Annotated in this window: 55 protein-coding genes and 1 pseudogene (1 of these 56 cut by a window edge); 20 read left to right on the top strand and 36 right to left on the bottom strand. The window is 63.0% G+C overall.

Going from position 1 to position 56,413, the window contains the following annotated elements; translation table 11 throughout:
* Positions 1–783: pseudogene (locus C443_RS06980) on the top strand (cryptochrome/photolyase family protein); it begins 736 nt to the left of the window's first position.
* 35 nt (positions 784–818) lie between these two features.
* Here the strand turns inward: C443_RS06980 and C443_RS06975 are convergent.
* The 3 genes from C443_RS06975 to C443_RS06965 form a co-directional block, all read right to left on the bottom strand.
* Entirely contained in the window at positions 819–2,573 is a 1,755-nt protein-coding gene (locus C443_RS06975) for an ABC1 kinase family protein (protein WP_005535067.1), read from the bottom strand.
* 52 nt (positions 2,574–2,625) lie between these two features.
* Positions 2,626–5,262, bottom strand: a complete 2,637-nt coding sequence (locus C443_RS06970; RefSeq protein WP_005535064.1) for a heavy metal translocating P-type ATPase — start codon at positions 5,260–5,262, stop codon at positions 2,626–2,628.
* Positions 5,263–5,391: 129 nt separating this feature from the next.
* A complete protein-coding gene (locus C443_RS06965; protein ID WP_005535063.1) occupies positions 5,392–5,982 on the bottom strand; it encodes a winged helix-turn-helix transcriptional regulator in 591 nt (196 codons plus the stop codon).
* A gap of 153 nt (positions 5,983–6,135) precedes the next feature.
* Here C443_RS06965 and C443_RS06960 point away from each other — a divergent pair, with 153 nt between their 5' ends.
* The 3 genes from C443_RS06960 to C443_RS06950 are packed head-to-tail and all read left to right on the top strand — an operon-like array spanning position 6,136 to position 8,998.
* Positions 6,136–7,221, top strand: a complete 1,086-nt coding sequence (locus tag C443_RS06960; RefSeq protein ID WP_005535061.1) for a metal ABC transporter substrate-binding protein — start codon at positions 6,136–6,138, stop codon at positions 7,219–7,221.
* 2 nt (positions 7,222–7,223) lie between these two features.
* Positions 7,224–8,027, top strand: a complete 804-nt coding sequence (locus tag C443_RS06955; protein ID WP_049943969.1) for a metal ABC transporter ATP-binding protein — start codon at positions 7,224–7,226, stop codon at positions 8,025–8,027.
* On the top strand, positions 8,024–8,998 hold the full coding sequence (locus tag C443_RS06950; protein ID WP_005535056.1) for a metal ABC transporter permease: 975 nt from the start codon (positions 8,024–8,026) through the stop codon (positions 8,996–8,998). The genes C443_RS06955 and C443_RS06950 overlap by 4 nt, the downstream gene beginning before the upstream one ends.
* 75 nt (positions 8,999–9,073) lie before the next feature.
* On the opposite strand, the gene C443_RS06945 is transcribed toward C443_RS06950, so the two are convergent.
* The 5 genes from C443_RS06945 to C443_RS06930 all read right to left on the bottom strand — a co-directional run bounded on the left by C443_RS06945 (position 9,074) and on the right by C443_RS06930 (position 11,543).
* Positions 9,074–9,472, bottom strand: coding sequence for a hypothetical protein (locus tag C443_RS06945; protein ID WP_049943949.1), 399 nt, complete (start codon positions 9,470–9,472; stop codon positions 9,074–9,076).
* Between the two features lie 64 nt (positions 9,473–9,536).
* The gene (locus C443_RS06940; protein WP_005535052.1) at positions 9,537–10,244 is read right to left on the bottom strand and encodes a TMEM165/GDT1 family protein; all 708 of its coding nucleotides are present in this window, start codon (positions 10,242–10,244) and stop codon (positions 9,537–9,539) included.
* Complete coding sequence (locus C443_RS06935; protein ID WP_049943948.1) at positions 10,241–10,933, bottom strand: metal-dependent transcriptional regulator; 693 nt, start codon at positions 10,931–10,933, stop codon at positions 10,241–10,243. The genes C443_RS06940 and C443_RS06935 overlap by 4 nt, the downstream gene beginning before the upstream one ends.
* An 82-nt stretch (positions 10,934–11,015) precedes the next feature.
* Positions 11,016–11,165 (bottom strand): hypothetical protein, encoded by a 150-nt coding sequence (locus tag C443_RS21635; RefSeq protein ID WP_005535049.1) that lies wholly within the window; start codon positions 11,163–11,165, stop codon positions 11,016–11,018.
* A gap of 129 nt (positions 11,166–11,294) precedes the next feature.
* A complete protein-coding gene (locus C443_RS06930; protein WP_005535048.1) occupies positions 11,295–11,543 on the bottom strand; it encodes an MTH865 family protein in 249 nt (82 codons plus the stop codon).
* A 116-nt stretch (positions 11,544–11,659) separates the two neighbouring features.
* On the opposite strand from C443_RS06930, the gene C443_RS21630 reads away from it, so the two are divergent.
* The gene (locus C443_RS21630; RefSeq protein ID WP_167321078.1) at positions 11,660–11,878 is read left to right on the top strand and encodes a hypothetical protein; all 219 of its coding nucleotides are present in this window, start codon (positions 11,660–11,662) and stop codon (positions 11,876–11,878) included.
* On the opposite strand, the gene C443_RS06925 is transcribed toward C443_RS21630, so the two are convergent.
* From C443_RS06925 to C443_RS06900, 6 genes are all read right to left on the bottom strand, one after another.
* The gene (locus C443_RS06925) at positions 11,875–12,102 is read right to left on the bottom strand and encodes a zinc ribbon domain-containing protein (RefSeq protein ID WP_005535046.1); all 228 of its coding nucleotides are present in this window, start codon (positions 12,100–12,102) and stop codon (positions 11,875–11,877) included. The genes C443_RS21630 and C443_RS06925 overlap by 4 nt on opposite strands.
* A 227-nt stretch (positions 12,103–12,329) precedes the next feature.
* Positions 12,330–12,920 (bottom strand): DJ-1/PfpI family protein, encoded by a 591-nt coding sequence (locus C443_RS06920; protein WP_005535045.1) that lies wholly within the window; start codon positions 12,918–12,920, stop codon positions 12,330–12,332.
* A gap of 66 nt (positions 12,921–12,986) precedes the next feature.
* On the bottom strand, positions 12,987–13,781 hold the full coding sequence (locus tag C443_RS06915; RefSeq protein ID WP_005535043.1) for an HAD-IIA family hydrolase: 795 nt from the start codon (positions 13,779–13,781) through the stop codon (positions 12,987–12,989).
* A gap of 36 nt (positions 13,782–13,817) precedes the next feature.
* Positions 13,818–15,203 (bottom strand): response regulator, encoded by a 1,386-nt coding sequence (locus tag C443_RS06910; protein WP_005535041.1) that lies wholly within the window; start codon positions 15,201–15,203, stop codon positions 13,818–13,820.
* An 80-nt stretch (positions 15,204–15,283) separates the two neighbouring features.
* Positions 15,284–15,958 (bottom strand): DUF2071 domain-containing protein, encoded by a 675-nt coding sequence (locus tag C443_RS06905; protein ID WP_005535040.1) that lies wholly within the window; start codon positions 15,956–15,958, stop codon positions 15,284–15,286.
* A 21-nt stretch (positions 15,959–15,979) separates the two neighbouring features.
* Complete coding sequence (locus tag C443_RS06900; RefSeq protein ID WP_005535038.1) at positions 15,980–16,684, bottom strand: YqjF family protein; 705 nt, start codon at positions 16,682–16,684, stop codon at positions 15,980–15,982.
* Between the two features lie 120 nt (positions 16,685–16,804).
* Here C443_RS06900 and C443_RS06895 point away from each other — a divergent pair, with 120 nt between their 5' ends.
* Complete coding sequence (locus C443_RS06895) at positions 16,805–17,305, top strand: macro domain-containing protein (RefSeq protein WP_005535036.1); 501 nt, start codon at positions 16,805–16,807, stop codon at positions 17,303–17,305.
* Between the two features lie 7 nt (positions 17,306–17,312).
* On the opposite strand, the gene C443_RS06890 is transcribed toward C443_RS06895, so the two are convergent.
* The 5 genes from C443_RS06890 to C443_RS06870 all read right to left on the bottom strand — a co-directional run bounded on the left by C443_RS06890 (position 17,313) and on the right by C443_RS06870 (position 22,640).
* Entirely contained in the window at positions 17,313–17,606 is a 294-nt protein-coding gene (locus C443_RS06890; protein ID WP_005535034.1) for a hypothetical protein, read from the bottom strand.
* A gap of 133 nt (positions 17,607–17,739) precedes the next feature.
* Entirely contained in the window at positions 17,740–18,717 is a 978-nt protein-coding gene (locus C443_RS06885; protein WP_005535033.1) for an aldo/keto reductase, read from the bottom strand.
* Positions 18,718–18,760: 43 nt separating this feature from the next.
* The gene (locus C443_RS06880; RefSeq protein ID WP_005535031.1) at positions 18,761–19,849 is read right to left on the bottom strand and encodes an ABC transporter permease; all 1,089 of its coding nucleotides are present in this window, start codon (positions 19,847–19,849) and stop codon (positions 18,761–18,763) included.
* The gene (locus tag C443_RS06875; RefSeq protein ID WP_005535029.1) at positions 19,842–21,737 is read right to left on the bottom strand and encodes an ABC transporter permease; all 1,896 of its coding nucleotides are present in this window, start codon (positions 21,735–21,737) and stop codon (positions 19,842–19,844) included. Before C443_RS06875 ends, C443_RS06880 begins: the two co-directional genes overlap by 8 nt.
* Positions 21,738–22,640, bottom strand: coding sequence for an ABC transporter ATP-binding protein (locus tag C443_RS06870; RefSeq protein ID WP_005535027.1), 903 nt, complete (start codon positions 22,638–22,640; stop codon positions 21,738–21,740). It abuts the gene before it with no gap.
* 60 nt (positions 22,641–22,700) lie between these two features.
* On the opposite strand from C443_RS06870, the gene C443_RS06865 reads away from it, so the two are divergent.
* Positions 22,701–23,132, top strand: coding sequence for an SRPBCC family protein (locus tag C443_RS06865; RefSeq protein ID WP_005535025.1), 432 nt, complete (start codon positions 22,701–22,703; stop codon positions 23,130–23,132).
* Positions 23,133–23,152: 20 nt separating this feature from the next.
* Here C443_RS06865 and C443_RS06860 read toward each other — a convergent pair whose 3' ends face one another.
* The 5 genes from C443_RS06860 to sucC all read right to left on the bottom strand — a co-directional run bounded on the left by C443_RS06860 (position 23,153) and on the right by sucC (position 28,019).
* On the bottom strand, positions 23,153–24,223 hold the full coding sequence (locus tag C443_RS06860) for a sensor histidine kinase (protein ID WP_005535022.1): 1,071 nt from the start codon (positions 24,221–24,223) through the stop codon (positions 23,153–23,155).
* Between the two features lie 265 nt (positions 24,224–24,488).
* Positions 24,489–24,725, bottom strand: a complete 237-nt coding sequence (locus tag C443_RS06855) for a hypothetical protein (protein WP_004593153.1) — start codon at positions 24,723–24,725, stop codon at positions 24,489–24,491.
* A gap of 240 nt (positions 24,726–24,965) precedes the next feature.
* Positions 24,966–25,958, bottom strand: coding sequence for an ATP-binding response regulator (locus tag C443_RS06850; RefSeq protein ID WP_005535019.1), 993 nt, complete (start codon positions 25,956–25,958; stop codon positions 24,966–24,968).
* Between the two features lie 43 nt (positions 25,959–26,001).
* Positions 26,002–26,874 (bottom strand): succinate--CoA ligase subunit alpha, encoded by an 873-nt coding sequence (gene sucD / locus C443_RS06845; protein ID WP_005535017.1) that lies wholly within the window; start codon positions 26,872–26,874, stop codon positions 26,002–26,004.
* On the bottom strand, positions 26,871–28,019 hold the full coding sequence (sucC, locus tag C443_RS06840; protein ID WP_005535016.1) for an ADP-forming succinate--CoA ligase subunit beta: 1,149 nt from the start codon (positions 28,017–28,019) through the stop codon (positions 26,871–26,873). The genes sucD and sucC overlap by 4 nt, the downstream gene beginning before the upstream one ends.
* Positions 28,020–28,240: 221 nt before the next feature.
* On the opposite strand from sucC, the gene C443_RS06835 reads away from it, so the two are divergent.
* Positions 28,241–29,023 carry an NAD-dependent protein deacylase gene (locus C443_RS06835; protein ID WP_005535014.1) on the top strand — a complete coding sequence of 261 codons (783 nt, stop codon included), beginning with the start codon at positions 28,241–28,243 and terminating at the stop codon, positions 29,021–29,023.
* Positions 29,024–29,031: 8 nt separating this feature from the next.
* Here C443_RS06835 and C443_RS06830 read toward each other — a convergent pair whose 3' ends face one another.
* Complete coding sequence (locus C443_RS06830; RefSeq protein ID WP_005535012.1) at positions 29,032–29,457, bottom strand: DUF5793 family protein; 426 nt, start codon at positions 29,455–29,457, stop codon at positions 29,032–29,034.
* A 102-nt stretch (positions 29,458–29,559) separates the two neighbouring features.
* On the opposite strand from C443_RS06830, the gene C443_RS06825 reads away from it, so the two are divergent.
* The 5 genes from C443_RS06825 (at position 29,560) to C443_RS06805 (ending at position 36,779) form a co-directional block, all read left to right on the top strand.
* The gene (locus tag C443_RS06825) at positions 29,560–30,060 is read left to right on the top strand and encodes a TIGR04206 family protein (RefSeq protein WP_005535010.1); all 501 of its coding nucleotides are present in this window, start codon (positions 29,560–29,562) and stop codon (positions 30,058–30,060) included.
* Positions 30,061–30,193: 133 nt separating this feature from the next.
* Positions 30,194–31,816, top strand: a complete 1,623-nt coding sequence (locus C443_RS06820) for a type II/IV secretion system ATPase subunit (RefSeq protein ID WP_005535008.1) — start codon at positions 30,194–30,196, stop codon at positions 31,814–31,816.
* Between the two features lies 1 nt (position 31,817).
* The gene (locus C443_RS06815) at positions 31,818–34,265 is read left to right on the top strand and encodes a type II secretion system F family protein (RefSeq protein ID WP_005535007.1); all 2,448 of its coding nucleotides are present in this window, start codon (positions 31,818–31,820) and stop codon (positions 34,263–34,265) included.
* Between the two features lie 38 nt (positions 34,266–34,303).
* Positions 34,304–35,968, top strand: a complete 1,665-nt coding sequence (gene ligA / locus C443_RS06810) for an ATP-dependent DNA ligase LigA (RefSeq protein WP_005535006.1) — start codon at positions 34,304–34,306, stop codon at positions 35,966–35,968.
* 64 nt (positions 35,969–36,032) lie between these two features.
* Positions 36,033–36,779 carry an MBL fold metallo-hydrolase gene (locus C443_RS06805; protein WP_005535005.1) on the top strand — a complete coding sequence of 249 codons (747 nt, stop codon included), beginning with the start codon at positions 36,033–36,035 and terminating at the stop codon, positions 36,777–36,779.
* On the opposite strand, the gene C443_RS06800 is transcribed toward C443_RS06805, so the two are convergent.
* Positions 36,780–37,886: a DNA topoisomerase IV subunit A gene (locus C443_RS06800; protein WP_005535004.1), complete on the bottom strand. Its 1,107-nt coding sequence runs from the start codon at positions 37,884–37,886 to the stop codon at positions 36,780–36,782. It abuts the gene before it with no gap.
* A 1-nt stretch (position 37,887) separates the two neighbouring features.
* Positions 37,888–40,278 (bottom strand): DNA topoisomerase VI subunit B, encoded by a 2,391-nt coding sequence (locus C443_RS06795; RefSeq protein ID WP_005535003.1) that lies wholly within the window; start codon positions 40,276–40,278, stop codon positions 37,888–37,890.
* 138 nt (positions 40,279–40,416) lie between these two features.
* On the opposite strand from C443_RS06795, the gene gyrB reads away from it, so the two are divergent.
* Together gyrB and gyrA are read left to right on the top strand one after the other, a co-directional pair.
* Positions 40,417–42,345, top strand: a complete 1,929-nt coding sequence (gyrB, locus tag C443_RS06790) for a DNA topoisomerase (ATP-hydrolyzing) subunit B (RefSeq protein ID WP_005535002.1) — start codon at positions 40,417–40,419, stop codon at positions 42,343–42,345.
* Entirely contained in the window at positions 42,342–44,789 is a 2,448-nt protein-coding gene (gene gyrA, locus C443_RS06785; RefSeq protein WP_005535001.1) for a DNA gyrase subunit A, read from the top strand. The genes gyrB and gyrA overlap by 4 nt, the downstream gene beginning before the upstream one ends.
* Before the next feature lie 49 nt (positions 44,790–44,838).
* Here the strand turns inward: gyrA and rocF are convergent, their stop codons facing one another.
* Entirely contained in the window at positions 44,839–45,753 is a 915-nt protein-coding gene (rocF, locus tag C443_RS06780) for an arginase (protein ID WP_005535000.1), read from the bottom strand.
* Positions 45,754–45,815: 62 nt separating this feature from the next.
* Positions 45,816–46,733 (bottom strand): NAD-dependent epimerase/dehydratase family protein, encoded by a 918-nt coding sequence (locus C443_RS06775; RefSeq protein ID WP_005534999.1) that lies wholly within the window; start codon positions 46,731–46,733, stop codon positions 45,816–45,818.
* Between the two features lie 110 nt (positions 46,734–46,843).
* On the opposite strand from C443_RS06775, the gene C443_RS06770 reads away from it, so the two are divergent.
* Together C443_RS06770 and C443_RS06765 are read left to right on the top strand one after the other, a co-directional pair.
* A complete protein-coding gene (locus C443_RS06770; RefSeq protein WP_004515710.1) occupies positions 46,844–47,377 on the top strand; it encodes an Rrf2 family transcriptional regulator in 534 nt (177 codons plus the stop codon).
* Between the two features lie 145 nt (positions 47,378–47,522).
* A complete protein-coding gene (locus C443_RS06765; RefSeq protein WP_005534993.1) occupies positions 47,523–48,692 on the top strand; it encodes an NAD(P)/FAD-dependent oxidoreductase in 1,170 nt (389 codons plus the stop codon).
* A gap of 475 nt (positions 48,693–49,167) precedes the next feature.
* On the opposite strand, the gene C443_RS06760 is transcribed toward C443_RS06765, so the two are convergent.
* The 6 genes from C443_RS06760 to C443_RS21625 all read right to left on the bottom strand — a co-directional run bounded on the left by C443_RS06760 (position 49,168) and on the right by C443_RS21625 (position 53,812).
* Positions 49,168–49,860, bottom strand: a complete 693-nt coding sequence (locus tag C443_RS06760) for a hypothetical protein (protein ID WP_005534991.1) — start codon at positions 49,858–49,860, stop codon at positions 49,168–49,170.
* A 194-nt stretch (positions 49,861–50,054) separates the two neighbouring features.
* Positions 50,055–50,879 (bottom strand): nucleoside phosphorylase, encoded by an 825-nt coding sequence (locus C443_RS06755; protein ID WP_005534988.1) that lies wholly within the window; start codon positions 50,877–50,879, stop codon positions 50,055–50,057.
* Complete coding sequence (cdd, locus tag C443_RS06750) at positions 50,876–51,262, bottom strand: cytidine deaminase (RefSeq protein ID WP_005534987.1); 387 nt, start codon at positions 51,260–51,262, stop codon at positions 50,876–50,878. The genes C443_RS06755 and cdd overlap by 4 nt, the downstream gene beginning before the upstream one ends.
* 64 nt (positions 51,263–51,326) lie before the next feature.
* A complete protein-coding gene (locus C443_RS06745) occupies positions 51,327–52,694 on the bottom strand; it encodes a phosphopentomutase/phosphoglucosamine mutase (RefSeq protein ID WP_005534985.1) in 1,368 nt (455 codons plus the stop codon).
* 131 nt (positions 52,695–52,825) lie between these two features.
* Entirely contained in the window at positions 52,826–53,548 is a 723-nt protein-coding gene (gene psmB / locus C443_RS06740) for an archaeal proteasome endopeptidase complex subunit beta (protein ID WP_005534983.1), read from the bottom strand.
* Positions 53,549–53,641: 93 nt separating this feature from the next.
* The gene (locus tag C443_RS21625; protein WP_004593118.1) at positions 53,642–53,812 is read right to left on the bottom strand and encodes a hypothetical protein; all 171 of its coding nucleotides are present in this window, start codon (positions 53,810–53,812) and stop codon (positions 53,642–53,644) included.
* 273 nt (positions 53,813–54,085) lie between these two features.
* Here C443_RS21625 and C443_RS06735 point away from each other — a divergent pair, with 273 nt between their 5' ends.
* The 3 genes from C443_RS06735 (at position 54,086) to C443_RS06725 (ending at position 55,336) form a co-directional block, all read left to right on the top strand.
* Entirely contained in the window at positions 54,086–54,457 is a 372-nt protein-coding gene (locus C443_RS06735) for a DUF555 domain-containing protein (protein WP_004515717.1), read from the top strand.
* Between the two features lie 70 nt (positions 54,458–54,527).
* A complete protein-coding gene (locus C443_RS06730) occupies positions 54,528–55,070 on the top strand; it encodes a CBS domain-containing protein (protein ID WP_005534977.1) in 543 nt (180 codons plus the stop codon).
* Positions 55,071–55,156: 86 nt separating this feature from the next.
* On the top strand, positions 55,157–55,336 hold the full coding sequence (locus C443_RS06725) for a hypothetical protein (RefSeq protein WP_004593116.1): 180 nt from the start codon (positions 55,157–55,159) through the stop codon (positions 55,334–55,336).
* A 37-nt stretch (positions 55,337–55,373) separates the two neighbouring features.
* Here C443_RS06725 and purM read toward each other — a convergent pair whose 3' ends face one another.
* A complete protein-coding gene (gene purM / locus C443_RS06720) occupies positions 55,374–56,384 on the bottom strand; it encodes a phosphoribosylformylglycinamidine cyclo-ligase (protein ID WP_005534974.1) in 1,011 nt (336 codons plus the stop codon).
* Positions 56,385–56,413: the final 29 nt, after the last annotated feature.

Here is a 56,413-nt window from a genome sequence, read left to right as displayed (position 1 = left end):
AGTTCGGCTCGTATCAGGACGCGATGCTGGACGACGAGTGGGCGATGAGCCACAGCCTGCTTTCCACGTCGCTCAATCTGGGACTTCTCGGTCCCGACGAGGTCATCAAACGCGCTATCGCTGCCTACNGACGCGCCCTTGAACAGCGTTGAAGGGTTCGTCCGGCAAGTGCTCGGCTGGCGTGAATTTCTCCGACACGTCTACCGCCAGGAGATGCCAGACCTGGCCGAGGCGAACCAGCTCGGCGCGAACGAGGCCCTGCCGGACTTCTACTGGGACGGCGACACCGACATGGCGTGTCTCTCCGACGTGGTCGACGGGGTTCGGCAACGGGGCTACTCACATCACATCGAGCGGCTGATGATTCTCGCGAATTTCGGGCTCATCTACGGCGTTGAGCCGGCGCAACTGAACCGCTGGTTCCACGCCGGCTACGTCGACGCCTTCCACTGGGTGACAACGCCGAACGTCGTCGAGATGGGGCTGTACGGCGCGGGCGTGTTCGCCACCAAACCCTACGCCTCGTCTGCGAACTACGTAGATAAGATGAGCGACTACTGCTCGGGCTGTCCATACTACAAGACGAAGACCACCGGCGACGGGGCATGCCCGTTCAACGCGCTATACTGGGACTTCCTCGACCGCAACGAAGACACGCTCCGATCGAACCATCGAATGGGGCTGATGTACAGCCACGTCGATAACAAAGACGACGAGGAACTCGCGGAGATACGCGAGCGGGCCGAGGAGATTCGGAAAATGGCGGAGGCCGGCGAACTCTGAGTGCCGCTGTCTCGTGGGAGATCGTTGGCGCGTGGCTACTCGTCTCCGTCCGCGGCGTCAGTTGCCTGCCGCTGTTGCATCTCGTGACGGGTGAACTGTGGCGAGGACAGCGCCGGCCCGCGGCGTCGGCGGAACGACCACGCGAGAATTCCGATCACGGCCGCACTCCCTCCCAGTGCGAGGGCGGCAGGCTGGAGTCCGCTCACGGTGTAGAGGTAGGCACTCACCGGCACGCCGGCGCTAGCGACGATACCGAGCAGGAGCCGCTTGGCGAGCACCCGGCTCAGTCCGTCGGAGTCTTCGAGGACGGTCTTGACAAGCAGTTCTTCGCGCTCGACTCTGTCGAGTGCGCCCTCTAGCTTCGGCGCTGCTCGCACCGCTGACCGGGTCCCGTCCGTCACCGTCTCTTGGATTTCCGTCTTGATCTGCTCTCGAACGTCGTCGCCAGCGCCCTGCTCCATGACGTACTCCGAGATGATCTCGATGAAGTCGAACTCGGGGTCAAGCGTCCGACAGACGCCTTCGAGCACCGTCGTCACGCGAACCACCAGTGCCAGGTCCTGTGGCAGTCGCATCGGGAACTCGTACAGTTGCGTCTCGAACTGGCCGACCAGTTGCTCGATGCGGTACTCACTGATGTCCTCGCCGCGGAACTGTTCGATGACGATGTCGAATGCCTCCCGCATCACATCGCGGTCAGCCATCGGGTCCAGCGCCCCCATCTCGACGAAGGCGTCCATTACGCGGTCCACGTCGTCTGTCGCCAGTCCGACGTAGAAATCAAGCAGTTGGTCCTGTGTCCGGGGACCGAGGTAGCCGGTCATGCCGAAGTCGTAGAAGACGAGCGTCCCGTCGGGCTGGACCGCTAGATTTCCGGGATGGGGGTCGGCGTGGAAGAGGCCGTCCTCGACGATCATCTGGATGTACACCTCTTCGAGCCGGCGGACGAGTGCCGGCCTGTCGATACCCAGTTCGTCCAGTCGCTCCACGTCGTTGATTTTCACGCCGTCGAGATACGTCATTGTCAGCACGCGGTCCGTCGAGTGGCTCCCGACGACGTCCGGGATGGCGATGTCGTCGTCGTTTGCGAAGTTGTCGCCGATTTCCCGGAGCATCCGCGCCTCGTGGCCGTAGTCCATCTCCCGGCGGACCGTCGCTGCGAACTCTTCAGTGAGGTTTTCGAGCGTGAACGCCTGCCCCGGGTCCGCGCCGTAGGTGAGCACCGGCAGCAGCGTCGACAGGACGCGCAGGTCTGACTCGACGCGTGTCCTGATATTTGGTCGGAGGACCTTCACGGCGACCCGCTGGCCGTCGATCTGTGCCTCGTACACCTGCCCGAGCGAGGCCCCGGAGATGGCCGTCGTGTCGAACTCCTCGAACATGGCGTCGATGTCATCGCCCAGTTCCCGTTCGATGACAGGCTCGATGGTCGCCCACGCGTCCGGTGGGACGTTGTCCTGTAGCTCCGAGAGCACGTCGACGTACGCCCGCGGCAGGGCGTCGGGGCGGGTCGACAGCATCTGCCCGAGTTTGATGAACGCGGGACCGAGGTCGACGAACGTATTCTTCAGGTAGCGGGCGCGCCGCGTCTGCGTCTCGGGAGCCACTGACCGGGACCGACCGAACAGGAGGAACCGCTTGCGGTCCCGGCCCCACTGCCAGAGCAGCGGGACGAACTGCCAGACGATGACGAGCGCCCGCCACAGCGCCCGGAGCCGAACGCCGACGCCGCCCGGCTGTGACACTGTCTCTCCCGTCGGCTCGTCGGCGACACGCTCCTCACTTGTCACTGTTCGCAAGTGAGGCCCGGCGACAAATGAGTCTGCTGGAGACGGGCCCCGCTCAGCGACGGAGGAAGCCGAACAGGCGGTACTCCGAGTCCGGTTTGTATCGACGGAACGCGAGGCTGTTGGCGAGCACCGATACGGATGAGGCGGCCATCGCTGCGGCGGCGAGCACCGGCTGGAGGAGTCCCAGCGAGGCCAGCGGAATCATCACGGTGTTGTATCCGAGCGCCCAGAACAGGTTCTGCTTGATCTTCTGGAGCGTGGCCCCGGATATCCGAATGGCCTTCACCACATCGGCGGGGTCGTCCCGGAGCAGGGTCACGTCCCCGGCCTCGATTGCCACGTCAGTCCCCGAGCCGATGGCACAGCCGACGCTTGCAGCTGCCAGCGCCGGCGCGTCGTTGACGCCGTCGCCGACCATCATCGTCTGGTCGCCGTCGCTCTGAAGGTTGTCGACGGCGTCGGCCTTGTCCTCGGGCAGCACGTCGGCCATCACGTTGTCGGGGTCGATACCGACTTCCTCGGCGACGGCGCGGGCGGTCCGCTCGTTGTCGCCGGTGATGAGCCAGACGCCGAGTCCGCGTTCTCGCAGCCCACTGACGGCGGCCTTCGCGGACTCTTTGACCGTGTCGGCGTCGGCGACGATACCGATGAGGCGGTAGTCCGGGTCGCTGTCGCCCTCGGTGCCGTCACCGCCTGCGTCTTCGGCCAGCGCAACCAGCATCGCCGTCTTGCCCTCGCGTTCGAGCGTGTCCATCCGGTCCTCTGCCGGCGCGGTGTCGACGCCGGCCTCGGACAGCAGTTTCCGGTTACCGACGAGGACGCGACCGTGGCGCGTCGTCGCTTTCACACCCTGTCCGGGGACGTTCTCGAATTCCTCGGGGTCTTCGACCTCAATACCGCGGTCGCGTGCGCCGTCGACGATGGCCTCAGCCAGCGGGTGTTCGCTGGCGTGTTCGGCGCTGGCGGCGACTTCGAGGACGAACGCTTCGGTCCGTTCGCGCTCGGGCTTGAGCGCCCCGCCGTCCGTCGCAGGACCGACAACCTCCACATCCGTGAGTTCCATCTCGCCTTTCGTCAGCGTCCCCGTCTTGTCGAAGACGACGGTGTCGACCTCGTGGACGCGTTCGAGCACGTCGCCGCCCTTGAACAGGACGCCGTTGCGCGCGCCGATTGCCGTTCCGACCATCGTCGCGGCGGGCGTTGCAAGCCCCAGCGCGCAGGGACAGGCAATCAGGACGGCAGACGCGAACACGACGATAGCGAACTCGCTCACACCGACGCCGGCCGGACCGCCTGCGGCCAGTCCCCACAGCGGGAGCGCGTCAACGACGGCCGCCAGCGTCTCCGGCGCGACCGCCCACAGCACCGCCCAGAGGACGGCGTTACCGATGACCGCCGGGACGAAGTACGCCGAGATGCGGTCGGCGACGTTCTGGATGTCCGGCTGGCGCGACTGGGCCTGCCGGACCCGCTCGGCGATCTGCTGGATGGCGGTCTCGGAGCCGACCTTCGTCGCCTCGATTTCGAGGACACCGTTCTGGTTCACCGTCGAGCCAATGACCTCGTCGCCCTCGCCTTTCTCCACCGGGACGGACTCGCCGGTCACCATCGACTCGTCGACGGCCGAGTCGCCGTCGACGACGACGCCGTCCGTTGGAATCTTCTCTCCGGGCCGGACTTTCAGCCGGTCACCGACCCCGACCTCGTCGATAGGGATTTCGTCTTCGCTGCCGTCCTCGCGGACGACCGTCGCCGTGTCGGCCTCCATTTTGAGGAGTTGCTGGATGGCGGCCCCGGCCTGACTCTTCGAGCGGGCTTCGAGGTAGTTCCCGAGCGTGATGAACACGAGGATCAGCGCGGCCGTGTCGAAGTACAGCCCCGTGCTCGCAATCAGTCCAGACAGCGCGGCCACCGAGTAGACGTACGCTGTCGAGGAGCCCAGTGCGATGAGCACGTCCATGTTGGCCCGTCCGTTGTTGACCAGCGCCTTGTAGGAGTTCTCGTAGAACGGCTTGCCCAGCAGCATCTGGACCGGTGTCGCGAGCGCGAAGGCGACCCAACCCTGTGGCACTCCCAAAATCGTCTCGTCAATGAGGCCGAGCGAGAACAGGTGGTCCGCCATGAACAGCAAGAGCGGGGCCGACAGTACCGCTCCGAACAGCGTGAGGCGGAGCTGTCTGCGCGTCTCCTCGTTGCGCGCGGCGGCACGGCGGTCAGCGCCGGACTGCTCACCGCCGTCGCCGTCCCCGCCGTTTTTACTCCCGCTGCCCTCTCTCACGGGCGTGTAGCCGGCGGATTCGATAGCGTTGTAGAGGTCCGCACGCGACACGTCGGCCGGGTTGTACGTGACCTGGGCCTCGTCGGTGGCGTAGTTCACGCTGGCGTCGATGACGCCCGCGGTCCCTTCCAGCGACTCCTCGTTAGCTTCCGCGCAGTTGGCACACGACATGTCGGTGATGCCGATAGTCACCGTCTCCGTCGCGACGCCGTAGCCGGCGTCCTGTACGGCGGCGACGATATCGGCCAGCGACACCACGTCAGGGTCGTACTCAACGCTCCCCTCGTCGGTGGCGTAGTTCGCGTCGACGGACGCAATCCCGTCTAACTCGCCCACCGACTCCTCGATGGTGCCCGCGCAGTTGGCACAGCTCATTCCCGTCAGTTCGAGGCGGGTGGTCCGGTTGCTCATCTTGTTTCATTGTACGTCCCCCGTATTCATGCGGTTTGTCCCTTTGATTCGAGCTTCAAAGCAGACTATTAGTTTGGTATCCAAACTCTTACTGCCGGAAAGTCAGCAACCGAAAGCGGATGTCGCAGTTTAGACCCCGTCTTTCAGCGATTCGTACTGGTCGACGAACCGCTCTGCACAGGAGCCACAGCAGAAGTAGTACCGCTCCCCGTCGAGCGTGCGCTGTTCACCCTCCTCATCGACGGAGTTCCCACACTCCGCGCAGTCGGGCGCGAACTCTGCCCCACCCAGTCCGACGGCCCATTCGCTGTCCGCAATCATCCGCACCTCGTAGCGGTTCACGTCTCCGAGGTCGACGTGTTCGGCGAGGAGTTCGCTCGCGTCGGACTGGGGGACGGTCGCTGCCAGCATGACTCGGCCGCCGGCAGTTCGATAGACTCGCTCGACACTGTCGGCGTCGCTGACCGACGCAGCGATATCGGCGGCCCGCCCCGGTTTCGCATCTACTTCTATCAGGACCGGCACGCCGGCCTGTAACAGAGAGCGGTCGACATCGACGGTAAACCCCTGTATCAGTCCCATTTCGACGAGTCGGTCGACGCGGTCCGAGATTGCTGGGGCCGAGAGGTCTACTCGCTCGGCGATATCACTGTAGGGCCGCCTGGCGTCTTCGAGCAGCAGTTGGAGGATTTCGTGGTCCGTGTCGTCGAGTCCGGGCATATCGGACCAACTTCGAGCACCGGTTTATGTGTTGTGTCCGCCCGTGTCTGTGCCGCAAAGTGGATTTCAGTCATGAGCGACTCAGAGATTAGATCAGTCTAATTCTCTTATTAGATGAAAACTATTATATTCTTCTCCGATAGCAAGCAACACATGGCAACTAACCAACCCTGTGGCGATAAGCCGTATAGAGTCACCCGCAGGCAGGCACTCAGTGCCGGGGCGGGAGTCCTTGCGTCCGGCTTTGCTGGCTGTCTGACCGGCAGCGGGACGGAAGCGGAATCGAATAGCAGCGACAATACCAGCGGTGCGGACGGACCGGTCGCGGTCGCGTCGTTTTTCAGTTTCTACGACTTCGCCCGCAAGGTCGCACGCGGGACGCCGATAACGGTCAAGAACCTCATTCCGACAGGACTGCACGGTCACGGCTGGGAACCGGACGCCGGGATCACGCGGGACATCATCGACGCGGACGCGTTCATTCACGTTGGTCCGGACTTCCAGCCGTGGGCCGACCGCGCGATTCAGACGCTCAAAGACGACAACGTCGATACCGAACTCATCAACGTCCGCGAGGGTATCGAACTCGAATCGCTCGCGGCGAGCCTCGACCGCGACGAAGAGGGTGTCGGACAGGACAGAGCCAGCGACCCTCATTTCTGGCTTGACCCCCAGCGCGCGAAACAGTCGGTCGACAACATCACTGAGGGACTGGTTGCGCTCGCACCGGACGCCGAAGACACGCTCCGGGACAACGCCGAGGCATACAACTCGGACGTTCTCGACCGCATCGATGCGGACTACGCCGATATTTTCGACCGGGCAGACAGGAACGTGGTTCAGCTCGCGGCGCACAACGCCTTCCAGTACATCGGCTCGCGCTACGGCGTCGAGATGCGCCCGCTCGTGGTCAACCTCGCTGCCAGCGGTGACGTGAAACCCTCGGACATCACTGAGGCAAAAGAAGTCATCGCGGATAACGACATCCGGTACATTGGGGCCGGCGTCTTCGAGACACGCAAACCGGCGAAGCAGCTACTCGCCGAGACTCCGGTCGAAGCCTACTACCCCGTGACACCGTATGCTGGCGTCCGTGAGGAGTGGGTCGCAAACGGCTGGGGGTACGAGGAGATCGCCTATCGAATAAACATGCCGACGTTCGAGGTCGTTCTGGGCAACACGGCACCTGCAGACGCCGGCCCTGACGGCTGGAGCGAGGACTGGCGGAACTTCGAATGAAAATGACAACGCGTTCATCTCACCGAGACGGTGCTGACGAAGCAACGATCGAATCAAACGAGAGCAGGCTCTCCGTCGTTGAGCTCGCAGACGTGTCGTTCGGGTACACGTCCACGCCCGTCGTCGAAGACATCAGTGTCAGTATCGACGCCGGAGAGTATGTCGCCGTGGTCGGCCCGAACGGCTCCGGCAAGTCGACGCTCATGCAGTTGCTGCTCGGGCTTCTGGAACCGGATAGCGGAACTGCGGAGCTGTTTGGCGTCGACGCGACGGCGTTCGACGACGGAGCCAGAGTCGGCTACGTCGCACAGCGTGCCGGCACGAGCCGGGAGATGCCCATCACGGTCCGCGAAGTGGTGAAGATGGGCCGGTTCCCACACGTCGGGTTCGGGCGTCTCTCCGCGGCCGATTGGCGTATCGTCGACAGGGCCATCGACACGGTCGGGATGTCGGCGTTCGCCGACCGGCGAATCACCCAGCTTTCCGGCGGGCAGCGCCAGCGGGCATTCATTGCCCGGGCGCTGGCGGGTGAGGCCGACCTGCTCGTGCTGGATGAGCCGACTGTCGGCGTGGACACTGAATCGGTTGACGCCTTCTACGGACTGCTCGAATCGCTCCACGACAACGGTATTACCGTCCTGCTCATCGAACACGACCTGCAGGCCGTCATCGAACACGCGGACCGCGTCATCTGCCTGAACCGAGAGATCTACTTCGACGGGCCGTCGGCGGAATTCACCGACAGTGCGGCGCTGGCCAGAGCGTTCGGGACGGGTGCGCAGACGCTGACCGGAGGCAACCGATGACGCTTGCATTTGCTGCTGGCGGCGTCTACGAGGCGTTCGTCCCGATCCTCGAAGTGTGGTACTGGCTCCTAGCACTGCTCTACCAGCTGACCGGCCTGGACCTCATCAACCCCGAGTACACGTTCATGTACCGGGCGATACTGGTCGGGCTGTGTGTCGGCGTCATCGCGCCGTTAATCGGGACCTTTCTCGTCCACCGCCAGCTCGCCCTCATCGGGGACGCACTGGCCCACACGGCCTTCGCTGGCGTCGCTGTCGGGCTGTTTCTCAACGCCGTCCTCGAACTGAGCGTTTCGCCGTATCTCACCGCTGTCGTCGTGGCCGTTATCGCGGCGTTGCTCATCGAACTCATCTCCGAGGCGACCGATGCCTACAACGATGTGTCGATGGCGATTGTCCTCTCGACGGGGTTCGCGCTGGGGACGGTCCTCATTAGCCTCAACGCCGGTGGCCTGGCCGTCGGTATCAATCAGTATCTCTTTGGCAACCTCTCGACGGTGTCCGCCGAGAACGCGGTCATCATGCTCGGGCTGTTCAGCGTCATCGTTGCCACGGTCGCGCTCACCCGCAACCAGTTGCTGTACGTCACATTCGACGAAACTGCCGCCGCGGTCGCCGGGATCCCGGTCGCCTGGTACAACCGGATTATGGTGATGCTGACGGCGCTTGTCGTCGTCGGTGCGATGCAGATCATGGGCGTCATCCTCGTCGCAGCCATGCTGGTCGTCCCGGTCGCCGGCGCGACGCAGGTGTCCCGGAGCTTCTCGGAATCGCTGCTAGTCTCGATTGTCTTAGCCGAACTTGCCGTCCTGCTCGGTATCGGTATCTCGTACTACGCCGGTGCGACAGCCGGCGGCGTCATCGTTCTCGTCGCAGTGGGGATCTACGTCCTCTCAGTCCTCGCCGGGAAAGTCCGACAGACGGGCGCTCCGGACGAAGCGAGGGAACTCGACAGCATCAGTCAGGACTGAACGACGACCTCGACTGAGGTCGATGGTCGCAACCGAAAACGACGGCTAGCGACAAATAACTAGCCCACGAGCGAGTCAGTGGAACGTGTCACAGTCGCTGTGCCCGCTCTGCCAGTGAACGACGTTGTCACCAGTGTGCTCGACGATTACGTCGTAGCAGTTGTCGTCGTCGAACGTCGTCTCCTGCGAGATATCGGTCCCGTCGATGGCTGTTTTAATGGTTATCGTGCCCTGCCTGTCCGGCAGCGCATCGTCCAGTTCCACGGTTGCGCCGTCCTCGGCAGCCCTGACGGTATGTGTCTCCTCGTACACCGTCTCGTCGTCAACCGTGACGGTGAACTCGAACTCCCGTGTCGCAGAACCGGTATTCGTCAGCCGTACGCCGGCGAGTCGAGAGCTCGCGGTACTGAGCGCTGAACAGCCTGAGAGTGCAACGAGTGTTGCTGTTGTGAGGACGCTCCGTCTGGAGGGCATCAGCCGGTACTGTTCAGCCGTTCTGGAAAAGCTTTCTGTCGTCAGGTTAGCCGACCCGCTCGTCTCAGACACCCACCTGCGCCGCGATGGATGAGACTATCGTTTCCCACAGCGAGATCCCCATCGTCACGCTCAGAGCGAAGTCCGCGGCGAAAAACAGGAACAGCCCTGCGCCGACGAAGTGCGCTTTCCGCAGGTCGAATCGGTGGGCGAAACGGTGGAAAAACAGCGCGTTGGCGAGGCTCACTGGAATGATAGCGAGCATCTCGCCGGTCCAGATAGCGCTGGCGTGGGCGCTGTACTGGGCGGCGAGCGTGATCGTAATGAGTTGGGTCTTGTCGCCGAACTCCCCGAAAGTCATCATCGCGAAGATGGGCAGAAAGCCACCGAGCTTGTTTGGCACTTGCCAGTCGACGACGGGAACGCGAACGTCTAGCTGTCCGCCGTCAGTGGTGAAACCGGACGCGGGTTCCTGTTGCTTGGCGTCGGCTGCCGGGGCGCTGCGGAGCAGTAGTATCGCGAACAGCAGGAACATTCCGGCGGTGAGGCTTTCGAGAACGATACCGGGCAGTAGCGATGTGATTGCGGAGCCAAACCAGACCTCCAGCACTGTCCAGCCGGCGAAAGCACTGCCTGCAGCGCTGACGACGAGGAACGGATTGAACCGCGTCGACAGGCCGGCGATGATGAACTGGACTTTCTCGCCGGGGAGAACTGCCAGCTGTGCACCGGCCGCTATCGCGACCACTGCCAGCCACGTCGCGTCGCTCACGCCTGGCTCACTCCGTCTTCGCCCTGCGTCTCCGGTGCACGGACCTGAATCGCATCGGCGATGTGGTCCGGGAGCGACACTGACGACCCGCTCTCTAGCTGGACCGTCACCATCCCGATCGGAGCGACTTCCTCGACGGTCAACACGGTCCCCGGTGTGATGCCGGCGTCGGAGAGGTACGTGAGTTCGTCGGGATCACGGTCCCGGACCCGAGCAACTTCGACTCGTCCTCCTTCGTTGTGTTCTGACAGCGCCGTCGCGGACTCGTCGTCGATCGGGTCGAGCGAGTCGCTGGGAATCGGGTCCCCGTGGGGGTCGAACTCCGGTTCGTCGAGGACTGCCGCGACCCGGCGCTCGAACTCCTCGCTGATGTGGTGTTCGAGTACCTCCGCTTCCTCGTGGACCTCGGCCCAGTCGTACCCCAGCTGCTCGGTGAGAAACGTCTCAAGCAGTCGGTGGTGGCGGATAATCTCCAGTGCTACTGTCTCACCTTCCGGCGTTGTCCGCACGCCTTTGTACTTCTCTCGTTCGATTAGCCCGCGGTCAGCCAGCTTCTCGACCATACTGGTGACCGTCGGCGCGGTAACGTCCAGCATCTCGGCGATAGTAGACGGTGCAATCGGCGGGTCGCCGTCCCGCTCGAGGCGATAGATAGCCTTCAGATAGTCCTCCATCTTGGCACTCAGCATACACCAAATTAGACAAGTCTAACGCAAAAGATTGGCGATCACAACAACTTTGAACTCACTAGCCGTATTCGGCTGGCCGCCGTCACTCGTCAGCGGCGTACGTTTCGCGACGGTTCCGGGTCAGGAGCCACAGGAACAGATAGCCGATGGCACCCAGAACGAACAGCGTTGCGGGGATGAGAAACGGCCCGAACGTCCGAACGAGCGTCTCGATCCCCGGCAAACCGATCATACCACGAGTAGGGATGTCACCCTGATAAACCTCAAGGATATGCGGAGACAGCTACCGACACGCTCGTTCGGGAATCTCGCGAATTATCGCACGAGACCGGTGAAGCGGCCGGGAGCCGGTGTGGCCCGCTCAGATGAGGTCCTGATCTTCGAGCGAGGCCATGACGTCGTCGACGAACTCGTCGACGTTGTCGTACGGAAACTCCCCGTTGAGCTTCGTGTTCAGTTCCATCGCCGTCATCGAGAAGTCGCCGGACTCGAACTTCGTCGACGGGCCGCCCGGGAGTGCCGGAACAAGGTCCATCGGGCTGGAGATCGGGTAGTCTGCTTCCTCGAACGCATCAACGAACTGTGAGCGGAGGTCTTCTCTGTCAACCATGGTCGGACGTTGTGCGAGTGTTATGATAAAAGGTTCGACATCGGTACACTTTCCCATTGTTTGGAGTTTATTCGGGGCCTGCGACGTTCTGGACCCTCGTGGCACTGTACCGGTGTATGAGCGACCCACGCCGACATTCGATGGGATATCCCGAGTACTCACCGGACCTGACTTTCGTCGTCCGTATCGCGCCGAGCAAGCCGTTCGGCGGTCTCACGGTCCGTCTCGACGCGCTGGTCGTGCTCGCTTCGAACCAGCGCGTACAGAGCCAGCGGCGCGGCCAGCGCGAGCAGCAGGACCACGACGAACAGCCCGGTCATGGCAGGCATCGTTAGCCGAGGAAGATGTCTGCCAGGTCGCTCCTGCCAGACCCGGTGTCACGGTACAGCTCCGAGTAGCCACAGTTCGTACACGTGACGACCTGAAACTGGTTCGTCTGGATGTCGAACATCTTCGAGAAGCCGCCGGCGGTGGTCGAGATGTTACCCACGTCGGTACCGGTGTGGCCGCACTTCGGACAGCCGTGATCGTCGTCTCGCGGTGAAGTGTTGGAGGGCATTACACACAACTGTTCTCTCCTCAGCATAACAAATCCGGTGCCACCGTGACACGTAGTCGGCTCCATACCAGTGGTCGCAGCCAGTTACTAGTCTCTATCACTTGCTACAGTCGTCGAAAACGAGGCGGGCGAACGTAATGGTGCACTATGCCAGTTCCCACCCGCCTCAACGGAGGGAAACGGCCAAGTTATTTGTTTGTTATGAATCCGTCTAAACTTGTGTTGCCTCAGTCGTCGGCGGGGATGGGCTCGCCGTGGGACACGTCGTCCCCGAGCAAGTCCATGAACTGCGCGAGCCACTCGGGATGGTCGGGCCAGGCCTGGCCGGTGACGAGGTTGCCATCGGTGACTACTTCGTCGACCCACGAACAGCCGGCGGCCTCGCACTCGGCGCGACAGGCCGGGTACGACGTCATCTCGTAGCCGTCCAATACGTCGGCGGCAGCGAGAATCTGCGGGCCGTGACACAGTGCCGCGACCGGTTTGTCCTCCTCGAAGAAGTGCCGTACCGCGTCCAGCACCTCGTCGTACGTCCGGAGATACTCGGGGGCGCGACCGCCGGGGACGACGAGTGCGTCGTAGTCGCTGGGAGTCACGTCGGCCATCGTCGCGTTCAGGACGAAGTCGTGGCCGCGGGACTCCATGTAGGTCTGGTCGCCGCGGAAGTCGTGTATCGCTGTCTTGATGGTCTCCTCGGCCGCTTTGTCGGGACACACCGCGTCGACCTCGTGGCCGACCATCTGCAGCGCCTGGAACGGCACCATTATTTCGTAGTCTTCGCCGAAATCGCCGACGATCATGAGGATGTCTTTGCCCATTGGAAACACCAACGAGAGCTACGGTCGCCGTCGAAATAAAGTCGCAGGTGAATTACCAGTTTCGTGTCACACGTCCAGCGACGCAAGCACTTCGTCGATGTCCGCCAGTGAATCGATAACGTAGTCTGGCGTCACGGCGCTCCGTTCCAGCGACCGTTCGTTGGACACGCCGGTCCGGACAAGGACTGTTGTCATGCCGTTCCGCTCGCCCATTGCGATGTCCGTCTCTAACCGGTCCCCGACGATGAGACAATCCGCCGGCGCACAGTCCAGTCGCTCTAGCGCCGCCTGAACGGCAATCTCTGACGGCTTCCCGAGAATCCGGTCCGGGTCCCGCTCGATGACGCCGGCGACGGCGTTGATTATCGCCCCGGAACCGGGGACCGGGTCGCCGTCTTCACCGGGGAACGTCCGGTCCGGGTCAGTCCCGAGGAAGACAGTGTCGTCCTCGACGGCCCGGAGCGCGTCGACCATGTCGTGGTAGTGGAAGTCATCCGTCCAAGAGGCCAGTAACACGTCAGTCTCAGCAGGGTCTTCGACCAGCCGTGCCTCTGTCTCCGTGACCATACTGCGGAGCGGTTCACTCCCGATGACGAACACGTCGTCACCCGCATGGGACCCGTTGAGATACTCACGGGTGACGACACCGGAGGAACAGGCCTCGCCCTCGCGGGCGTCGATACCCATTCCCCGCAACCGCTCGATGTACTCGCTCCCGTCGTGGATTGGGTTGTTCGAAAAAAAGCAGATTCCCAGGCCGCGCTCCCTGAACACGTCAATTGCCGACGCCGCCCCCGGCAACAGCGTGTCTCCGTGGTACACCGTTCCATCCAAGTCGATAATGGCCCCCGCGACTGTCATTACCACTACTCGGGATCCGCCAGTGAAAAGTCCGTCTCAGTCGTGTAGTTCGACATCTGTCACCTCGAAGCACGCCCCGCCGCTGTCGCTATCAGTCAGTGATACTTCCCAGCCGTGGGCCTCAGCGACCTGTTCGACGATAGCCAGGCCGAACCCGGTTCCGTCCTTCGTCGAAGAGTACCCCATCTCGAACACGTCCTCGGCGTCGCCCTCGACACCTTCGCCGTTGTCTGCGATGTAGAAGCCGTCGTTGGACTCCAGCAGCCCGATCTCGATCTCGACGTCACCGTCGTTGTGTTCGATGGCGTTCCGGAACAGGTTCGCCAGCAGGTCCTGCACGCGCCCGCTGTCAGCGGCGAGTTCCGTGCTTGACTCGACCGACATGGATGCCTGTTCAGCCTCGATCCAGGTCCACGCGGTCGACGCCAGCGTCGATAGCTCCGTCTCCTGTGGATCGCTGACCGTCTGGCCTTGCCGCGCCAGCGTGAGTACGTCCTCGATGATACAGCCCATCCGGTCCAGCGATCGGTCGATCTTGGCGACCAGTTCGGCCTCCTCGCGATCGTCTGGCTCCGTGAGCAGGTCGACCGCGCCCTGAGCGACGTTCAGCGGGTTCCGCAGGTCGTGGCTGACGACGCTGGCGAACTCTTCGAGCCGCTCGTTCTGGCGTTCCAGTTCCCGCTGACGCTCGACGCGTTCAGTGATGTCGCGTGAGACTAACTGGAAGGTATCCGACTTGCGATGGCTGTCGACGGGGATATACTGGTTGTGATAATGTCGTCCCCCGACGGCGTCCTCGGAGCGTGTCGCGGTCCCGTTTTCGACTGCGCTCTTTCCGGCTTCGAGACGCTGGTTGGCCGCCTCGCTGTCCATCACTTCGCTCAATTGCTGTCCGACGAGCGCGTCGGCGTCGGCACCCAGTCTGCGTGCCATCGAGGGGTTCACTGAGAGGATAGTCCCGTCAGTCGTCAGGTGAACGATACCGTCCGGCGAGTCCGACACAAGCGATTCGAACTTCTTGCGGGTTCGCTCCTGTGAAACGACGTTCTCGATACGGTTTGCAAGCCGACCGTACTGCTTGTCTTCGACGACTTCGAGCTTTAGGAGGTAGTCGGCGACCCCCGCCGCAATAGCCGCGCTTGCCGTCTCTTCGTCCCCCCGCCCAGTCAGCAGAATGAACGGGATAGAGGGGTTTGTCTCCCTGATCGCCTCAAGGAGTTCCAGCCCGTCCATTTCGGGCATTTCGTAGTCACTGACGACGCAGTCGAACCCGCCCCCGTCGAGCCGTTCCAGCGCTTCCGCAGCGCTGTTCGCAGCAACGGACTCGATGCCGTGTTGTTGGGTGAGCGTGTCAGCGGTCATCTCCGCGAAAAAATCGCTGTCGTCAACAACAAGCGTTCGTATATTAGTTTCAGATGTCATATGGGCGGCTGGGTCCTTATCCTCCCAACGGTCTGTCCGTACTTATATTTCAAGGGAGCCAGATTGCCCGCTGGTCCCGGCTATGGCGGCACCGGTGGGGCAATCGAAACTCGAAGCCCAGGACTGTGATGGACTAACGGCTCTGCCTCGCGAGCAGATATGTCAACCAGCGGAAGAACAGATCCGGTCACAGTCGCGTCAACGCGGTCGAGTCGCCACGGGTCGTGACCGACGCTGCCGACGAGGTGCGTCCCGAAACGACCGGTCGTGAAGTATCGCTGTCGGTCGACGAGGAAGGAAGCCAGCGAGTCCGGTGGAATCGCCGCCCGGCCACCACTGACTGTGTACCGGCATTCGAACAGTCGTCGCTCCCCGGCGTCAAGGACCCGCCGACGGTCGGCCGTCGGGAGCGTTCGCGGGACGGCATCACCAACCGTGATACGAAACAGCTCCGAAACCGCTGTCGCTGTCCGCCTGTCGTCACCGAACAGCCCTAGCACACAGACCCCGCGCTGGCCGGTCGGGCCGCGGACGTAGGTCCGAACCGTGAGCAACTCCGACGGTCCGGCGACCTCGATACCGAACGTTTCGACACGGTCAACGGTCGCCGTGACGGCTGACACCCAGGCGTCGTCGTCGGCTGTCTCGACGGTGAGCCAGTCGGGGACTGCCACCTGCACCGCTGCCTCGGAGACCGGCCAGTGACAGAAGCAGACGTCGTCAAGCGTGACCTGCAGCGGGCGGAGGGCGACCACATCCTCACTGGGGCCGACACGTTAATCAGTGTACTGGGCAACCCCATCAAGCCGGTGAAGCCGCCCGGCAGTCACCGGAATCTCGGCGCAGTAGTGAACGAGCGGGTCGCCGTCGGGTCTGTCGAACCCCGACGCGGCGAACAGCCCGTTCGTCCGGATATCTGACTGCCCACGCTGGAGTGGCCACGGCTCGTGGTCGATGTCGGCGTAATACACCGTCCCGTCGTCGCTCGCGGCGTAGAACCGGTACCGCTCCACCAGAAACGACTCCAGCGAGCCCGGTTCGGGCGTCGACGGTGCCTCAGTCGGCTCGTAGGTGGCGTGGAAATCCGCCGGTGGTGCGCGCGAACTGGTCCGGCGACTTCGGAACTCGACGCTGTCGCCGTCGGTCCGGACCTGCATCGACGCCCTGTAGTAAGACAGTTGGAACAGCTTCCGGGCCAGCGTGACGCTGAGGCGGTCGTCGGCGTCGAGGTTGTAAAAGTACACCCCCGGCGTCCCGTCGGCGACCACGTAGGTCCGGAGATTTAGCTCGCCAAAGGACCGCCCGATGGGACTGCCGCGCGGTCTGATGTCCGCCATCTGGAACGGGACCACACTGAGCCACGCCTGCCCGTCGTACGTGTCGACATTGAGCCCGTCCGGCAGCGTTTGCTGGACAATGTCGGGCTCGACCGGCCAGTGCATGAACCCCACATCCCGCCACGTCATCGTCAGCAGGTCCATACCTGTTTGTTGGGACCAGACGGGTTTCTGCCTGTCGTGGGGCGCGATGACAGACACCAATGAGCGCCGTCCGGCCGTGTCGGCGCTAAAACTTTCACCGTCCCACCCGCAGCCTCGCGTATGGAGTTCGAGGTAATCCAGGGCGACATCGCTTCACAGTCGGCGGACGCACTGGTCAACGCGGCGAACACGAGCCTGCGGATGGGCTCCGGCGTCGCCGGGGCGCTCAAGCGCGCCGCTGGGTCGGGCCTGAACGACGAGGCCGTCGCGAAAGGACCGGTCGACCTCGGCAGTGTCGCCACGACCGACGCGTACGACCTTGACGCCGAGTACGTCATCCATGCCGCTGCAATGCCGCCGGGCGGCCAGTCGACCGCTGAAAGCATCCGCGACGCGACCCAGAACACACTGGCGGAAGCTGACGCATTGAACTGCGAGTTGATAGTTCTCCCGGCCATCGGTTGTGGAATCGCTGGATTCGACTTCGAGGAGGGCATCAGAATTATCTGCACGGTCATCGACGAATATCAGCCCGAATCCTTGACAGACGTGCGACTCATCGCCTACTCCGACGACGACTTCGAAGGGATGCAACGAGTCGCGGCCGGCGTTCGCGACTGACTATCCGCTACAGCAGGTGTATGCGTCCGGCACGCCACTCCCAGGCGAGTTCCAGTGCGATCCAGCAGACGAGCCATATCGTGGCGAAACTGAACACCAGCCACGTCGATCCGAGGTAGGTCGTGGTTCCAGCGACGGACTGAAACCACGGATACGCCTGCACACCGACGACGAGCGTCGCAACAAGCCCCAGTATTCCGGTCACGTAATGCTCGACTGTGTTCCCTATTGAGCAGACACAGGCGTCACTGCCAGTGGTCTCCTCGAGTGTCTCGCTGCCCGGTCCCCGAGCGTTGGTCATTGGTACCTTTCCTCAATCTAGGTCTTTATGTCACTGCATATTAACCATTTCGGCGGGATAGATCGCTGTCTATACCGGTTTCAGGACACTCGCTGGGGGCGGCGAAGCTCCCACGAACGGACAGCCGATAGTGTTACTCGTGGCCCGACACACGAACCGGCTCGTACGGTGCTTCCAGCCATTCCACGTCACTCTCTGAGAGGTCGATTTCAAGCGCTGCGACTGCTTCTTCGAGGTGGTCGAGGCTACTCGTCCCGATAATCGGTGCATCGACCCACTCCTTGTCGAGCACCCAGGCCAGCGCTATCTGTGCCATCGAGGCGTCGTACTCGTCGGCCAGTTCCTGCACTCGCTCGTTGACCTCGCGGCCGTTGCCCTCGAAGTAGGGGTGCTCGCGGGCGTAATCGTCCGTTTCGCCCCGGACGGTCTTCTCGACCTGCTCGTGTGGGCGGGTGAGATAGCCCCGAGCCAGCGGGCTCCACGGCATCACGCCGACGTTCTCTTTGTCACACAGCGGCAGCATCTCGCGCTCCTCCTCGCGGTACAGCAGATTGTAGTGGTTCTGCATCGTCTCGAACCGTTCCAGCCCCTCGTGCTCGCTCGTCTGAAGCGCGTCTGCGAACTGGTGGGTCCACATCGACGACGCGCCGACGTAGCGCGCCTGGCCCCGTCTGACGGCGTCGTCCAGCGCCCGGAGCGTCTGCTCGATGGGCGTGTCGTAATCCCAGCGGTGGATCTGGTAGAGGTCGACGGTGTCCATCCCAAGCCTGTCCAGCGAGTTCGACAACTCCTGTTCAATGGCCTTCCGCGAAAGCCCGCCAGAGTTGGGGTTGTCCTCGTCCATCTGGAAGTACCCCTTCGTCGCAACGACCTGCCTGTCGCGGTCGTAGTCGTCAAGAACGGTCCCGAGGACACGCTCGGACTCGCCCATCGAATACATGTTGGCGGTATCGAAGAAATTGATGCCGAGGTCGATGGCCCGCTCGATGACCTCGCGGCTCTCGTCTTCGTCGAGTACCCAGTCACGCCACTCCGAGGTTCCGAAGCTCATACAGCCCAGACAGAGCCGGCTGACCTCCATGCCAGTCGACCCGAGTGTGGTGTACTCCATGTTCTGGTTCGCGTTCTGGGCAGCGAAAAAGGTTCGGCGTCGGTTACAGTGACTCCGCTGCGACCCGCCCGATGTACAGTCTGGCCACAGCGTAGCCGGCGACCGCCAGCAGGACCGCGCCGCCGACGTGGCCGTAGGTCAGCAGCGTCGGACTATCGACCGCAAGCTTCGCCACCGTGGTTGCCGGGTGCTCCGGGAGGAGAACGGCACCGCCGAACAGCACGAGTGTGAGCACGGAGAAGAGCAACTGCGCGGGGCGACGGTTCTGGAGCGTGATACCCAGCACGACGCCGAGCGTCACGACGACGACGGTGACTGCGGTGATGAACAGCAGAATCGCCGCGGGGTTCGAAACCGCGATGCCGTTCGTCGACAGCAGCGCGAGCCACAGCATCGCCTGTGCAGGGGCAAGCAACACCATTCCGAGGGCTTTCCCGTCAATGATATCAAGCAGCGATACCGGGGCCACGCGGAGCAGTTCCATCGTACCCCGCTCGATCTCCTCGGTGACGGTATCGACGGCCACCGAGCCGCTAATGAACGGCGGGAGGAACAGCAACAGCGGAATCAGAATGGTGTAGGTGAACCCGAAGTACTGGCTCGCGCTGACGGTGTCCGGGAGCGGCACGGGCGGCTGGTCGAGGTACGGTGTCCGCTCCAGTCGCTCCTGACGTTCCAGCGCGCTGAGGACCCGGCGCACTTCGACAACGATTAGCGTCGACCGGATGCTTCCCTCGGGGACGACGGCAGTGACCTGTATTTGCTCCCCCGGGCCGCGTGTCGACGGAACATACTCGCCGCGCAGTATTGCATCTACCTGACGCTGGTCGAACGCCCGCTGTGCGGCAGCCTCGCTCTCGAAGGCCGTGACACTGGTCCCGTCCTGTTCAGCGGCCGCGGCCTCCAGTTCCTCGCGGGCGTCGCCGGTGACGGCCATCTCTACCTCGCCGGCTGCGACCGAGCTGGGGTCGTACAACGAGGTGAGACCGACAACGAGGAACGAGGAGAACCCCGCGACGAACAACTGAATGAGCAACGCCAGCACGATGGTCTTCTCGCGGGACAGCGACCGCACGTCTCGCCGGGCGACGACGACTCGCGGGTCGCGCCAGAGTGGGCGATCATCAGACAAGGGTGCTCACCACCGCGAAATTGTAGGCGAAGTGAATCACGATAGCCGCACTTAGCGCAGCGACGTAGGCCCGTCGCCCGCGGCTCGCGCCGACCGATGAGATGGCTGCTGTCACCGTGTGCAACGCCAGCGGCAGCAGGAACAGCAGCCCCGCAACCCACAGCGGCAGGCCAGCGGGCAACGTTGCGCCCTGCAAGGCCGCCTCACCGATAGGCAGACTCTCTAGGTCGGACAGCCTGGCGATAAGCAGTCCTTTCTCGCCGATGAAGAAGCCGAGCCCGGAGAGCGCACCGACGCCGAGCGCCGACCGGAGCGTCCGCTCGTAGCGGGCGTGCTCGTAGCCGGCGTAGACGTGCAGACTCTTTGCCAGTTCCTCGATGACGACGATGACGCCAAGCACCAGCACGATGCCGAGCGACTGGTTCGTCCCGAAGACGTTCAGCGACACCGAGTCGAGGACGAACAGGAACGCGATGGCCCCCAGCTCGGCGACGATGACCAGCGGTAACAGGACGATACTCATCTTCAGCGCGCTCCGGCGGGAGTTGATACCACCGGCCAGCGCATCGAGCACTTTCAGCGGAATCGGTCGCTGGGTGAACATGTCCTCTTCCCGGTAGAGACCGGCTCCCAGACCGAACAGCACCAGTCCAGTCAGCAGCGGTGGGACCGTCGAGAAAACGAACGACGAGAGCCCCACAGACTGGCCAGTCAGGTCCAACACGACCAGCGTCAGCGGTGAGATGAGCGCGATGGGAGTCACGTCTGTAAAGATAGCCGGGACGAACGCGTAGGAGGTCAGCGTCACCGTGATCGTCACCGTCACGAAGGTGAGTTCCTTGAACGAGCGGGCGAACATCGCCCCGCAGAACGTCGCAGAGAGGAAGAGAACGACGAGCGGGACCACCGCCAGCACCGCGACGTAACTCCCTGCCGGCGCGATATTTCCGAACCGTAGCGCCGCGGTGATGAGCGCCGCCACGCCGACAGCGCCCGCAAGGTACGGGAGCGTCTTGCCGCCGATGATATCGCCCCGCGAGGCCGGCGTCACCAGTAGGAGTTCACCCCGGCGGTTCAATCGTTCCGAGAGCATCGACGAACCGTAGGCCTGGATGACGAAGTTCATCGGCACGATGTAGAGGAAGGCGAGCACGAGCGACTCGAAGGGGAACGGCGGCGAGATATCGGAGGGGGTGCCACCCTGCACGTCGCCGGTCAACCGTGCGCCGATAGCGCCGAGGTTTGCACCACTGCCACCGGCGGTTCCGCCGTCACCGCCGCCGCTCGCGGCTGACCCACCAGTACCACCCGTATCTGAACCGTCACCACTGCCACCGGTACTCGATCCACTCCCGTCCGAAGCGTCGGAGCCCCCGGCAGAGGAACCCGACCCGTCACTGCCGTCGCCGCTTCGGGGGTCGAGCTGGCTGCTCCCCGACTGTTGCTCGTAGACAAGCGTCACAGAAACGGGGAACGCGGCGGTCTGGTTGTCGTCCCGAGCGAGTGTTCGATCGTTGTACTGCGCCGTGCTGTCGCGGAGTTCGGTGAGCGCGGCTCGCTCTTTGGCCGTTCGCGGAACGCTCTGTAGCTGGGTCCCCCGGTACAGGAGTTCCTGTTGGTGTCGCTCGACGGCAGCAGGGTCTGGCTCACGGATATCGAACGTCGAGTCATCGGCTGCGACGCCGTAGTACGGACTGTCGTCGTCAACGCCGATCCGGTAGATGCCGTCGTCCATCCCCGCACCGGTGCCACCACTGACAGCTATTGCTGCGACCGCCCCCATCGCAACGAGGGATAGCGCCATCACGACGATGGTCCGCTTGTCGACGCCACCGGCGTTTTTTGTTACCTCCCACTTCGCGACGCGCAGGAGCTTATCCAGTTGCATCTACTCCGCGTCCTCCTCGACGTACCGCGTGCCGCGCGTGCCGGCCTCGGCGACGTTGAGGAACACCTCCTCAAGGCTGGATTCCTCTGTTCGTATGTCAACCACGTCACCACCATTGGCCTCGGCCCGCTCACGCGTCTCCTCGACGGCGTCCATGCTCTCGACGACGCGCTTGTAGGACCCGTTCTCTTGCACCGCTTCGGGGACGTCGACGGTCGTGTAGACGTGATACCGCGTGTGGCCGTACTCGGCCTGGAGTTCTTCGAGATCGCCGCGGGCGACGATCTCTCCTTCGTTCATTATGACGACCCGGTCACAGATAGATTCGACGTGAAAGAGATTATGGGCCGAGAAGACGATGGTTTTCCCCTCTTTCGCCAATTGTTCGGTGAACTCGATGACGTAGTTCGTCGTCAGCGGGTCCAGCCCCGACGCCGGTTCGTCGTAGATGAGCACGTCAGGGTCGTTGATGAGCGAGCGGGCGATGGCGACCTTCCGTTTCATCCCCTTGGACATGTCGCCGAGCTTCCGGTCGCGGTGTTCGAGTTCCAGTTCGTCCAGCGTGTCGTGCATCCGCTCCTCGGCCACGTCCGGGTCCACGTCGTAGAGATCGGCGAAGAATTTCAGATAGGAGATCGGTGTCATCTCCTCGTACAGCGGCGATTCCTCGGGCAGAAAACCCAGTTGCTGGCGCATCTCCGCGGTCTCGGTGTCGAGCCCCGCTATCTCGGCGGAGCCGCTCGTCGGCTCCAGCAGGCCCGCGAGCATCTTCAGCGTCGTCGTCTTGCCGGCCCCGTTCGGCCCGATGATACCGAACACCTCGCCGCGGTCGACCGAAAACGAACTGCCCTGTACAGCGACGAAACCGCCGTACTCCTTCCGAATATCCCGGGCGTCAATCATCTGCCGATTGGTTGTGGGTGAACTAACCTATACCTTGGCTCCGGCCTATTGCTTCTGATAATGGCTCTCGAACTTGGCATCAACAGTGTTTCGCTTGAGAAAACACCGGACGGACGACGCCTTCTCGTCCGGCACGACGCCGACGCGTCGGTCGACACCGTGTGGGATGTCCTGACCGACACCGGTTGCTGGTCGGACTGGGGGCCGTCGGTCACAGCCGTCGAGACGACAGATCGGTACATCGATGACGGGACGGCCGGCCGCGTTCGCGTTGCCGGCGCGGTGTGGCTCCCGTTCGAGGTGACTGCGTGTGCACCGTACCGCTGGACGTGGAACGTCGCACGGCTCCCCGCGACAGGTCACTTCGTCGAAGAACGGGCCGACGGCTCCGTCGTCGGGTTCGAAATCCCCCCGCTGGCGACTGGCTACGCTCCGGTGTGTGCCCGAGCGTGCCGGCGAATCACCGCGCTGGCACAGCAGCGCGACGCGTAGTCAGCGATCGCACCGACCCGTCAGGACTGTATTGGCGTCTTCGAGCGTGTGTCGGTGTCTTCCTCGGGGCTGTCCATCCTCGTGATGTCCGTAATCTCGAAGCGTGTCCCGCCCCGATCGCTCTCGGTCACGTCGATTTCCCAGCCGTGGGCTTCGACGATGCGCTGGACGATCGCCAGCCCCAGCCCGCCTTCGCCGTCAGTTGTGGTGTAGCCGTCGTCGAGCACCGCATCACGCATCTCAGCCGGGATTCCGGAGCCATCGTCCGCGACGTAAAACCCCCCAGCCATCTCGCCGACACGAATCGTCAGGTCAGCACTGCCGTGTTCGAGGTCGTCATCAGCCGCCGGTCGGCTGCTTGTTGAACCGTGTTCTGCACTGTCGCCGGACTGTGTCCGACTGCCCGTGGCGCCATGCTCCACGGCGTTCCGAAACAGGTTCTCAAACAGGTGGCGGAGCCGATCCGGGTCGGCGTCGATGACAGCTGTCATTTCGTTTTGTAGCGTCGCATTCGCCGTCGGCACAGCCTCCCAACAGCTATCGACCAGTTCCCCGAGAGCAACGGCCTCCGTATCACTGATCACGTGTCCGCTTCGAGCCAGCGTCAGCGTCCGGTCGACGAGCGTTTCCATCCGATCCATCGCTGTCGCAGCCGTCTCCAGGTGTTCCGAGTCGCGGTCCATTCGTTCGAGTTCGAGCTGACCTGACGCGACGTTGAGCGGATTCCGGAGGTCGTGTGCCACGACGGCCGCGAACTCGTCGAGGCGTTCGTTTCGCTGCTCGATGGCCTCCCGGCGGAGTCGCTGTCGCTCGGCCTCGACGGCTCGGAATATCGCACGCGCTTCGAAGATACCCATCATGAGGCCACCAAAGCCGCCGACGATAGCCGCGAACAGCGCCCAGCCGATGTCTTCACTCAGCGACCCCGTCGGCCAGGTGAAAATCATCACCACATTCAACAGTAGAAAAGAGATGAGTCCGCCAGCGAACCAGACCCCGATACGCCGATAGTGGTCCGGATCGATCTCCGAGTTACTGAGCCAGAACCCACCGACGATGATCGCCACTGCAAACGGGACGATTGCCAGCATACTGACCACGAAATCAGCAGTGAAAAGAACTGGTAGTCCGGAATCAGAGAAATAAAAATAGTTACCGACGCCTCCGAGGAGGAGCAGCCACCCGACTCCCTGAATAAGGGCTGGCAGGCGATCTGAGCGGCGATCTGGGTCTGTCACTTCCGCATCGATTTGTTAGACGTGCATTTACATCTGCTGGCCACCGGAACAGGTGTGCGGCGTGTTTCCCGGCGCTGTCGTCCACCGCACTGCTAGCTCGGTCTGTTCTTCCTGCCAGCTACTGTTTGGTTACGCGTGCGTCCGATACTTTGTGGATGTCGTCGTCGATCCCGGTGCCGTCACAGTCGTCATTCGGACATCGATAGTGCCAGCCGTCCTCCGTGGCCGCTCGCTCGGTAAACCGGTCACCACATTCGTCGCAGTAGAGCTGCCCGTCCGAACATGTGTCGCGATGGAGTTCGAGTTCGAGTTCTGTGCCGAAGGTCCGCTTGCAGTTCCGACAAATATGAGGCATATTCGAAACTACAGATTCATCCCTTATAGCGATACCGGAACGTTCACGGCCGCTTCTTTCCGTTGACGGAAGGTTCGGGTCGGCCGCCGTCCGTCGGTTTTCGGCACCACATACATCTCATATCTTGGACAGTAATGGTTGAGGGGCCGACTAGCTACGTACACATCACGGCAACAGCCAGTTCAGGACCAGAGCGGCCGCCGTCTTCCAGAGACCGACAGCGATTATGGGTGAAAACCGCTATGCTGTCGTCACGTCGATCCGCGTGCCGCCGGATTCGCTGTCCCCAATCGACACCGTCCACCCGTGTGCCCGCGCTGCGGTGTCGACGAGGAACAGCCCGTACCCCTCGCCTTCCCGTGTTGTCCCGAATCCCTGTTCGAACACGCTGTCGCGGTCCGATTCGGGAATACCCGGGCCGTCGTCGGCCACGTAGAACCCCGACTCGGTGGCACCGACAGTGACAGTCACCGGTCCCTCAGTGTGAGCGACGGCGTTGTCGAACAGCTCGCGAAGGAGCAACTGCAGTCGGTCGTTTTCGGCGTCGACAGCTGTGTCTGTCACCACCTCAAGCGCCGCGTTTTCGTAGCTCGCGGTGGCCCAGACCTCAGTGGCGACATCCGCCAGCGAGAGCGACTCGGTCTCCGAAACGGGGCGTCCGATGCTTCCGATGCGAGACAGGTCGGTAAGCAGCGACTCGACCCGGTTGACGGACCGAAGCAATGCATCTTCGTGGGGCTCACCGATGTCGAGTAGCTCTAACCGACCCATGACGACGTTGAGCGGGTTCTTCGCGTCGTGAGAGATGCCGCTTGAGATCTCGTCCCACTGGCTGGCACCGACCCACCAGTCAGTCGGCCACCGGGTCGCGTACGCTTCGAGCTTCGCGGCCAGCAGCGATGCCGGCGTTTCCCCGGTCACATACTCAGTGACGCCGGCCCGGAGCGCTTCGGTGACCCGGTCCGGATCGGGGTCGATCCCGACGAGTACAATCGGAATATCGGTGGCCGCCGCCCGTAGCTCCTCGAATACCGCAACCCCGTCGTAATCACCGTCATCACTGATGACGACACCCCTGATATCCCCGTCACTCAGCCGGTCCTGTACGTCGCTCGTATCTGGGATTGCCTCGGCTGTTACCCCGTCCGTGGTCAGTGCTTCGGAAAGTGCCTCAGCGAGCTCAGTCACTCCGCTACCGGCCACGAGATAGACAGTCCCACGAGCAGGCGTCATCCCCTGATATTACGAAAACAGGTGATAAGAAACCGACGGTGCCCTACAGCAGGTCTTCGACGTGGTCGGCGACTTCCTCCGGCGTGTCACCGACCGGGACACCGTTGTCCTCAAGCGCGGTAATCTTCGACTGCGCGGTCCCGGTACCGGAGCCGGAGACGATAGCGCCGGCGTGGCCCATGCGCTTTCCGGGCGGTGCGGTCCGACCGGCGATGAAGCCGGCGACCGGCGTGTCCATGTGCTCGCCGATGTAGCGGGCGGCTTCTTCCTCGTCCTCGCCGCCGATCTCGCCGCACATGACGACGGCGTGGGTGTCGGGGTCGGCCTCGAACTGTTCGAGCGCGCCGATGAAGTCCGTCCCGATGATCGGGTCGCCGCCGATACCGATGGCCGTCGACTGGCCGATACCGCGGTTGGTGAGGTTGTCGACGACCTGGTAGGTCAGCGTCCCCGAGCGGGAGACGAGGCCGACGTTCCCCTCGGAGAAGATGTTCCCCGGGAGGATGCCGAGCTTGGCGACGCCGGGCGTGATGACGCCGGGGCAGTTCGGACCGACAAGGTGCGTGTCGGTCTCCTGCAGTTTGCGGTAGACTCGAGCCATATCCTGCGTCGGGATGCCCTCGGTGATGGCGACGACGAGGTCGATACCCTTCGCATCGAGCGCCTCGAAGCAGGCATCACCAGCGAAGGCCGGCGGCACGAACACGACGGCGGCGTTCGCGTCAGCCTCGCGGGCCGCGCCCTGCACCGTGTCGAACACCGGCACGCCAGCGACCTCCTGACCACCGCGGCCGGGCACTGCCCCGGCGACGACGTTCGTGCCGTACTCCAGCATCTGCTCGGTGTGGAACTTCCCTTCACCGCCGGTGATTCCCTGTACAACGACGCGTGTGTCTTCGTCGACTAGAACACTCATGCTTCCACCTCCTTTGCGTACTCGACCGCACGCTGGACGGCGTCCTCCAGCGTATGCTCGACCGTCACCAGATCCTCGTTCAGAATCTCCATTCCCTCCTCGGCGTTGGTCCCTGCGAGTCGGACGGTGACTGGCTTCGGAATCTCGTCGAACTGCTCGAGCGCCTGATTGATGCCGTTGGCGACCTCGTCGCCGCGGGTGATGCCGCCGAAGATGTTGAACACGACCGAATCGACGTTGTCGTCGGAGAACACCATATCGAGCGCGTTTGCGATCCGGTCCGCCTTCGCGCCGCCACCGACGTCGAGGAAGTTAGCGGGCTCGCCGCCGTAGTAGTCGACGAGGTCCAGCGTCGTCATCACGAGGCCCGCACCGTTGCCGATGATACCGACGTTGCCGTCGAGTCGGACGTAGTCGAAGCCGTACTCGTCGGCCTTCTGTTCGAGTTCGTCGCCTTCCGCTGCTTCTTCGCCCATCTCGGCGATTTCGGGCTGGCGGAACAGGGCGTCGCCGTCGATGTTCATGACGGCGTCGGCCGCGATGACCTCGTCGTCGCTGGTGATCATCAGCGGGTTGATCTCCGTGTCAGCGCCGTCGCGGTCGTCCCAGAGCTGGTACAGCGTCGTGAGAACGCTCGCCACGTCGTTTGCGACCTCGCGGTCGACGCCGGCCTCGTAGACGACCTTCCGGGCCTGGAAGGGGTGCATTCCGAAGGCCGGGTCGATGTGCTCGCGGGCGATGGCGTCGGGGTCCTCCTCGGCGACCTCCTCGATGTTGACGCCACCTTTCGTCGAGACCATCGCGACGGGGCGGCCCTCGCCGCGGTCCATCGTCACGCCGACGTACAGCTCGTTGACGAAGTCGACGGCTTCCTCGACGAGCACTTTCGAGACGTGGTAGCCCTTGAGGTCCATCCCGATGATGTCCTCGGCGGCCTCGCGAGCCTCCTCCTTGGACTCGACGAGCTTGATGCCGCCGGCCTTGCCGCGGCCGCCTACGTGGACCTGTGCCTTGATGGCGACCGGATATCCGATCTCCTCGGCCGCGTCGACGGCCTCATCTACTGTCTCGGCCAGCTGCGAGGCAGGCGTCGGGATGCCCGCGTCAGCGAAGACTTGCTTCGCCTGGTATTCGTGCAAGCGCATGTCATGCAGAAAGGCGAGCGGTGGCGATTTAAATCCGTCCGTTTCTCTTCCTGCGACCAAGCGAGGATGGTCCCAGTTTACTGTGGGTGTCGAGAGCGAGATATGCGCACGCAGTGCTATGATACAGTACGGAGACTCGGGACACGAGGGCACGTCCACAGTCGCCCCCGCAATCAGGTACAATCCGATAAACCCACAGCGTCGTACCCCGAAGTGAGCGTATGGCCGACGACAGACACGGAGCTGAGGGTGTCGCCGACGAGACGCTCGGTGCTGTGGCCGAAGCGCTTCGTACCGCTGAAACCGGCGTCGCGCTCACCGGCGCGGGCGTCTCGACGGCGTCGGGCATCCCCTCCTTCCGCGGCGACGACGGTATCTGGGAGCGCCACGACCCGGCCGACTTCCACCGCCGTCGGCTCGACGCCGATCCGGCGGGCTTCTGGGAGGACCGACTCTCGTTGCGAGAGGCTATCTACGGCGATTTAGACCCCGAACCCAACGCCGCCCACGAGGCGCTGGCGGCGCTTGAAGCGGACGGCCACCTCGACGCCGTGCTCACGCAGAACATCGACGGGCTGCACGACGCCGCCGGAACGGACCGGGTCGTCGAACTGCACGGAACCCATCGGCGTGTGGTCTGTGACGACTGTGGCCACCGACGGGACGCGGAAGCGGTATTCGAACAGGCCGCCGAAAGCAGCGACTTGCCGCCACGCTGTGACTGCGGCGGCGTCTACCGGCCCGATGTGGTGCTGTTCGGCGAAGCCATGCCCGACGTGGCGATGAACGAGGCCCAGCGTCTCGCACGGGACAGTGACGTGTTTCTGGCGGTTGGGTCGTCGCTGTCGGTCCAGCCGGCGTCGCTCCTGCCGAAGATAGCGGCTGAGGGAGACAGTACGCTGGTCGTGGTAAACTACGAGGAGACGCCGCGGGACGCGAATGCGGAGCACGTGCTTCGCGCCGATGTCACGCAGGTGCTCCCGGCGATTGTCGAGCGGCTGTAGCGGGCCGGCTACAGCTCGACGCCGCCGGGAATCAGGCTCTGCCCGCGCAGGAGGCTCCCGTCGTGGTCGTAGACGAGCAGCGTCCGTAGCTCGTAGGTCCGTGACTCGCCTTCGCCGTCGGTGAGGCGGACTGTAAACTGTGGGTCTTCTTGGGCGTCCGCCGCGGAAACGAGCGCGTCGATGTCCGCCGTCGGTGCTGTCGCCTCGAAGACGTACTCGCCGGTGAGTCGGTTCGTCAGCGAGAGCACGCCGTCGCTCTCTGGCTGGCGGCGGAAGGTCACGTCGATCTCCTCGCCATCGAGTGTGCCGCTGTCTACTTTGGTGAGGCGCTCGCGGAGCTCTCCTGTCGGCCCGTCGTACACGATCGCGATCGTCGGGTCGTCGTTGTCGGTGGCCGAAGCCTGGATGTCGACGGTAAAGTAATCACGCCTCATTCCGGTGTTTACTGGTACGTGGCCCGGCCAAATGAACGTAACGGCGCACCGACTGTTGGTATCGGTAGCTTTTACCGGACCGGCCTACCCTCTGACAGTAGTATGGCCTGGGTAAAATCAGAGTACGCGGGCGAGTTCGCGGTGCTTGCGACGTGGCTCGTGGGACTGGCCCCGTGGTCGGTGTCGCTGTTCGAGATCGAGGGGGTCACTGTCGTCGGGCTTCGCTTTCTCCCGTTCCGGTTCCAGTTCATCTTCGGAGCGACGCTCCCCGGAGAGCGGCCGTTTCTCTGGGCGTGGCAGGTCGCCGCGTTCCAGGAGTCGGAGCCGCTTGCGCTCGCCGGGACACTCGGGGTCGCGGCCCTGGCCGTTTTCCTGTTGCCGCTCGGCCTCAGCCTCTATTACTACGCCGCTGAGGACCGCGTCGAAGCGAGCCTGCCCGTCGACCCTGTCCGACTGTTCGGCGGGCTGCTCGGACTTGTGGGCGTCCTCACGCTCGCGGCCAGCGGGCTATTCATCACGTCGTTCCCCGGTATCACCGTCCCCATCGGGGCGCTCGTCGCCCTCGTGTTCGCCTATTTGCTGCTGACCGTCGACCGGGCGTAACAGCCAGTCCGGTCCTGTTCGTCCGACCGCTGGCGATTATACTCCTGATAATTTGGCGAGCGAATTTAAGTAGGTGGATACGATAGCAGAGGTATATTCCGCGGAGCACCGTCTGCTCCCCACTGCACCACCGATGTCGAACCCAGACTCTCCCGAACCCGGTGACTTCGTTTCGGACCCGCTCGGCCACATCCAGTCGTGGCTCTCGCGGACCGCGACGGTGTTGAGCGGGTCAGCAGTTCCGACGGCGAACTACGACCCCAGTCGCCACGGGACACTGGTCGAATTCGACGGTCTGGACGGCTACAACGAGGTCGACCGCTACTGGCTGAACGCCCCGTTCGCCTTCGCCTCTATCAATCACGATCCCGACCGCGACGAGCACCTGTACCACGTCGTCGAGCCGTCGCTGAGCGACATCGAGCGGGAACTGCTCGACCGCCTGTTCGAGGACATCCGCATCCCGCTCATCTACCGTGACGATGTGGACACCGACCCGGAGCGCATCCTCGCCGAGGAGCTCGAAGCCAGGCTGGAGGAGTACGGCGTCGTCATCGAGCCCGAGACGTTCTACCGGCTGTTTTACTACCTGCACCGCTCCTTCCAGGGCTACGGTCACATCGACCCCCTGATGCACGACCCGGACATCGAGGATATCTCCTGTGACGGGGCGAACCTTCCCATCTTCGTCTACCACGACGGCTACACGGACATCGAGACGAACATCGCCTACGACGCCGACGAACTGAACGACTTTGTTATCCAACTGGCACAGCGCTCGGGGCGGCACGTCTCCGTTTCGGACCCTGTTGTCTCCACGACGCTCCCGGATGGCTCCCGTATCGAGCTGGCGCTGGGCGAGGAAGTGACCCCTCGTGGCTCCGCGTTCACCATCCGGAAGTACGCCGACGAGCCGTTCACACCCATCGAACTGCTGGAGTACGGCACGTTCTCCGTCGAGATGCTCGCCTACCTCTGGCTTGCCATCGAGTCCAACAAGTCGCTCATCTTCGCCGGCGGGACGGCGGCTGGCAAGACCACGTCGATGAACGCGCTGGCGATGTTCCTTCCACCCCGGTCGAAGGTGCTCTCAATCGAGGACACCCGTGAACTGTCGCTGTACCACGACAACTGGCTCTCCTCGGTGACCCGCGAGCGGCTGGGTGACTCAGACATCACGATGTACGACCTGCTGCGGTCCGCACTCCGGCACCGACCCGAGTACATCATCGTCGGCGAGGTTCGTGGCGAGGAAGCTATCACGCTGTTTCAGGCGATGAACACCGGCCACACGACGTTCTCGACGATGCACGCGGACTCGGTCCAGACGGTCATCAATCGGCTGGAGAACGAGCCGATCAACGTCCCACGGCCGATGGTCCAGAGCCTCGATATCCTCTGTGTCCAGGTGCTGGCCCGCTCGGGCGACGAGCGTGTCCGTCGTGCGAAGACGCTCGCCGAGATCGAGGGGATCGACCAGCGGACCGGCGAACTGGACTACTCGACGACGTACAACTGGCGGGCCACCGAGGACCGCTTCTCTGAGAACAACAGCGAGCTACTGGACGAAATCCGCGAGGAGCGCGGCTGGACGCAGTCGGAGCTGCTGACCGAACTCCGCAACCGCCAGCGGTTCCTCCGCTATCTCCAGTCCGAGGGCATCACCGACTACCGGAAGTTCACGGCGATGGTCAACAAGTACTACGCGGACAAAGAGCAGGTCATGGCAAACATCGACGACGACGCGATAGCCTGACATGGCGCTGAACCCGCTCGGTCTGGCACCGCTCGCCGTCGTCGTCGGGATTCTCGGACTTATCAGCTATAGCACCGTCAACGAGCGCTTCGACCGCAACGTCACGCGGCTGTCCCGACGGCTCTGCGGCCGGTACGTGGGCCAGTCGCCCGAGCGGGAACGCCAGCTCGAAGCCGCATACGTTGATGAGACCTACCGCGGCTACGCTGCCAGAACGTTGGTGTACGCCTGTGCTGGTGCCGTTGGCGGAGCTATCACCGGGGCGTACGCTATCGGCGGCCTGCTGTTGATTCTGCCGGCGCTGGTGGAGCTTGCGCAGGGACTTCCCTCTACCATGGTGGCCGCCTTCGGCCTGCGCACGTTCGAACTTGTGTTGACGCCGACACAGACGCTCTACATCCTCATCGGTGGCGGGGTGCTTTCCGGCGCGGCGACGGCCGGACTCACGTACCTCTACCGCTGGGAACGGCTGAAAAACCAGGCAGACGTGCGGAGCCGGAACATCGACGAGGGGATGGCCCGCACCATCGCCTTCATGTACGCGCTCTCCCGCGGTGGAATGTCCTTCCCCGACGTGATGCGTGTGCTGGCCCGGAATCAAGAGATCTATGGCGACACGGCCAGAGAGGTCGGCGTCGCCGTCAGAGAGATGGACCTGTTCGGCCGGGACATGATCACGGCGCTCGAACACGTCTCCCGGCGGACTCCCAGCGAACAGTTCAAGACCTTCACCGAGAACCTCTCCAGCGTCCTCCAGAGCGGCCAGTCGCTGGCCCCGTTCCTTCGCGAGCAGTACGAGCGCCATCAGGAGGAAGCCGCCGAGCGTCAGGAGGACCTGCTGGAACGGCTGGCCACCGTCGCCGAGGCGTACGTCACCGTGTTCGTCGCCGCCGTGCTCTTCCTGATGACGATTCTGCTCGTCTTCGGTCTAACGACGACGGACACGCTCTGGCTATTACAGATGATGGCGTATCTCGTCATCCCGCTGGCCAACGTCGGGTTCATGGTATATCTCGATAGCAAGCTTCAGTCGCTGGGAATCGGGAGCGGCGGGACGACGGATATTCTGGACCGGTACGAAACGGCGACGCTCGGGAAACCCAGCATAGGGACCGGCCGGCCCGGCCTGACTGACGGCGGCGTCGTCCCGGCCGACGAGGCGAACTGGCTCCGCCTCCGGTTCTACGACCGCATCAAGTCGCTCCGGGAGCTACTTAGCTCCCCGATCCAGTCGCTCGTCTGGAACCCGGTGTACGTTCTCTACCTTGCCATACCCGTCGCGGTGGTGCTGTTGCTCGTCCGTTCCCCCGTGGCGTTCCAGACGTCGTCTGTTAATGTCCGCATCCTCGATGACCTCGTTATCCAGTCGGTTCTGCTGGTTCTGGCGCCGTTCGCGCTAGTGCGGTTCATTTACACCCAGCGGCTGTCCCGTATCGAGAACGCGACACCGGACCTGCTCGAACGGCTGGCGAGCCTGAACGAAGCCGGGATGACCGTCGTGGAGAGCCTCCGACGGGTCCGGGGCAGTGACATCGGCGTCCTCACGCAGGAGATGCACCGCATCTGGGCCGACATCAGGATGGGCGCGAACGTCGACGACGCGCTCGTCCGGTTCGGCCGCAGGGTCCAGACCACAGCGATAACGCGCATCGTCACGCTGCTGACCCACGCGATGCACGCCTCCGGCCAGCTCGGCCCGGTGTTCCGCATCGCGGCGACCCAGTCGCGGGCCGACCTCCGGCTGAAGCGGCGACGACGCCAGCAGATGCTTACCTACCTCGTCGTCATCTACGTCGCCTTCCTGGTGTTTCTGGTCATCATCGTTGCCGTCCAAGAGGTGCTCGTCCCGAGCCTCCCCTCCAGCGTACCGACGCCGGCCGGGGAGTCGAACCGCCTCGGCGTCAACGTCGACCAGTTCGCTCGCTTCGGTCGCGTCGACAAAGCCGCGTACACGCTCGTGTTCTTCCACACCGCCCTCATTCAGGCGGTCCTGACCGGCTTCATCGGCGGTCAGCTCGGCGAAGGGACGCTCAAGGACGGCGCGAAACACGCCGCGATTTTGCTGGGCGTCGCCTACGTCGCGTTCATCCTGCTGTCCTCGCCGGTCGCGTCGATGACGGTCGCCAGTCCAGCCGTCTCCGGCGACCAGATAACGGTCGAATCGGCATCGCTGTCAGAGGGTGGGTTCATCGTTGTCAGGGAGTTCGAGGAAGACGGTAGAGTGCTCGGGACCTCCGAGTACCTTCCGTCGGGGTCCCACAGCGATGTACAGATAACGCTTGACAGGCCGCCGTCGACCGGCCAGTCGATCGTGCTCGTCGCCCATCAGGACACCAACGGGAACCAGCAACTCGACTATCCCTTCGGTAGCAATTCAGGGTCACCGGACCGGCCGTATGCGTCGTCGACGGCCGGCGAGAATGTCACCGTCGAGTACACAGTCGAGTGACGCTGGATTTACAGTGCCCAATCGGGTAGGAGGCGCTGATGGAGTTCGCCGCCTTCGCCGACCGCGCCGAAGCAATCGAAGCCGAGAGTGCCGACACCGCGATAACCGAGGCGGTGACCGACCTGTTCACCGACGCGGGGCCGGACCTCTCGACGCTCGCTCGCTTCGTCCAGGGCCGAGTGTTTCCGGCCTACGAATCCCGCACCCTCGACATCGGGCCGCGGCTCTGCTACGAGGCGATTGCCCGGGCGGCGGGCCAGAACGTCAGCGCCGACGACGTGGAGCAGCGCCTCGCCGACATGGGCGAAATCGGGGCCGTCGCGGCCAGCTACGACCTCGGTGGTCAGCAGGGCCTCGCCGCCTTCGGCGCTGGTGGCGGAGGGAACGACGCGCTGACCGTCGCGGAACTCGACGCCGAGCTACGGGAGCTAGCCGCTGTCGACGGCAGCGGGAGCCAGGGAACGAAAGTCGACATCCTCTTTGGCCTGTTCTCGCGGTGCTCGTCGACCGAGGCCGGCTACCTCGCCCGCCTCGTTCTCTCTGAGATGCGCATCGGCGTCGGCGAGGGGACGGTCCGGGACGCCGTCGCGGCTGCCTTCGACGTGCCGGTCGAGGCCGTCGAACGGGCCGTACAGGTGTCGAACGACTACGGCATGGTTGCCGAAGTGGCCCGCGACGAGGGGGAGTCCGGACTGGCGACCGTCACCCTCGAGATCGGTCGCCCCGTTCAGGCCATGCTGGCACAGGCGGGCACGGTCGCCGGCGCGCTCGAAGACTGGGACCGCGCCGCGGTCGAGTGGAAGTACGACGGCGCTCGCGTCCAGGTCCACTTCGACGGCGAGGACGCGCGGCTGTTCTCCCGGAACATGGAGGAAGTCACCGACCCGCTCCCGGAAGTCGTCGACACCGTCGAGTCGGCGCTGGACGCACCGGCAATCCTCGACGGCGAGGTGGTCGCTGTCGACACTGACGGCGACCCGCTCCCGTTTCAGGAAGTGTTGCGGCGCTTCCGCCGGAAACACGACGTGGCCGCAGCCCGTGAAGACGTGGCCGTCCGTCTGCACGCTTTTGACTGCCTGCACGCCGCCGGTGAGGACCTGCTCGATGCCTCACTGGAGACGCGCCACGACCGTCTCGAATCGCTGTTCCCGGCTGACAGCGATGTTGTCTCCCAGATGTGGCTGTCAGGCGACTCCGAAGAGATTGAAGACTTGGAAGCTGAGGCCCTCGCCGCTGGACAGGAGGGTATCATGCTGAAAGACCCGACAGCGGCGTACTCGCCCGGCAAGCGGGGCAAGCACTGGCGCAAGCGCAAACCCGACGTGGAGACGCTCGACTGTGCCGTCACCGGTGCGGAGTGGGGCGAGGGCCGCCGGGCGAACGTGCTCGGCTCGTTCGAGCTTTCTGTCCGAACTGACGACGGCTACGCCACCGTCGGCAACGTCGCGACGGGCATCACCGAGGAAGAGTTGGACGACCTAACCGAGCGGTTCGAACCGCACATCCGGAGCGAGGACGGCCGCGACGTAGTGCTCGACCCGGCCGTCGTTTTCGAGGTCGGGTACGAGGAGATACAGGCTTCGCAGTCCTACGCCTCGGGCTACGCGCTTCGGTTCCCTCGGTTCCTCTCCGTCCGTGAGGACAGGACCCCGGACGACGCCGACTCGCTGGAGCGTGTCGAGCGGCTGGCCGAGTCACAGTAGCGCCGTTAGGACCGTTTCGCAGCGGACCGACACGCGTAATGGGCGTCTCCGAGAACAACCGTTCATGACAGTCAGACACGACGGCATCACCGCGGAGTGGCTCGGCTACGCGACCCTGCGGCTGGAAGGCGAGGACACGGTCGTCTACTTCGACCCCGGTCGGTACGGCGTCCTCACCGGCGAGTGGGAGCCAGACACGCCCGGGATCGGCCATCCGCCGACGCGGGACCACGCACCAGAAGACGGGGATATCGTCTGTGTGACACACATCCACCACTACGACCCCGACGGCATCCGCCGTGTCGCCAGCGAGGACGCCACCATTGTTGCGTTCGAAGGCATCAACGTCCACGCGACCGACCGCGATCTCGACCGCCTCGCCGATCTCGACTACGAGGTCCGTAAGGTGTCGATGGAGGCCGATGTGCTGGTCGACGACGTTCCCATCTGGACGATGCCGGCATACAACCACGAGGATGGCCGAAACCTGAAAGACGACGGCAGCCCGATCCACCCGAAGGGCATCGGCTGTGGCTTCCTCGTCTCGCTAGATGATACCCGCGTGTTCTGGCCCGGCGACACCGACGTATTGGACGGCCACGCCGAACTCGACGTATCGCTGTTCGTTCCCTCTATCGCAAAGAACTACACAATGAACCGCCACGAGGCCGCTGACCTCGCTGAAGAGATGGACCCCGACCTCGTGCTCCCGATGCACTACAACACGTTCACGTCGCTGGAAGCGGACTCCGGCGCGTTTGCCGAAGACGTCGCGAAACGCGGCGTCCCGGTCGTCTTGGACGAGAACTAGTCAGAGGAGGCCCATCTCGTCTAGCCGCTCGGGCAGGTACGTCTCCGTCACGAAGTCAAGCCCCCGGGACGCGAGCGCCTGCTGCTCGGCCTTCTTGTTGATATCGAGCTGTAGTTCGATCTGTTCCTCCCAGAAGTCGGTCTGGAAGCGCGGGTCCTCCAGTTCGCTCTCCAGGGCGTTGACGTCGGAGTCCGCCAGCGGGTCCGTCGGCAGTTCGTACTCGACGATGTCCTCCGGGCGGATGCCGATGAACTGGGCTTCGGGGGTCGCCAGATACTCGGAGAGGTGTGCGCTCTTGATCGAGCCGTAGGAGACCGACCCGAAGATACGGTACGACCACGGGTCACCGTCAGTGAACACCGTGACCGGGAGGTCGAGTTCGTCGTGGAGTCGTTTGATGAGCCGCCGGGTCGCCCGCGCTGGCTGACCGCCGAGGTGGACGACCAGCGCGTCGTACTCGTCGTCGAAGCCGTTCTCGACGAGTCGGTCGCGCATCCCGCCGGTCTCCACGCAAAGGACGAACTTCGCGTCGTTGTCGAGGAACTCGATGGTGTCGGGGTTGTTCGGGATCTGGTAGCCGCCCTGCCCTACGTCGTCCTGACAGTGGATCTCGCGGTCCCCGCGGTTGGTCTGCTCGCGGAGGAGCAGTGGCCCCATCACCTTCGCTCCGGATTCTTCCGGGCGCATGTGGAAGTCCTCGCGTTTGACGTCGGAGACGATCTCCAGGTCCTCGATGAGGTTGTTCGACTCGTCTTGCGTGTTGAACTGGGCCTCGTCGAGGTCCCAGGACTCGGAGAGGTAGTACAGTTCACGCAGGGTCGATGAGCGGTCTTCCTCCAGTTGCTGGGAGAGGAAGTCGATGGTGTAGACGGCCTTCAGAATCTTCTCGGCCCCCGATATCGTCTTGGCCGACCGCGTGGAGTTGCGGTCGCCGTACACCCAGACCTGCTCGTCTTCGTCGAAGACGATATTGGACTTGGTCCGGGTAGGAATCGTCATTGTCGGGACCTCACCGTCGGCGAACTGGTCGTAGAAGTCCGCCGCGAGGTCGATGAGTTGCTCGCGCGCTTCCTCGGTGTCGGGTGTGGTGTCTGAGTCGGTGCTCATATCAGGCGTTCACCGTGAGTTTCTCCTCTTCGATGCCGTCGACCGAGACGGTGAACTCGGCCTCGCCAGTCACGCTGTATTCGAGGACGGCGGTTTCACCGGCCCCGACAGTCGGGGACCACTTGACGAACCACTCGCCGTCCATCTCGACGACCGTCGCGCCGTTGGTGACCTGCGGTTCGGCGGTGACGATGTCGGTCAGTTCCACGTCCGCGTTCGTGTCGTCGTTGTTCTCGATACGGACCCGGACCGTGTCGTCCTCGACCTCGCGCTCGACGAGGACGTTGTTCATGATGCGGGCCAGCGAGTCATCGATGTGTAGCTCGTCGTTGTCGGTGACCTCGGTGAGCTTCTCGGCCATCTCCGGCAGAATAGTCGCGAGCTTGTCCTGTTTCTCGCGGCGCTGTTGCATCGAACGGCGCTTGTTCAGGTAGCTTTTGAGTTCGCGGGCAGCCTCCCGGATTGCGAGTTCGATTTCGTCTTCCATCTCGGGGACGTTGGCGATGGCGTCCTTGGACTCGCTGGTGAAGGGCACGTTCGTCGAGGCGACGTGGACCATGATGACGGCCGGCCCCTTCGGAATGCCGGAGCCACCGGGCTGGTCGAGGTTGTAGTTGCGCCAGCGGATGGACTTCACTACGTCCGTCGTCGCACAGGCCCCGCGCTGGTACACCAGCGGGACCCGGTTGGCGAATCGCATCACGTCGACTGTCCCCTCACTTTCGAGTTCACCGCCGTAGGCGATACCGGCCTCGACGATGAACGGGTCGCCGCCGTGGACCGACGCATCTCGCGTCGACGCAGCGTAGAAGTCCGCGTCGAACTCTTTCCGGAGTCCTTCCTCGACGAGTTCTGCGCTGATGGGGGAGAGACAGTCAGTCGGCGGTGCGATGATGTCCGTCTCACGCATCGCTGACAGCAGTTCGCTCGCCGTATCGCGGTCGTCAGCGATATCGGAGACCTTTGGCGGCTCCTCCGGGACACCCTCGGCGGCCGTCCAGAGCGCCTCCAGCACGTTTTCGCGGGCCGTCTCACCGAAGGTGGCGTCGTCTTGCTCCTCGGTCATATCGGCCGCGCGGTCGATGTAGCCACGGAGTTCGTCGCGGGTCAGCCGGTGTCGGCCGCCGCCGTCGAACTTGTCGGCCAGTCGGCTCGCCAGCCCCTCGATTGCGGCGTCGTCTTTGCGCTTCGTCGTTACCTCGTCGACGAGCGCGTAGAGATCGCTCGATAGGTTGTCGCTGACGGCACCCCAGGCGGCTTCGACGGCGTTTTCTCGAACTGTCGCGCCGAACGTCGTGTCGCCGTCCGCTTCGGCGTCTTCGGCCGCCGAATCGACGATGGCTTCGACCTCGTGGTACGCGACTCGGTCACGGTCGTGGATGGCGTCGGACACGGCGGCTGCGAACGTCGCAGTGGTCTCAGCGCCTTTGTTCGCCACGGCGTCCTCGACAGCACGCTCGATGTCGGCGTCCTCGTTGACCTTCGGCGGCTGCCAGGCCATGCCGCGGCCGTAGTGGCGGTCGTTGAAGTTCGCGATGACGCTGTCGGCGGTCTTCCCGCCGACGCGGGTGAACTCCTCCTGCATGAAGCCGGACACAGAGTAGGAATCCGTGGCTTCGAGCATCTTCAGGAGTGTCCCCAGTTCGACGCCGTGGGGGTGCGGGCGGATCTCTTCCGTCTCGTCCGGGAGATCCGCGCGCTCGGCCCGCTCGAACTTCAGGGACTCGTCCAGCCCCGGCTCGTCGAACTCGATGCGGGCGTGGGGGTTGACCACAGCAGTGTCCTGAATGTAGTCCCGCAGTGTCGACCGGGCCCGCATATTGGCTTCCATCTCCAGTTCGATACGCGTCCCATGGGGGCGCTCCCACGTCGTCGTCTCGTCGACGCTGATCTCGGGTTCGTTGGTGTCCGTGTCGACGATGAGTTCGAAGTACTGTGCCTCGTCCTGGCCCTTCGGCCGGGAGGTGATCTTCGCCGGCTTCCCGGAGGTCAGCTGCGAGTAGAGCACAGCCGCAGAAATCCCGATTCCCTGCTGTCCGCGGTTCTGCTCTCTGGCGTGGAACCGGGAGCCATACAGGAGCTTCCCGAAGATTTTCGGTGCCTGTTCCTTCGTAATCCCGGGGCCGTTGTCCTCGACGACCAGTTTGTAGTAGTCGCCGGACTCCTGAATCTCGACGTAGATATCGGGGAGAATACCGGCCTCCTCGCAGGCGTCGAGCGCGTTGTCGACGGCCTCCTTGACGGCCGTGACGAGCGCCCGGGCCTCCGAGTCGAAGCCCAGCATGTGCTTGTTCTTCTCGAAGAACTCGGCGATGGAGATGGCCCGCTGGGATTCGGCCAACTCCTCGGCGATCCCCTCGCCCTCGCCGAGTCGCGACTGATACGAGGTCATTGTCGTGCGGTACGTACCCGCGTCGGGGTTAAAAGGTAATCGCCACCAGAGTGAAAGTGAAAACTGACCCCGAAACCGCGGCCCCGCGCGCGTGCGGGAGCTTTATACGTGCCCCTCTATTAGGACTGGTAAGTTCCTATGTCAGGAGAGTCTGATGAGTACGGCGCAAAGTCGATCCAGACCCTCGAAGGGCTGGAAGCCGTCCAGAAGCGACCCGCGATGTATATCGGGTCAACGGACGCTCGTGGTCTCCACCATCTTGTCTACGAGGTGGTCGACAACGCGATCGACGAGGCGCTCGCCGGCTACTGTGACAACATCGACGTAACGATTCACGACGACGGTTCAGTCTCTGTCAGCGACGACGGCCGGGGCATCCCCGTCGATACCCACGAAGAGCACGGCCGCCCGGCCGTCGAGGTCGTGATGACGATCCTCCACGCGGGTGGGAAATTCGACAACAAGTCCTACCAGGTCTCCGGTGGCCTCCACGGGGTCGGGGTGAGCGTGGTCAACGCGCTCTCGAAGTGGCTCGAAGTCGAGGTCAGACGCGACGGCGCGCTCTGGAAGCAGCGCTTCGACCACGGCAAGCCCGAGTACGACCTGAAGAAGGTCCGCGACCTCGAACCCGACGAAGAGACGGGGACGACGGTCCAGTTCTGGCCCGACGACGAAATCTTCGAGACCGGCGAGTTCAAGTTCTCGACGCTGTCGTCCCGACTGCGTGAACTCGCCTTCCTCAACTCCGGTGTCGCCATCTCCATCCACGATGAGCGCGATGGCGAAACTGAGACGTTCGCCTACGACGGCGGCATCCGTGAGTTCGTCGAGTACCTGAACGAGACCAAGGACCCGCTCCACCGGGATATCATCTACTTCGAGGACGAAGAAGAGATCGCGGAGGGGCCGGTACAGGTCGAAATCGCCATGCAGGGAACCGACGACCTGCAGGGGTCGATCCATGCCTTCGCCAACAATATCAACACACGCGAGGGCGGGACACACCTCACAGGGTTCAAAACATCACTCACACGGGTCGTCAACGACTACGCGACCGACAATAATCTGCTCAAAGATCTGGACGATACGCTTAAAGGCGACGACATCCGCGAAGGGCTGACGGCCGTCATTTCTGTCAAACATCCCGACCCGCAGTTCGAAGGGCAGACCAAGACGAAACTCGGCAACAGCGAGGTCCGTGGCATCGTCGAATCGGCGATGCACGACGGACTGGCGACCTTCTTCGAGGAGAACCCCGACACGGCCGAGGTCATCGTCGGGAAGGCCGTTGAGGCCGCGAAAGCACGGAAAGCCGCACAGAAGGCCGAGGAGCTTACCCGCCGGAAGTCGGCGCTCGACTCCACCGCACTGCCCGGAAAGCTGGCCGACTGTCAGACGCGGGACCCCGAGGAAGCCGAACTGTTCATCGCCGAGGGTGACTCTGCGGGCGGCAGCGCAAAACAGGGCCGGAACCCGGACTTCCAGGCTATTCTCCCCATCAAAGGGAAGATTCTGAACGTCGAGAAACACCGGCTGGACCGGATTCTGGAGAACAACGAGATACGGAACCTCATCACCGCGCTCGGGACCGGTATCGGCGACGAGTTCGACATTGAGGACCTGCGCTACGAGAAGATCATCCTGATGACGGATGCGGACGTCGACGGGGCACACATCCGAACGCTCCTATTGACGCTGTTCTACCGGCACATGAAGCCACTGCTGGAGGCGGGCTACGTCTACGCCTCCCAGCCGCCGCTGTACCGGATCCGCTACCGCGGTAACACCTACGACGCGATGACGGACGCGGAGCGAGACAAGATCATCGAAGAGAAGTGTGACGGCAACCCCACCCATGTCCAGCGGTTCAAGGGCCTCGGTGAGATGAATCCGGAGCAGCTCTGGGAGACGACGATGAACCCCGACAACCGGATTCTCAAACAGATCACCATCGAGGATGCCGCGGCCGCGGACAAGATGTTCAATATCCTGATGGGCGACGCCGTCGAACCGCGCAAGGAATTTATCAAGGAGCACTCGCCTGAAGCGGAGTGGGTCGACATATGAGTTCTGACGCTAACGACGCGAACGCCCCGGCAGAGCGCATCGAACACGTCCGTATCGAAGACGAGATGGAGCAGTCCTACATCGACTACGCGATGTCGGTCATCGCGGGTCGGGCGCTTCCGGATGTTCGCGACGGCCTCAAACCCGTCCACCGGCGCATCCTCTATGCGATGCACGAGATGGGCGTCTCATCGAACACTGCCCATCGGAAGTCCTCCTCGATTGTCGGCGACACGATGGGTGATTACCACCCACACGGCGGCTCGGCCATCTACGACACGCTCGTCCGGATGGCACAGGACTTCTCGATGCGGTACCCGCTGATAGACGGGCAGGGCAACTTCGGCTCGATGGACGGCGACCCCGCGGCCGCCATGCGATACACCGAGGCCCGGATGGACCCCCTTGCCGAGGAACTGCTCGAAGATATCGAGAAAGACACCGTCGATTTCTCCAGCAACTACGACGACCGCTTGCAGGAACCCGACGTGCTGCCGTCGAAAGTTCCGAATCTCCTGTTGAACGGGTCTTCGGGGATCGCCGTTGGCATGTCGACCAACATCCCGCCGCACAACCTCGGCGAACTGGTCGACGCGACAGTTCACCTGCTCGAAAACCCCGACTGTACGGTCGAGGACCTGATGGAGCACATCAAGGGGCCGGACTTCCCGACCGGCGGCAACATCGTCGGCCGCGACGCCATCTACTCGGCGTATGCGACCGGTCGAGGCCGCTTACGGGTCCGCGCCGAATACGAAGTCGACCCCGAAGAGGGGCGCATCGTCATCAGCGAACTCCCTTATCAGGAGAACAAGGCCCGCGTCGTCGAGCGTATCGCCGACGACGTGAACGAAGGGAAAATCGAGGGGATCTCGGACCTCCGCGACGAGTCCGACCGCAACGGCGTCCGTATCGTCGTCGAACTCAAGCGCGGGGCAAACATCGACGTGGTCGAAAACCGACTGCTCGACCATCACCTCGAATCCACGTTCGGCGTGATCAACCTCGCGCTGGTCGATGGCCAGCCCAAGGTCCTCTCGCTGAAAGAGAGCCTCCAGCACTACATCGACCACCGCCGCGAGGTCGTCCGCCGACGCTCCGAGTACGACCTCGCCGAAGCCGAGGACCGTGCCCACATCCTCGAAGGTCGGCTGAAGGCACTCGAAAACGTCGAGGACGTAGTTGAGCTTATCCGTAACAGAGAAGACCGCGACGCCGCTCGCACCGGGCTGCAGGAGTCCTTTGATTTCTCCGAGGAGCAGGCCGCCCACATCGTCCGGATGCAACTCGGTTCGCTCACCTCGATGGAAGCGGCCGAAATCGAAGACGAGTACGAGGACGTACAGAACACGATCGACTACCTCGAATCCGTCCTCAACAGCCGCGAGAAGCTTGACAGCGTCATCGCCGACGAACTCCAGGAAGTCAAAGACGACTACGACGACGACCGTCGGACGAGCATCATCGAGGACGAGGGGCAGGTCACCCACGAGGACCTCATCCCCGAGGAGGACTGCGTCGTCGTCATCACCGAGGACGACTACATCAAGCGGATGCCCGTCGAGAACTTCGATCCCCAGAACCGCGGCGGCAAGGGGATCATCGGGGCCGACCCCAAGGAGAACGACCGGGTTTCGAAGGTGTTCCGGGCCAACAGCCACGATTACCTGCTCTGTTTCACTAATCAGGGACAGGTCTACCGACTCAAGACCTACGAGATCCCGGAAATGTCCCGCACCGCACGGGGCAAGTCCGCCATCAATCTCATTGACTTGGACGACGGCGAGGAACTGACCGCCGTCGTCTCGACCGACGAGTTCGGCGACGACGAGTGCATCACGATGGTGACCCGGAACGGCTACGTCAAGCGGACCTGCTGTTCGGAGTTCGAGAACATCCTCTCGACGGGGATCATCGCCGCCAAGCTCGAAGACGGCGACGAACTCATCGACGTGGACGTCACCGACGGCACTGGCGACCTCGTCATCGCCACGGAGGCCGGCATGACGATCCGCTTCAGCGAGAGCGAAGTCAGCGAGATGGGTCGGTCGGCCCGCGGCGTCAACGGCATCAAACTGCAGGGCGACGACAAGGTCGCGGCGATGGTCGCCACTGACGACGACGACCCCCGGTCGCTGCTAACCGTCACGGAACACGGCTTCGGGAAGCGGACCAAACTCGACGAGTACCGCACGCAGTCCCGCTACGGCAAGGGGCTCATCGACATCAAGACCGACGACCGCAACGGTCGCGTGTCGACGGCCAAGGCGGTCACCGACGAGGACCATCTTGTCATCATGTCCGAACAGGGCCAGATAATGCGCATCCGCGCCGGCGACGTGTCGCAGGTCGGTCGGAACACAAAGGGTGTGACGATCATGGGCCTCGAAGACGGTGACCGTGTGGCGAGCGTCACTGTGGTCCCTGCCACCACCGAAGAGTAAGGCTCAATTCCCGGTCGCGTGGTTGTATCGCCTTCTTGCGGTTAAACAGTTACAGTACGCGCTTGCCGAAGGCACTGGCGACGAGTTCACAGGCCAGTTCAGCGGTGCGGTTGTGTTCGTCGAGAATCGGGTTCACTTCGACCAGTTCCATCGAACGCATCTGGTCGTGGTGTTCGGCGACGTACTCCATCGCAATGTGGGCCTCGCGGTAGGAGACGCCGCCACGAACCGGCGTCCCGACGCCGGGGGCTTCCGTCGGGTCGAGCCAGTCGAGGTCGAGCGAGACGTGTATCCCGTCCGTCCCATCAGTGGCGATATCCAGCGCCTCGTCGACGACCTCCGGCGCGCTCCGGGCGTCGATATCAGACATCGTGTATGCTGTAATATCGCTTTTTTCGATCAGCCGGCGTTCCCCGTCGTCCACGTCTCGCAGCCCGACGATGACGACGTTTTCCTCGCTCACCGCTGGTGTGTGCGCCCACTCGTGGTCCGAGAACTCACCGAGACCGAGGACGGCCGCCAGCGACATCCCGTGGATGTTCCCGCTGGGTGTGGTCTCCGGTGTGTTGAAATCACCGTGGGCATCGAACCAGATGACGCCCAGTTCCTCGTCCTCGCGGGCCGCACCGGCAATGGTACCGATGCCGATAGAGTGGTCGCCGCCCAGAACGAGCGGGAACCACCCTTCCTGAAAGGTCGCGTCGACCGCCGTCGTCACGTCCTCACAGACCTCTTTCGTTTCCCTGAAAAATTTTGCGCGACCGTTCTCTAAGCTCCCGGCGTCGGGGTCGCGCTCCTCCGGTCGCGGCACGGCGATGTCGCCGCCGTCGATACAATCGATACCGATATCCGACAACTGGTCGGCGAGGCCGCCGTACCGGATCGCTGATGGTCCCATGTCGACACCGCGCCGGTCGGCACCGAGGTCCATCGGCACGCCGAGCACGCGAACCTGTTGTTGCATACTATCGCCTCCACGGGCGGCAAATAAAGACCCAGCGTTGGGGCAGCGACAGGCGCGGCTTCCTACGTATACGGCGCACAGACCAGCTCGATACCCTCTTCGAAGCTGATCTCCGGTTCCCAGCCCGTCGCCTCGTGCATCTTCGAGAAGTCAGCGCAGGTGTCATGGACGTACACGTCCTCGGGGATCGGGTTCTCGACGTACTCCGGTTCGATGTCCGTTCCGAGCTCGTCGTTCAGCATCTCGACGACGGTGTTGAAGTCGTAGGCTTCGCCGGTGCCGAGGTTGTACACGCCGTTCAGTTCGTGCTCGGCGGCCAGGACGAGTCCGCGGACGATGTCGTCGACGTGGGTGAAATCGCGAGTCTGCTCGCCGTCACCGTACAGCTTCGGTGCGTTGCCGCTGGCCAGGTCGTCGGCGAACTGGGCGATGACGTTGGCGTACTCACCTTTGTGTTCCTCCGCGCCACCGTAGCCCTGATAGACGGAAAAGAAGCGCATCCCGGCGAGCGTGAGGTCGTAGTGGTTCTGGAAGTACTCGGCGTACGTCTCCCGGGCCATCTTCGAGGCCTCGTAGCCGGTGTTGACCGTCACGTCCATATCTTCCGGCGAGGGCTCGGTCCGACTGCCGTAGATGGAGGACGTCGAGGCGTAGACGACGGTGTCACAGCCGTCGTCCCGGGCCTGCTCGACAGTGTTGACGAACCCCTCGACGTTCACGCGAGCGCCGTGGGTCGGATTGTCCTCGTGCATTGCGTAGGAGGAGAGCGCTGCGAGGTGGAACACCACGTCTACGTCGGTCGGCAGGTCGTCGTCGAGGACGCTCTGCTCCACGTACTCTACGTCTTCTGATACGTTCTCGGGCGTGCCGAGGTACCCGTCATCTAGAGCGACGACATCGTTGTTCTCGGCCAGTTTGTTCGCGAGGTTTGCCCCGATGAACCCCCCACCGCCGGTCACCAGAATGCGATTATTTTCCATATCTGTGTCAGGTCAGCGATGCAATAAAGTACTAACGTTTTCCGCGATTCTAAGACGGTTCCAGACGGTTTACCGTCGCATTTAAGGACGGCTGTACCGAACAGGACATTATGTCATCTATCGAACTGACACCCAGTCAAAAGAACATTCTGCAGGAACTGGTAAATCTCTATCGGGAAAGCGAAAGCGCTGTCAAAGGCGAGGATATTGCTGAGAAAGTCGATCGAAACCCCGGTACGATCCGCAACCAGATGCAGAGCCTCAAGGCCCTGCAGCTTGTCGAGGGCGTTCCCGGCCCCAAAGGTGGGTACAAGCCCACCGCCAACGCCTACGACGCGCTCCAGATTCAGGACATGGACCAGGCTGCGGAAGTCCCGCTACGCCACAACGGCGAGCTCGTCGAACACTCGAACGTCGAGGAGATCGACCTGACCAGCGTCCACCACCCCGAGGAGTGTCGTGCGGAGATTCAGCTTCAGGGTACGATGTCCGAATTCCACGAAGGCGACTCGGTGACAGTTGGGCCGACACCACTGTCGAAACTCCAGATTATCGGGACGCTCGAAGGAAAGGACGACACCAACAACAAACTCATCCTCGCTATCGACGATATGCGGGCACCGGCGGGCGAACCGGAACACTAGTCCGTGTCTCTGGTTTTTTGAATTGTTTTTCTGCGGTCACCGGGGCCGCATCATACCGCATTGGTTCCGGATCTCGCCGGAGAATCCTTCCCCCGATGAGAGGGATTTCAAAGGGTTTGTATCAGTTGGTTTCAGAGTCTCCAGTATGACAGAGAACGTGGTCGTGCTCGGAGCGGGGTACGCTGGCGCGGGGGCAATCAAGAGCTTAGAGGACGAGTTAGATGGTGAGACGGACGTTGATGTCACGTGGGTTTCTGAGACGGACTATCATCTGGTCTTGCACGAGTCCCACCGCTGCATCCGGGACCCGAGCGTGCAGGAGAACATCGCTATCCCCGTTCACGAGATCAAACAGCCCTCGACCGCATTCATTCAGGACGAGGTCGTCGGCATCGACACCGACGCCCAGGAAGTTGACCTCGCCGATTCCGACACCGTCGAGTACGACTACTTGCTCGTGGGGCTGGGCTCCCAGACGGCCTTCTTCGGTATCGAGGGGCTCGAAGAGTACGCTCTGACGCTCAAGAGCCTCGACGACGCCCTCGACATCCACGACAAGATCCAGCAAGCCGCCCGCGAAGCCTCCACGAACGACCCAGCACAGGTCGTCATCGGCGGTGCCGGCCTCTCTGGTATCCAGACCGCCGGCGAGGTCGCCGAGTTCCGCGACGAACACAACGCGCCCATCGACATCCATCTCGTCGAAGGCCTCGACCAGGTCCTGCCCAACAGCGACCCCGAACTCCAGGGTGCCCTGCGCAAGCGCCTGGAGGCCGCCGACGTGAACATCAAGTGCGGGGAGTTCATCGGCGAGGTCGACGAGGAGACGGTCTACATTGGCGACGAGGACGAACTGGACTACGACGTACTGGTCTGGACGGGCGGCATCACCGGCCGCGATTGCATGCAGGACGTTGAGCTGGACAAGGACGAGCGCAACCACCGCGTCCATGCAGAAGGAAACTTCCAGACCGACGACGAGCACGTCTTCGCCATCGGCGACTCGGCACTGATCGACCAGCCGGGCGACCAGCCCGCGCCGCCGACCGCTCAGGCTGCTTGGCAAGCCGCCGAGGTCGCCGGCGAAAACCTCGCTCGCGCGGCGCGCGGCCAGCCGCTGAAGACGTGGACCCACAAGGACAAGGGCACAGTCGTTTCGGTCGGCGAGAAAGCTGTCGCCCACGACGTGGTGAACATGCCTATCGAAACCTTCGGCGGGATGCCCGCGAAACTGCTGAAGAAAGCTATTGCCGCCCGCTGGATCAACGACATGACCGGTGTCGGCCGGGCCGCCAAGGCCTGGCCTGACATGTAGCGAGTACCTTTTTACGTCACCCCCTCTCCTCGCGCCTCCGGCGCTGCGGGGAGTGGGTTCGCAAAAATCTACGCTAAAAACGACCTTCTCGCTCCCGCTGGTCGCGAGAAGTGAAACCCCTCGCCANGCGCCTCCGGCGCTGCGGGGAGTGGGTTCGCAAAAATCTACGCTAAAAACGACCTTCTCGCTCCCGCTGGTCGCGAGAAGTGAAACCCCTCGCCACTGGCGAGCGGTATACTGTTTCTACCGCACCGCGACTGCACAGCGCCCGCCACCGCACTACTTGCATACCAGCGTGTCATGGAAACATTCACAGCCGATTTGTTGCGGTGCAAATCGGGGTGGAAATGGTGGGATAGGGATAGCTACAGAAAACAGTACAAATACAGAGGGTGGGTTCAGCAGCAACTAAGTCGATCAATGAGAGAGGCCAATCGCTACAGAAACTAGCGTCTTCGACTGAGAGCTCCACTACCTACTCAACAACCAGCATCTTGTTAGCACCCCGCTGAAATTCAAACGGGACCTCCCGGATGTCAGTGGAGTAGCCCTCTGACCGGAGATTCTGGATAAGTTCCGCAACGAGTTCGGATTGATTGGCATCGAAGCCGTGCAGCGGGAACACTCGAAGCTGATTGCTAATTCGGAGTAGCTCTCGGGTCGTTTCGAGGTGAAACTCGTGGGACAACCGGTCGTCATAGAGGAACAAAAAGTGTGCCGAAAGGACGAGGTCAAACACTTGATCGGCAAACGGTGTCGCCGGCAGATTCGCAGAAACGTATCGATCGCTGTTGTGGGAATAGTCGGATAGGAAGCGTGTAGCCGCCCGTTCGCGGTAGGTTCTGAGTTCAGACGTATCGTCATAGAAATCCCACACGTAGAGATCTTCGACACCATCAAGTGCATTCATCGCGGTTTCGATATCCTCAGCACAGACTTTCGATAACGCGGCCGGTGACCGATCGTACATTTTGTCTACACCGATAGCCTCAATCCCATGATTGTGGGCCTCTGCGACGAACGAACAGGGCCCAGCGGGGCAGTCGAGAACACGTTTTCCGGCCCAGTTAGCGGGATCGAAATCAAAAATCTGCTGGTATTCGGTGAATGTTCGACCAAGGAAGGCGAAATCGTCAATTTCGTACTTTTTGTCCTCGTCGTCACTCATCCTAGTTGCACATATATGCCCACAAGTGTATAAATATATACATTACAGTGGGCACCACCCAAATCAATCGAATCCAGGACTCGCGCCCCTGTATCTTGGGACCGGATCTGGAGAGACGGAGAGTGTGATGGTTTCTATGACACGCTCTCTACACTGCAACAGTGGCCGCTCGCGGCTATCGGGTGTCGAGAAGCCTAGCGGTCGATAGACAGGCCAGCGTGCCACCCATCGGCGTCGGCTTCCTCGACAGCCGCGTCCATCTCCGCCAGATACGAGACGGCGAGGCTAGCACACTTGGCCGCTTTGCGCTCCCCTTCGGTGCGGAACTCGCCGGTAACGCGGTTGGCGTACACCGTACAGACAGCGCCGGCCCGCAGGCCATAGAGGTTCGCGAGCGTGAGAATCGTCGCGGCCTCCATCTCGAAGTTGAGGACGCCGGCCTCCTGAAGCGCCGCGATGCGTTCGTCGCTGCCGCTGGCCTCGAAGTCTTCGAACCCGGGGCGTGACTGCCCGGCGTAGAAACTGTCCGTCGAGCAGGTGACGCCGAGGTGGTAGTCGTAGCCGAGTTCCTCGGCGGCGGCGACGAGCGCCGAAACGATCCGATGGTCGGCGCTGGCGGGATAGTCCTCGCGGACGTACTCCTTGCTGGTCCCCTCCTGTCGCACCGCGCCGGTCGTAATGACGAGGTCGCCGATACTGGCTTCCTCCTGGATTGCGCCACAGGAGCCGACCCGAATAAAGGAGTCAGCGCCGACGCGGGCCAGTTCTTCGAGCGCGATAGCGGCCGACGGGCCGCCGATGCCCGTCGAGGTCACGGAGATGGGCGTCCCGTCGTGGGTACCCGTCGCCGTGCGGTACTCGCGGTGTTCGGCGACGATGTCGTGGTCGTCCCAGTAGTCGACGACCTTTTCGACCCGCTCGGGGTTCCCCGGCAGCAGGACGCTGTCGGCCACGTCGTCCTCGCTCACTTCCAGATGGTACTGTACGTCGTCGTTTGGGTCTTCACTGTCGTCTGTCATTTGTCGAGATGGTCGCTGGTGATTGTCGTCGGCAGGAGCTCCCCGAGTTCGTACACCGTCGGCTCGTCGCCGTCGGTGATAATCTCGAAGGACTCGTCACAGAACTCGCTGAACGTCTGGCGGCACATCCCACAGGGGGTGACGCCGTCTCGCTTGCCAGAGGTGACAGCGACGCGTTCGAACGACTGGTAGCCGTCGCTGACGGCCGCACCGATGGCCACTTCCTCGGCATGTAAGCTGTTGCTGTAGTTCGCGTTCTCGATGTTACAGCCGGTGTAGACGGTACCGTCGCTCGTTTCCAGCGCCGCGCCGACGGTGTACTCCGAGTACGGCGCGTACGCCTCGTCGATGGCGTCTCTCGCTGCGTCGAGGAGGTCCTCCATGCACTGGGCGTCGCAGGGCCGTGTAGAAATTCTATCGGTCTCGGTAGCAGTCGGTTTGCGGGTATCAGGCGTCGGCGGCGCTGACGGCCGCGACAGCGTCGCGGACCGCCTGTGTGGTGTCGGCGACCAGCGCGTCGATATCGTCGCTCTCTGCGTACACCCGGACGTACGGCTCGGTGCCGCTCGGCCGGACGAGCGTCCACGACCCGTCATCGAAGGAGAGCCGGACGCCGTACTCCGTCGAGACATCGGCTTCGGGGAACGTCTCGGGCAGGCTGGATTCCAGTCGCCCCATCGTCTCGGCTTTGGCGTCGTCGGGGCACTCTACGCTCACCTTCTCGTACGGCCGTTCGGAGATGACGGCCCGCCTGTCAGCGACACCCTCCGCAGCGAACAGGCGCGTCAGCACGGCTGCGCTGGCGACACCGTCGATCCAACCGCCGAAGGCGGTGTGGATGTGCTTCCATGGTTCTGCGGCGAAGACGACCTCGGTTTCGTCGGTCGCGTCCGCGCGGACGTTGGCGATTCCCACGTGGAGGGAGCCGAGGTGGATGCGTTCGACGCGGCCGCCAGCGGCTTCGACCCGTTCGTCGATGCGACCGGACGCGTTGGGCGTCGTCACGACGACGGGGTCCGAAACGTCCGCGGCACGCGTGTAGTGCTCGGCCAGCATCGCGAGTATCGTATCTTCGTGGATGACATCACCGTCGGTATCGACAACGACGATACGGTCGGCATCGCCGTCGTGGCCGAACCCGAAGTCGGCGTCGGACTCGGCAACGAACTCGCGGAAATCGGCCAATGTCTCCGGTGTAGGCTTGCTCTCGCGGCCGGGGAAGGTCCCGTCTACGTTCGCCTCCGTCGCGAGTACGTCGGCACCCAGTTCTCGGAGGACCTGTGGCGTCGCCACGCTGGCCATCCCGTTCCCGCAGTCGACTGCCACCGTCAGCCCTGCTGGGTCGCCACCAAGCGACTCGGCATAGTCGGCGACAGCGCCCCGATACTCGTCGAGGTAATCGACCGATTCTGTGTCGCCCCAGTCGCGCCAGGCCGTCGGTGTCGAGCCGTCCTCGATTCGCCCTTCGATGCGCGTCTCGTCGTCGTCGCCGTACTCGGTACCATCGGCGAATACCTTGATACCATTGTCTGTCGGCGGGTTGTGGCTCGCGGTAATCATCACGCCGTGGCGGCCCTGCGAGGCGTAAGCCAGCGTCGGCGTCGGCACGCGGCCGATTCTGACGACTCGCGCGCCGGCACTTTGCAGTCCCGCAGCCATCGCGTCAGCGAGGGCTGGCGAGGTCACGCGACCGTCGTACCCGAGGACGAACGTCTCGTCGTCCTGCCCAGTCGCCTGTCCAACTCGCAGCGCGAGGTCCGGCGTCACCTTCGATACGACATCACCGCGGATCCCCGCGGTTCCGAACAGTTCCATACCGGCGATGCGGAAGCCGACCGTATAATTCTCTCGTTCGCACGCCAGTTCAGGGTCGCTGTGTGAACAGTTTGACGAGTGCTACAGTACCGTCGATGCAAGCAGCGCGAAAAAATAGCGAACTGCCCGGATTACAGCAGTTCGTCGAAGTCGTAGCCGTTGATATCGACGCCTTCGGCAGTGACATCGGCGAGGTAGATGCCGTTACCGGAGCCAGTGTCACGCTCGGCGGCGGCGTTGATCGAGGCGGCAGCGACCTCCTTTGCCTCCTCGTTTGTCATGTCTTCCTCGTAGCGGTCTTCGAGGGTCCCGTACGCGACGGTGAGCCCGGAGCCGGTGACAGTGTAGTCGTCCTTCATGACACCGCCGGCCGGGTCGATGGAGTAGACGTGGTGGCCGTCGTCGTCGACGCCGCCGAGGATGGGGTTGATAGCGAAAAAGGGGCCGCCGCGGGCGAAGTTGCCAGCCAGCGTCGAAAGGGCCTTCATGCTGATGTCCTCACCGCGCCGGGCCTCGTAGAGGTTGACCTCCGCGCGAAGCGTCCGGATGAACGACTGTGCGCCGCCGACACTCCCGACAAGGGTGAGCGCCGCCGTGGGGTGGATCTGCTCGACTTTCTGGACGTTCTTGTTCGAGACAAAGCGCCCGCCAAGCGAGGCACGCATATCTGTCGCGATGACGACACCTTCGGAGGTACTGATACCGATGGTGGTTGTGCCGGTCTTGTTCACCTTCTCCGAATCCTGTGCGGACTGTTCGGGAAGCTCGCCGACTTCGGGCGCGTAGGGGTCGCTCTGGAACTCGTCAGCAGCCTGGGGTCCAGAAAGGTCCGGCCCCGGAGTCATATCTCGCATTACTGTGGGGTACTAGTCGGGCGCTGATAAAACCTCTTTTCCTGATGAACCTGCCCGCCACCACTGCGGGCAGGTTCAGTCGGCTGCTCCGTCTTACGCGCTCGCCTGATCGTAGGCCTCGTTGAGTCCCGACACGGCTCGGTCCATCGGCAGTCGGAGTCCGAACTGCTCCGTGAGCATCGCCACCGGCAGCAGCATGATGCCCAGCAGCAGGGTGAGTTGATACAGTGCGAACAGCGTTGCGGTGTACAGTCGAGCTACCATCTTCCTCGGTCATTGCAGAGTGAGTGTGGTATATAAGTCTTGTCGCCGAATTTCAGTTACGGACTATCGATTGTGAGGAACTACTGGGCCGCTGTCTTGCGATTTGCTGAAATGGCTGAGAGAACGGACGACTACACGAACGACTCCCCGATCAGACATAATGGGAGTGTGTGTCAGATGGCTGGTTCGCATAAGTTATAGAGATAGTAATGGTGACGTGCGCAACAGACGCGAATCAAAACTATCGAATAGTCGGGCCACGAGAGTTAGTGTATGAACTACCTCGTGGCGATGGAAGCAGCCTGGCTGGTTCGTGACGTAGACGACATCGACGACGCTATCGGTGTAGCAGTGAGCGAAGCGGGGAAGCGGCTCAACGAGGCCGAGATGGACTATGTTGAGGTCGAAGTCGGGGCGACCGGTTGCCCGGCCTGTGGCGAACCGTTCGACTCGGCGTTTATCGCAGCCGATACGGCGCTCGTCGGACTGGTACTCGAGATGGACGTGTTCAACGCCGAATCCCCGGAGCACGCCCAGCGGATCGCCAAGAGCGAGATCGGTGGCGCACTCCGGGACGTCCCGCTGAAAGTCGTTGAGGTATTCGAGACCGAAGCCGACGAGGACGAAGCCGAAGCCGAAGCATAACCGAAGCGCTCCTTGATTCGCTTGGCGCAGTAGCCGTGGGCTTTTTATATTACCCATGGTAATTACAGATATGGACTTACCGACGCCACAGGACCTGCGGGAGCGCCGCAACGAACTCGGGCTGACCCAGAGCGAACTGGCGGAGCGGGCTGACGTCTCCCAACCCCTTATTGCGCGTATCGAAGGTGGCGACGTGGACCCACGGCTGTCGACACTTCGGCGAATCGTGACCGCTCTGGAGGAGGCTGAAGGCGGCATCATCAAGGCCCGCGACCTGATGAACTCACCCGTTGTTGGCGTCGCGCCCGACGACTCCGTCCACCAGACGAAAGACGTGATGGACGAGAAGGGGTACTCACAGGTCCCCGTCATCCGCGACGGGGCACCGCAGGGACTCATCGGCAACTCCGACATCCGCCAGCGGCCCGAGGAGAACGTCGGCGACCTCCCGGTGGCTGAAGTGATGAACGAATCTATCGCAACCGTCGAGCCCGACGCACCCATCGACGAAGTCGATGCGTACCTGAACCATAATGCCGCTGTGATGGTCGTCGAAGGTGGGGAAACTATCGGTGTCATAACCGAAGCGGACATCGCGCGTACGGTCAGCTAACTCTAATTCTCAGAAGCGCGAACTGTGATAGTGGTCGCGTACTACCCGTAGGAGAGGCTTAATACCGAAAACAGTGTCAAGGGTATATGTCTATTCTCACCAATGAGAGGGATACGCACATGGCCAATCCCAGCGACCCACTGTATGCCGAACTCGAAAAGGCCCTCGAAACCGCCGAAACCGAAGCAGCCAGATACCACATCCGACAGGCGCTCCAGATTCGGATTGCCGAAGAGACCGCCGGCAAAGACATCCTGTCCGCCTAAGCTTACCTGATCGGTTTCTGGCAGCCCTCCGAATAGCTCACTCGGTGAGTTCGAGGTCGCGAATCGACACCGCCTCATCTCCGTCAGTTACCTCACCGATCACGCGAGCGTCCTCGCTGTCGGCCACGATATCCGCAGCGTCGGCCTCGGGGACCGCAGCAACGAACCCAGTCCCCATGTTGAACGTCCGATGCATCTCTTCGTCAGAGACCTCGCCTTCCGCTTGAACGAACTCGAAGACGGGCTGGGCCTCGAAGGGGTCCGTGATCTCGTACCGGTGGCTCCCCATCCGCGTGAGGTTCGTCCAGCCGCCGCCGGTGACGTGTGCGGCCGCGTGCGTCTCGCTGGCCCGCAACGGCGCAAGCACCTCGCTGTAGATCTGCGTCGGCGTCAGCAGCTCTTCGGCAATGGTCCTGTCGGGGTTCGGCGGGAACGGGTCGGTGTACTCGTGGTCCTGTGTGACTGCCTCGCGAGCGAGCGTGAGCCCGTTCGAATGGATGCCCGAGGATGGCCAGCCGACGATAGCGTCACCTGGTTCGGCCTCACCGGGGAAGACGGCGTCTTTCGGTGCCAGTCCGGCACAGGTCCCGGCGATGTCCAATCCCTTGATGACATCCGGCATCACGGCGGTCTCGCCGCCCACGAGCGCCACGTCGGCCCGCTCGGCCCCAGTCCGGAGCCCTGCGCCGATGTCCTCGCTCGTCGCTTCGTCCGGGGTTTCGACCGCGAGGTAATCGACGAACGCCACGGGCTCGACCCCCGTCGCGATGAGGTCGTTAGCGTTCATCGCGATACAGTCAATCCCGATAGTCGAGTAGTCGTCGACAGCTTCTGCGACCAGAAGCTTCGTTCCGACGCCGTCCGTTGCGAGTGCGAGGTACTGGTCGCCGATGTCCACCAGCCCCGCGTAGTCGCCCTCGAACTCGCCCGCCGCGCCGATGAGCGCCTTCGTGGCCGCCTCGCTGGCGTCGATGTCAACACCGGTTTCCGCGTATGTCAGTCCCTCCTCGCTGTCGGCGTCGTCAGCCTCGGACTCGCTGTCGGTCATCTGTCTCTTATACACATCTCTGATGGCGC

This window comes from Haloarcula argentinensis DSM 12282, from assembly GCA_000336895.1.
Classification (GTDB): Archaea; Halobacteriota; Halobacteria; order Halobacteriales; family Haloarculaceae; genus Haloarcula; species Haloarcula argentinensis.
The sequence above is the reverse complement of the archived record's forward strand: the minus strand, read 5'-3'. Positions and strand labels throughout refer to the sequence as shown.

Excerpts from the sequence above, each read along its gene's own strand:
- C443_RS06970 (WP_005535064.1), bottom strand. The coding sequence starts at position 5,262 with ATGAGCAACCGGACCACCCGCCTCGAACTGACGGGAATGAGCTGTGCC.
- C443_RS06965 (WP_005535063.1), bottom strand. The coding sequence starts at position 5,982 with ATGCCCGGACTCGACGACACGGACCACGAAATCCTCCAACTGCTGCTC.
- C443_RS06960 (WP_005535061.1), top strand. The coding sequence starts at position 6,136 with ATGGCAACTAACCAACCCTGTGGCGATAAGCCGTATAGAGTCACCCGC.
- C443_RS06955 (WP_049943969.1), top strand. The coding sequence starts at position 7,224 with ATGACAACGCGTTCATCTCACCGAGACGGTGCTGACGAAGCAACGATC.
- C443_RS06950 (WP_005535056.1), top strand. The coding sequence starts at position 8,024 with ATGACGCTTGCATTTGCTGCTGGCGGCGTCTACGAGGCGTTCGTCCCG.
- C443_RS06945 (WP_049943949.1), bottom strand. The coding sequence starts at position 9,472 with ATGCCCTCCAGACGGAGCGTCCTCACAACAGCAACACTCGTTGCACTC.
- C443_RS06935 (WP_049943948.1), bottom strand. The coding sequence starts at position 10,933 with ATGCTGAGTGCCAAGATGGAGGACTATCTGAAGGCTATCTATCGCCTC.
- C443_RS21635 (WP_005535049.1), bottom strand. The coding sequence starts at position 11,165 with ATGATCGGTTTGCCGGGGATCGAGACGCTCGTTCGGACGTTCGGGCCG.
- C443_RS06930 (WP_005535048.1), bottom strand. The coding sequence starts at position 11,543 with ATGGTTGACAGAGAAGACCTCCGCTCACAGTTCGTTGATGCGTTCGAG.
- C443_RS21630 (WP_167321078.1), top strand. The coding sequence starts at position 11,660 with ATGAGCGACCCACGCCGACATTCGATGGGATATCCCGAGTACTCACCG.
- C443_RS06925 (WP_005535046.1), bottom strand. The coding sequence starts at position 12,102 with ATGCCCTCCAACACTTCACCGCGAGACGACGATCACGGCTGTCCGAAG.
- C443_RS06920 (WP_005535045.1), bottom strand. The coding sequence starts at position 12,920 with ATGGGCAAAGACATCCTCATGATCGTCGGCGATTTCGGCGAAGACTAC.
- C443_RS06915 (WP_005535043.1), bottom strand. The coding sequence starts at position 13,781 with ATGACAGTCGCGGGGGCCATTATCGACTTGGATGGAACGGTGTACCAC.
- C443_RS06910 (WP_005535041.1), bottom strand. The coding sequence starts at position 15,203 with ATGACATCTGAAACTAATATACGAACGCTTGTTGTTGACGACAGCGAT.
- C443_RS06900 (WP_005535038.1), bottom strand. The coding sequence starts at position 16,684 with ATGGACCTGCTGACGATGACGTGGCGGGATGTGGGGTTCATGCACTGG.
- C443_RS06895 (WP_005535036.1), top strand. The coding sequence starts at position 16,805 with ATGGAGTTCGAGGTAATCCAGGGCGACATCGCTTCACAGTCGGCGGAC.
- C443_RS06890 (WP_005535034.1), bottom strand. The coding sequence starts at position 17,606 with ATGACCAACGCTCGGGGACCGGGCAGCGAGACACTCGAGGAGACCACT.
- C443_RS06885 (WP_005535033.1), bottom strand. The coding sequence starts at position 18,717 with ATGGAGTACACCACACTCGGGTCGACTGGCATGGAGGTCAGCCGGCTC.
- C443_RS06875 (WP_005535029.1), bottom strand. The coding sequence starts at position 21,737 with ATGCAACTGGATAAGCTCCTGCGCGTCGCGAAGTGGGAGGTAACAAAA.
- C443_RS06870 (WP_005535027.1), bottom strand. The coding sequence starts at position 22,640 with ATGATTGACGCCCGGGATATTCGGAAGGAGTACGGCGGTTTCGTCGCT.
- C443_RS06865 (WP_005535025.1), top strand. The coding sequence starts at position 22,701 with ATGGCTCTCGAACTTGGCATCAACAGTGTTTCGCTTGAGAAAACACCG.
- C443_RS06860 (WP_005535022.1), bottom strand. The coding sequence starts at position 24,223 with ATGCTGGCAATCGTCCCGTTTGCAGTGGCGATCATCGTCGGTGGGTTC.
- C443_RS06855 (WP_004593153.1), bottom strand. The coding sequence starts at position 24,725 with ATGCCTCATATTTGTCGGAACTGCAAGCGGACCTTCGGCACAGAACTC.
- C443_RS06850 (WP_005535019.1), bottom strand. The coding sequence starts at position 25,958 with ATGACGCCTGCTCGTGGGACTGTCTATCTCGTGGCCGGTAGCGGAGTG.
- sucD (WP_005535017.1), bottom strand. The coding sequence starts at position 26,874 with ATGAGTGTTCTAGTCGACGAAGACACACGCGTCGTTGTACAGGGAATC.
- sucC (WP_005535016.1), bottom strand. The coding sequence starts at position 28,019 with ATGCGCTTGCACGAATACCAGGCGAAGCAAGTCTTCGCTGACGCGGGC.
- C443_RS06835 (WP_005535014.1), top strand. The coding sequence starts at position 28,241 with ATGGCCGACGACAGACACGGAGCTGAGGGTGTCGCCGACGAGACGCTC.
- C443_RS06830 (WP_005535012.1), bottom strand. The coding sequence starts at position 29,457 with ATGAGGCGTGATTACTTTACCGTCGACATCCAGGCTTCGGCCACCGAC.
- C443_RS06825 (WP_005535010.1), top strand. The coding sequence starts at position 29,560 with ATGGCCTGGGTAAAATCAGAGTACGCGGGCGAGTTCGCGGTGCTTGCG.
- C443_RS06820 (WP_005535008.1), top strand. The coding sequence starts at position 30,194 with ATGTCGAACCCAGACTCTCCCGAACCCGGTGACTTCGTTTCGGACCCG.
- C443_RS06815 (WP_005535007.1), top strand. The coding sequence starts at position 31,818 with ATGGCGCTGAACCCGCTCGGTCTGGCACCGCTCGCCGTCGTCGTCGGG.
- ligA (WP_005535006.1), top strand. The coding sequence starts at position 34,304 with ATGGAGTTCGCCGCCTTCGCCGACCGCGCCGAAGCAATCGAAGCCGAG.
- C443_RS06805 (WP_005535005.1), top strand. The coding sequence starts at position 36,033 with ATGACAGTCAGACACGACGGCATCACCGCGGAGTGGCTCGGCTACGCG.
- C443_RS06800 (WP_005535004.1), bottom strand. The coding sequence starts at position 37,886 with ATGAGCACCGACTCAGACACCACACCCGACACCGAGGAAGCGCGCGAG.
- C443_RS06795 (WP_005535003.1), bottom strand. The coding sequence starts at position 40,278 with ATGACCTCGTATCAGTCGCGACTCGGCGAGGGCGAGGGGATCGCCGAG.
- gyrB (WP_005535002.1), top strand. The coding sequence starts at position 40,417 with ATGTCAGGAGAGTCTGATGAGTACGGCGCAAAGTCGATCCAGACCCTC.
- gyrA (WP_005535001.1), top strand. The coding sequence starts at position 42,342 with ATGAGTTCTGACGCTAACGACGCGAACGCCCCGGCAGAGCGCATCGAA.
- rocF (WP_005535000.1), bottom strand. The coding sequence starts at position 45,753 with ATGCAACAACAGGTTCGCGTGCTCGGCGTGCCGATGGACCTCGGTGCC.
- C443_RS06775 (WP_005534999.1), bottom strand. The coding sequence starts at position 46,733 with ATGGAAAATAATCGCATTCTGGTGACCGGCGGTGGGGGGTTCATCGGG.
- C443_RS06770 (WP_004515710.1), top strand. The coding sequence starts at position 46,844 with ATGTCATCTATCGAACTGACACCCAGTCAAAAGAACATTCTGCAGGAA.
- C443_RS06765 (WP_005534993.1), top strand. The coding sequence starts at position 47,523 with ATGACAGAGAACGTGGTCGTGCTCGGAGCGGGGTACGCTGGCGCGGGG.
- C443_RS06760 (WP_005534991.1), bottom strand. The coding sequence starts at position 49,860 with ATGAGTGACGACGAGGACAAAAAGTACGAAATTGACGATTTCGCCTTC.
- C443_RS06755 (WP_005534988.1), bottom strand. The coding sequence starts at position 50,879 with ATGACAGACGACAGTGAAGACCCAAACGACGACGTACAGTACCATCTG.
- cdd (WP_005534987.1), bottom strand. The coding sequence starts at position 51,262 with ATGGAGGACCTCCTCGACGCAGCGAGAGACGCCATCGACGAGGCGTAC.
- C443_RS06745 (WP_005534985.1), bottom strand. The coding sequence starts at position 52,694 with ATGGAACTGTTCGGAACCGCGGGGATCCGCGGTGATGTCGTATCGAAG.
- psmB (WP_005534983.1), bottom strand. The coding sequence starts at position 53,548 with ATGCGAGATATGACTCCGGGGCCGGACCTTTCTGGACCCCAGGCTGCT.
- C443_RS21625 (WP_004593118.1), bottom strand. The coding sequence starts at position 53,812 with ATGGTAGCTCGACTGTACACCGCAACGCTGTTCGCACTGTATCAACTC.
- C443_RS06735 (WP_004515717.1), top strand. The coding sequence starts at position 54,086 with ATGAACTACCTCGTGGCGATGGAAGCAGCCTGGCTGGTTCGTGACGTA.
- C443_RS06730 (WP_005534977.1), top strand. The coding sequence starts at position 54,528 with ATGGACTTACCGACGCCACAGGACCTGCGGGAGCGCCGCAACGAACTC.
- C443_RS06725 (WP_004593116.1), top strand. The coding sequence starts at position 55,157 with ATGTCTATTCTCACCAATGAGAGGGATACGCACATGGCCAATCCCAGC.
- purM (WP_005534974.1), bottom strand. The coding sequence starts at position 56,384 with ATGACCGACAGCGAGTCCGAGGCTGACGACGCCGACAGCGAGGAGGGA.